The following is a 57,671-nucleotide window of genomic DNA, read 5'->3' as shown; positions in this document are numbered from 1 at the left end:
CTGTCGATTGCCAGCGGGCAGCGCCAGCGGAAGCGGCATCCCGGTGTCGGGTCGATGACCTTCGGCGGCTCGCCGGTGTCGCCTTCGATCCCCTCGGCGAGCGGCGCGCGCGGATCCGGCACCGCACCGAGCAGCAGGTCGGTGTACGGGTGCTTCGGGTTCGCGAGCACCGACTCGGTCGGACCGGACTCGACGATGTGCCCGGCGTACATGATCATCAGCCGGTCCGCGACGTACCGCGCGCTGGCGATGTCGTGGGTGATGTAGAGGAACGAGACGCCTTCGGTGCTGCGCAGGTCGGCCATCAGGTTCAGCAGGCCGATCCGGATCGACACGTCGAGCATCGACACCGGCTCGTCGGCCAGGATCAGCTTCGGCTTGTGTGCGAGCGCCTGCGCGAACCCGATTCGTTGCCGCTGGCCACCACTCAGCTCGTACGGGTACCGGTGCATGATGTCACCGGCCGGCGTCAGCCCGACCGCCTCGATCACCCGCGCGGCCTCGTCCTCGCGCTGCGACCGGCTGAACTCGGGCCGGTGCAGCTTGAGGCTGCGCAGGATGCCGTGCGACACCCGGAAGGCCGGGTTCAGCGAGCTGAACGGGTCCTGGAACACCATCGGCACGTCGCCGCGGTAGGACAGTTGGTCCTTGCGGGACTTGAACGTCGACATCGCGCGGCCCTGGTAGAAGATCTCCCCGCCGGTCGGCCGGTAGACGCCCGCGAGCAGCCGCGCGATCGTGCTCTTCCCGCTGCCGCTCTCACCGGCCAGGGCAACGATCTCCTGGTGCCCGATCGAGAAGTTCACGTCGTCGACGGCGTGCAGCATCTGCCGCGAGAATCCGCGCCCGACCCGGAAGTGCCGGGTCAGCTCCCGCGCCTCGATCACCGGCGCCGCGGCCGACTCGGTCACGGCGGGTTCAACATCCAGCGACGTCATGACACCTCCCGGGCCGACGCGATCGACGGTGCGTGCAGCAGGCAACGAGCTTGGACGGCGCCGACCTGGTAGAGGTCCGGCTCGATCTTCGGGCAGTCCTCGAACGCCTTCGGGCAGCGCGGCTGGAACCGGCAGCCCGGCGGCGGATCGGCGAGGTTGGGCGGGCTGCCGGGGATACCGGTCAGCGGCACCTTCGGCCCGCGGATCGACGGGAACGCGTCCAGCAGACCCTCGCTGTACGGGTGCTCGGGGTGATCGAAGACCGCGCGCGTCGCGCCGAACTCGACCACCTGGCCGGCGTACATCACCACGAGCTTGTCGGAGAAGTGACTGACCAGCGACATGTCGTGGGTGACGAAGATGACCGCGAACCCGAGCTTGCGCTGCAGTTCCTTGATCTGCACCATCAGCGACCGCTGCGCGACCACGTCGAGCGCGGACGTCGGCTCGTCCATGATGATCAGGTCCGGCGTGAACAGCAGCGCCATCGCGATCATCGCCCGCTGCCGCATCCCGCCGCTCAGCTGGTGCGGGTAGCTCTTCAGGTGGATCGGGTCGATGCCGACCAGCCGCAGTACCTCGGCCGGCCGGTTGTCGTCGACCACCTCGTCGTGCGCCATGATCGTGTCGTGGAACTGCGCGCCGATGCTCTTCACCGGGTTCAGCGCGTTCATCGCGCTCTGCATCACCACGGAGAAGTCCCGCCACCGCAGCGACGCGAGCTTCTTCTCGTTCATCGTGACCAGGTTCTGCCCGAAGAACTTCACGCTCCCGCCGGTGATCGCGGCCGGTGAGCTCAGCAGGTGCGCGATCGCGAACAGCAGCGTCGACTTCCCGCAGCCTGATTCGCCGACGACACCGACGAACTCACCTGCCTGTACGTCGAGATCCACGTGGTCGACCGCGACGACCGGATGGGCACCGGTGTCGTACTCGACGGTGAGATCACGGACCTCAAGAAGCTGATCGGGCACGTCGCCTCCGAACCGGCCGCAGCGCGGGATTGCTGATCTCGTCGAACGCATAGTTGAGCAGGGCAAAGGAAACACCGAGCAGCGCCACCGCCAGACCCGGCGAGAGCGCCCACGCGGGCAGGCCGTTGACCAGGGCGCCCTGGTTCTGGGCCCAGTAGAGCATCGTGCCCCAGCTCAGCGAGTTGGGGTCGCCGAGGCCGAGGAACTGCAGGCCGGCGGCGGTGAGCACGGAGTACAGCGCGGCGCCGAGGAAGTTCGCCACGATCAGCGAGATCATCGTCGGCAGCACCTCGACCACGATGATGTACGACGACCGCTCGCCGCGGACCCGGGCCGACTCGAGGAAGTCGCGGTTGCGCAGCGACAACGCCTGCGCGCGCATCTGTCTGGCGCCGTACGACCAGCCGGTCAGGATCAGTACGACGATGATCACGGTCAGGTTGCCCTTACCGGCGTACGTCGCGAGCACGATGATCAGCGGGAACGTCGGCAGCACCAGGAAGATGTCGGTCATCATCGACAGGCCGTCGTCGGCGAACCCGCCGAGGTACGCGGCCGAGACGCCGATCAGGACCGACAGGATCGTGGCGCCGGCGCCGGCGACCACCGCGATGACCAGCGATTCGCGGGTGCTGTAGATCAGCTGTGCGTACACGTCCTGACCGAGGCCGGTCGTCCCCAGCCAGTGTTTGCCGGACGGTCCCTGCAGCGGCATGTCGCCGATCGCCTGCGGATCGTGGTGCGCGCCCGGGACGAACAGCCCCGGGAACGCCGCGAGCAGGATGAACAGCACCAGCAGGCCGGCGCCGATCATGGCCTTGCGGTTGCGCATGATCGCGCGCAACAGCCCGCCGCGCGGCCGGCGGGCCGCGGTACTCGTGTCAGGCGCGGCGGCGCCGGTGACGATTGCACTCATCGGCTATCCCTTCGTCCGGGCTCGGGGGTCGAGGAGGAACACCGCGAAGTCACAGAGCAGGACGCAGATCAGCACGGCCAGCGTCACCAGCAGGAAGAGGGCCTGCAGCAACGGATAGTCGGTGCTCACGGTGGCGTTGTAGAACATGTAACCGAGGCCGGGGTAGTTGAACACGTACTCGACCAGGATCGTGCCGGAGATGACGAAGCCGAGCGACATCGCGAACCCGGACAGGTTCGGCAGGAACGCGTTCCGGCCGGCGTAGCCGAACATGATCCGGCGGCCCGGGATGCCCTTGGCCCGCGCCATCCGCACGTAGTCCTCGGCGAGCGTGGTGATCATGTTGTTCCGCATGGTCAGGATCCAGCCGCCGACCGCGGTGATCAGGATCGTCGCGGCCGGCAGGATCCCGTGTTTCAGCACGCTCAGGATGAACTCGCCGTTGAACCCCGGCGTCAGTCCCTGGTCGTAGTTGAAGTCGTTGGGCAGGATCGCGTGGTCGCCGATCGCGAACAGCGAGATGAACAGCAGCGCGACCCAGAAGTACGGCAGCGCCGAGGTGACGATGAAGACCGGCGGTACGACGCCGTCGATCAGCCCGCCGCGGCGCCAGCCGGAGATCGTGCCGATCAGCGTACCGATCGCGAACGCCAGGATGGTCGTGATGCCGACCAGCCCGAGCGTCCACGGCAGCGCGCTGCCGATCAGGGTGGTCACCGGGACACCGAGGCTGCTGCCGATCGACACGCCCCAGTGCCCGGTGACCATTGCTTTCAGATACTCCACGTACTGCAGGACGATGTTCTTGTCCGGCTCGAAGCCGAACTCGGCCAGGACGGTCCGCAACTGCTCCGCGGTGACGACCGAGCCGCCCTTGCTGAGGCGCTCCCGCAGCGCCTCCTCGGGACTGCCGGGCATCATCCGCGGGATGAAGAAGTTGAGGGTCATCGCTGCCCAGAGCGTGAGCACGAAGAACCCGAGTCGACGTAGCAGGTACCTCACAAACAGCTCCTCGTGCTCACGCGTGAATTGACGTCCGGCTTACTTCTGGGCGGCCTTCGAGTACAGGTTGGCCAGTACCTGCCCGGCGTCCGGGATGTTGTACGGCGCCGGCTGGGCGTAGGGGTTGTCCTGCGTCGGCCAGCCCTCGATGTCCTTGGTGTTGTACTGGTACCAGTCGACCGACTCGGTCGTCGGGATCAGCGGGACATCCTTGATCATGTACCCCGAGATCTGCTTGACCAGCTTGACCTGGGTGTCGGGGTCCGCGCTGGCGTACTGGTCGAACAGCTTGTCCACCTCGGGGTTGCTGTACCGCGAGTAGTTGCTGTTGGCCTGCTTGCCGATCGGCGCGGTGTTCTTCGAGTACAGCAGCTGTCGCAGCTCGTAGTACGGCGTCGGTCCGCCGGACAGGCTGGAGTAGGCCAGGTCGTAGTCACCGGTGTACAGCTTCTGGTTGTACGACTGCTGCTGCAGGTCCTGGACGCTCAGCTCGATACCGACGGCCGCGAGGTTCTGCTTGACCACGGCCAGCGACGCGTCCCAGTCGGTGTAGCCGGTGACCGTGATGACGCTGAGCTTGAGCGGGTTGGACGACGAGTAGCCCGCGCTCTGCAGGAGCTGCTTCGCCTTGTCCACGTTCGGTTTGTCGTACCCGGCAGCCGTCAACGCGTCCTTGTCGAAGTACTTGTCGAACGTCGGTGTCACGACACCGGTCTGGTTCGCGGCCGGCTGGTAGCCGCTCTCGCCGATCTTCGAGACCTGCTCGCGGTCGATCGCGTAGGCCAGTGCCTGCCGGACCGCGAGCTTGCTGGTCGCCGGGCGGGACGGGTCGTTGTTCGGGACCAGGGCGACGTTGGCGGTCGGCGGGAACCAGTAGTTGTTCTCCGGCGCCTTCGACTTGTAGAACTTGTCGATGTTCGGGATGTACTGACCGCCCCACTGCGCCTTGCCGCTGGCGAGGTCGAGGTTGGCCGGGTTGTTGTCCAGGTAGGCCGGGTACTGCACCTTCTGGATGTACGGCTTGCCCGGCTGCCAGTAGTTCTGGTTGGCGGCGTACGTGATGTTGTTGGGGCTGCAGGACTCGACCGTGTACGGGCCGGTGCCGACCGGCTTCGGGTCCGCCCAGGTGGCCGGCTTCGAGGCCGCCTCACCGGTCGACCAGATGTGCTTCGGCACGATGTTGACCTGGTTGGCGAAGTTGAAGAAGTACGGCTCGGCCGCACCCTTGAACTTCAGCGTGACCTTGTTGCCGGCCGCGGTGACGCTGGTCAGCCCGGCGCCGGTCCACAGCGCGTAGATGTCCAGGGCGGGCTGCGCCTTCATCAGGTTGAACGTGTAGACCACGTCGTCGGCGCTGAACGGCTGCCCGTCGCTCCACTTCACACCGTCGCGGATCGTGAAGACGATCGAGTCCTTCTTCGGCGACCAGGCGAAGTCGGTGGCCAGCATCGGCGTGGTGGCGCCGGCCTTCAGCACGTTGACGAACGTCAGCGGCTCGTACACGAAACCGCCCGCGACGCCGTTGACCGACGGGTTGAACGGGTTGAACTGACACGGCCAGGTCTGTCCGCCGACGTTGGCGATGGTGACCGTGCCGCCCTTCTTGTACTGCCCGGTGCTGCCGCCGCTGCTCGTCGAGGACGACGGGTTGCCCGACGACGCCCCGCTCCCGATCGGCTTGTCGCCACCGCCGCACCCGGCGGTCAGTGCGCCGACCGCTATCGCGGCGACCGCGATGCGTGTGATGCCCCTCATCGTCTCTGCCTTTCGCTACTGGTAATCCTGCTCATGCGAATGCTTCTGCACCGAGGACAACTCCCGCTGCCTCGACGCCAAGGGCGAGCGCCCCGATCAGCGGAGCGTCCGAAGGAAACCGGGCCACCGACAACTCCGGTGGGAACGGGACGGCGGCGTCGAGGGCGCGACGCAGGCCGGCTTCGATCTGGTCCCAGGAACGAACCAGGCCGCCGCCGACGACGATCCGGACCGGATCGACCGCGATGGCCAGGTTGGCGAGGTGCATCGCCAGTTCCCGGACGAACTCGTCGGTGAGGACGGCGGCGTCCGGCTGGGTCCGCGCCATCGTGAAGACGTCGGCGGCCGTGACCGGCTGCCCGAGCCGGGCGGACCCGGTGGTCTCGAGCGCCTGACCGCTGACGACGTGTTCCAGGATCGTGCGCTCGTCGGTGGCGACGTACACGTCGCCGGCCGAACGCAGGTTGTAGCCGATCTCGCCGGACGCGCCGTGCGCGCCGGTGATCACGGTGCCGCCGGCAACGATCGCGATCGCGAGACCGGTGCCGAGATTGACGTACAGCCCGGGGTCGCAGCCGGCGAGTGCGCCCCAGCGCAGCTCGGCCGCCGCGGCCGCCTTCACATCGGTTGCCAGCCGCACGGGTACGCCGGGGAAGCCGTCCCGCACCAGCCGCCCGAACGGGAGGTCGTCCCAGCCCGGGAAGGTGGGAGCCAGCTCGACGCGGTCGTCGTACGGGATGCCGAGGGTGGCCGCGCCGACGCCGGCGAGCTCCTGGCCGGGGGCGACCTCGGCGAGCAGTTCGCGGGCAGCAGTCAGGCCGCGCGCCATGGCCTCAGCAGCGCCACCCGTTTCGGCGCGGCTGTCGATGGTCCGCGTACCCAGACGGCGTCCGGACAGGTCGCTGACCGCCAGGGCGATCTTCGTCCCGCCGAAGTCGAGTCCGAGGACGACCGGCGTTGGAACCACGGGGGTGGCACCTCCTCGGGCCAACCAATAGAATCGATAGGAAACTAACTTAACAACCAACGGACCACAAGGCTTAACTACGAGTTGGTGGCCGAGTTGTTAGCAGGCAGGGGGTCGACGTGACGGTTGTTGCGCCAGGCGCGTCCGCGGCACGCCCGCAGCTGATCCGCGAGATCAACGAACAGGTGCTGCTCGATCACATCCGGCGATCCGGACCGATCTCGCGGACGGAGCTCGCCGGTCTGACCGGATTGTCGAAACCGACCGTGTCGGCGGCGCTCGGCTCGCTGGAGCGGACGGGGCTGGTGCACGTGACCGGCCAGCGCACCGGCGTACCGGGACCGGCGGCGAACCTGTACGAGGTGCGGCCGGACGCGGGGTACGTGCTCGGGCTGGATGTCGGGCGGGAATTCCTGCGCGGGGCGATCTCGGATCTCGCCGGTACTGTGCGGGCCCGGCTGAGCGTCCGGACCAAGGCCGGCGACGCGATGGCCCGGATCCAGGAGCTCGCCGACCTGAGCACGACGCTGGCTGCCGAATCCGGTATCGACGTCACGCAGCTGACCCAGACCGTGCTCGGATCGCCCGGCGTCTACGACCCTCGACTCGATGCGTTGACCCTGACCGGGCGGCTGTCCGGGTGGGACTCACCGGCGACCCTGGCGGCGCTGCGCGACCGGTTCGGTGCGTCGATGATGATCGAGAACGACGTCGACGCCGCCGCGATCGCCGAGCGGGTGCACGGCCACGGCCGGAACGTCGACAGCTTCGCCTTCGTTTCGGTCGGTACCGGTATCGGTATGGGCCTCGTTCTCGACGGGAAGCTCCGGCACGGATCCCACGGGGTGGCGGGGGAGATCGGGTACCTGCCGTTCACCGAAGGCAGCGGTAGTGACCCACGGGATGCCCGTAAACGCGGCGGTTTCGACGCATCGGCGTCGGCCGCGGCCGTCGTACGAGCGGCTCGCCGGGCCGGCGTCCGCGGTGCGTCGACAGCCGAGAAGGTGTTCGCAGCCGCCGCACGCGGCGACGCCGTCGCGGCCGCCGTCGTCGCCGAGGAGGCCCTGCTGGTCGCCAAGGCGGTGTGCACGGTGATTACGGTCGTAGATCCCGACCTCGTCGTGCTCGGCGGCGGCATCGGCCAAGCCCCCGGCTTCCTCGAAGCCGTCTCCCACCAACTCCACAAACTCGCCCCGGTAATACCCGAGGTAAAAGCCAGCGTCCTCGGCCGCGAGTCAGTCGTCGCCGGCTGCCTGGCCGCAGGCCTGGACCGCTCCTGGCAAACCCTCGTCGGCCGGGTCGGAACGCAGGGCTGACTTTCTCCATCGTTGGGTTCGCATTCCGGGCGTAGAGCGTCCGGAATGGTCAGTATGGTTCGAGCCATGATCGCTATGTATCCGAGTTTCGTGATGGATTGTCCCGATGCTGCGCGGCTGGCCCAGTTCTACGGGGAGGTGCTCGGCTGGAAGGTGGAGGCCCGGGACGACTGGGCCGACATCAAGCCCGAGGACGGGAGCAACTGCATCTCGTTCCAGCAGGTCGCGAACTTCACGGCGCCGGCGTGGCCGGGGCAGGAGAAGCCGCAGCAGATGCATCTCGACGTCATGGTTCGCGACCTCGACGAGGCCGAGTCCGAGGTGCTGGCGATCGGCGCGACGAAGGCCGAGCACCAGCCCGGTACGACGTTCCGCGTCTTCCTCGACCCGGCCGGGCACCCGTTCTGCCTCTGCACCTCCTGACGTCGCCTAGGGTTGGGGCGTGACGAGTTGGCGCGAGGAACGGCGGCAGGCGGCGGTCGAGCATGCGGCTGCGCTCGAACGCCGGAAGGCGTCGGAGACTGCGCAGGCTCGTCAGCTCCTCACCGACTTCATCGCGACGCTGAAGGAACGCGGCGTCGAGCCGGAGCCGCTGCGTGCGCGGGTCGTCGGCACGAACACGAGCTACCGGACCAACCTCACCGGGTGGTACCTGCGCCGCAACCGTTCGCTGGCAGTGGATGTCGAGGGCAACTTCTACATCCTCGGCGTGCCCGCGAGCCTGACGGCCCGGGTCGCCGGAGTCCAGGTCGTGCCGTCCGATCCGCCGCTGATCGTCGGCCAGGGCGCCCGCGACGGTGAGTCGCTGCCGCTCGCCGAACTGCTACGCCTTCGGCTCGAGTCCTGACAGCACGCTCTCGATCAACGCCGTACCGGGCGCTGTCCGCCCGCCCGGTCCGGGCGACGGCCTGACGTCGTCCATCTCCAGCGTCTCGCCGCACTCCGAGCAGCAAACCGTTGCCGTCGTCACCTTGCCGCAGGTCGTATGCGTGAACCGAAGCGGCTGGCCGGCCGGGGGAGTCGCCCACCGGTCGCCCCACGCGGTCAGCGCGATCAGGATCGGCACGAGCTCCCGCCCCGCCTCGGTCAGCTCGTAGCTGTACCGGACCGGGTTCTGCTGGTACGGCGTACGTCGTACCAGGCCGCCGTCGACGAGCGTCGTGAGCCGATCGGTCAGCAGGTTGCGGGAGATGCCCAGGTCGGTGACGAACTGGTCGAAGCGGTCCAGGCCGAGGTACAGATCGCGCAGGACGAGCGGTGTCCACCAGTCGCCGATCAGCTCCAGGGACTGGGCGAGCGAGCAGTGCATCGAGGCGAAGCTGGTGTTCCGCATGGACCCGAGTGTAGTCAGTTGCGTCATTGAACTCACTCGCTCTACGGTGGCGGCATGGGCATTTACCACTGGATCGTGGGCCGGCAGGTGCGGAACGCGTTCGCGCAGATCAGCGCGGGCAACTGGGAGGCGATGGTGGCGGGGATGGCGCCGTCGTTCACGTACCGCTTCTACGGGGATCACGCGCTCGGCGGCGAGCGGCGTACCCACGACGCGCTGCGGAGCTGGTGGGAGCGGTGCTTCCGGCTGCTGCCGGACACGCGCTTCGAGGTGCGAGACGTGCTGGTCAACGGCTGGCCGTGGAACACCCGGGTCGCGACAGCGGTCACCGTCCACGTGGGCGTCGTGGACGGTTCGGCGTACGAGAATGTGGTTCATCAGTTCCTGCGGATCCGGTGGGGGAAGATCACCGAGGTACGGACGCTCGAGGACACCGCCGTACTGGAGCGGACCCTCGACCGGCTGGCCGCTGCGGGGTACGCCGAGGCGCACGCCGCGCAGATCACTGGTTGACGGCCGCCGGCTTGAGGCCCTTGAAGGTCATGTAGATACCGATCGACAGCTCCCAGGCAGCGATCGGAAGGGTGGCGATCGCCGAGAACGCGGACAGCTGGGTGTTGTGGCCGAGCAGCGTCAGGATGTTGGCGGTGAGCAGCAGCGGTGCGCCGATGAGGCCCATGACCGGCATGAACCGCGGGACCCGGCGGGAGCGGTACATCAAGGTGCCGAGCAGGATCGCGCTGATCGCGGGCATGGTTCCGGGACCGAAGAGGAAGGTCCAGTCGCGGACGTCGACCAGCGCCTGCCCGACGGTGGCAAGTGCCCCGGTGTCGGTGCCCTGAGCCCCGGCGAGATCCTGTCGCAGCGTGACGACGGCGAGGAGACTGACGACGCCGATCATGATCACGGCGGCCTCGAGCGTCCGTGAGGTGACGAAGCCGAGGGCCAGGGACTCCTTGTACCGCTTCATCACCGGGAACAGGGCGACCGCGCTGCCGATGCCGGCGACGGCGTTGACGAAGTCGAGCAGGCATCCCCACAGCACGCGGGTGTCCGGCCCGGCGCCGAGGATGTAGTTGTGGTCGTTCAGGACGGGCCCGATCAGGAGCAGCGCGGGGATCGAGGCGGCGAACGTCACCAGGTAGAAGATCCCGGCGGCACGGGCGTGGCCGCGGTCCGGATCGGCGGTGCCGACGGCGGTGCTGGGTGCAGGTGCGGTGATAGTCATGACAGTTTCCTTTGCTTCCTTTGCTTCCTTTGTGCTTGATCGGTCTCGACCCGGTCGACCGAGAGCAACGGCAGACCGAGATCGCGGAGTCGCTGGAGCAGCCCGTGCAGGGCTGCTTGGTCGGCCACCTGGCCGTGGATGACGGTGGTGCCGTCGGCGTGGGTGCTGAGCGTCATACCGTCGAACCACGCGGCCCACCGCGGATCGATGCGCCCCTCGAGGCGGATCTCGTACCAGGCTGGTTCGTGGTTCATGCCTGCAAAGTAGGAGCGGGCCTGGTGACCGCGCATCACATCATGTGGTGATGTTCAGCGGGTGAGGAGACCGAGCTGATGGGCCCGCCGGATCGCCGAGCGGCGGTTGTTCACGCCGAGCTTGGTGTAGATGTGCTTGGTGTGCGTCCGCACGGTGTTGAGCGACACCACGAGCTGCCGTGCGATCGACGGACCGTCGAGTTCGCTGGTGAGCAACCGCAGTACGTCGAGCTCGCGGTCACTGAGCGGATCGAGCAACGGTTGCGGAGCACTCACGCGTGCGGGGCGGCCGGCCGCTTCGAGGAGCATTCGCTGGTACGGCGACCGCGGTCGCCGCTGCAGCATCGTGATCAGCGGTGCGCCCTCGGCGACGAACATCTGGACGTACCCTTCCGGCTCGGCGAGAGTCAGTGCTCGGTCCAGAGAAGCTGGATCACGCCCGGCGACGGCCTGCAGGACGAGAATCTCGATCAAGCTGCCCGTCCGGCCGCCGGCTTCCGCGGCAGACCGTAGCTTGTCGAGCAGCGGCAGGGCGTCGCCACGCTGAGCCATCAGGAGGCGAGCCAACGTCACGTGCTCGTACTCATGCAGATACGACAACTCGGCGGGCACGCTGTCCGCCCACTCCTGTGCCGCAACCAGCTCTCCGCGCGCGATCAGCACCCGTGCCCGGACGGCCGCGAGCGGGCGGACGTTGGGGGAGAAGTCGCCGACGTACACCTTGATGGCCGCGTCGAGGAGCTCGAGCGCGCTGTCGAGATCGCCTTCGGCCTCGCGGATGCGGGCCATCGCGAGTCGCCAGCGGTACGGGTTCTGCGGGAGGTCGGCGGCCGCGCCCAGTTCCTCGGCGCGGCGCAGGTACTCCGTGGCCGCGTCGAGCTCGTTGCGTTCCCAGGCGATCCGGCTCAGGCCGACGTACATGTCGGAGGTGCCGCGCATACCGGGGCCGGCGAGGTCCAGCGCGCGTTCGAGTGTTGCCTCCGCCTGGCGGAGCCGGCCTTGGGTGATCTCGAGGTCGGCCAGTGTGATCGAGCAGCCGAGGACGTCGGCGAGGTGGCCCGCGCGTTCCAGTCCTGCGGCCGCGGCGGCGTACCCGCGGTGGGCGGACTCGATGTCTCCACCGGCCCAGGAGGCCAGAGCCGACAGAGCTGAAGCGGCCGACAGGGTGAGGTCGTCGCCGGGGAGGGCGAGCCGGATCGCGACCGCGGCATGCTCGATGGTGCCGGCCGGATCGCCGGCGACGAGATCGAGGGCGGCCCGGTAGGTCTCGATCGCACTCGGCAGGCGTTCGAGTTCGTCGCGGTCAATTACCACGAAATCGTCGCCGGCGAGCTGCCGCTCGATGTCCTGGAGCCGTTGCTCGATTCCGGCGAACTCGTTGCCGGCCATCAGCGCCCCGACGAATCCGATCGCGAGCACCGGCCTCCGTCGTACGACGTCGTCGGGGATGTCGTCGAGCCAGCGCCGGATCGTCGCCTCGTGCCGTTCGCGTCTGAGTCCGGGGACGGCGAGCTCGACCAGGTCCGCGGCGTGGTCGATGTCTCCGGCCGCGACTGCGTGATGGACGGCTGCGACAGTGTCGCCGGCATCGTCGTACCACTGGGCGGCGCGTCGGTGCAGGTCCGCGACGTCGCTGCGCTCGGCCAGGAGACGCGCCCGCAGTACGTCGGCGAAGAGGTGGTGATAGCGGTACCACTGCCGACGATCGTCCAGCGGTACGACGAACAGGTTCTGCCGCTCGAGCGATTCGAGCATCGCCCGCCCGCCCGGCTGCCCGGTGACCGCATCGCACAACGGGCCGGTCAACCGGTCGACCACACTCGTCTCGAGCAGGAACCGGCGTACCTGCTCCGGCTGACGGTCGAGGACCTCGTCGACGAGATAGTCCACGACGTACCGGTCGTCGCCGGCGAAGTCGTCGATGAATCCACTCGCGTCGCTGCGGTCGCGCAACGACAACGCCGCCAGTCCGAGCGCGGCGATCCAGCCTTCGGTGCGCTCCTCGAGCGTCGCGATCGCGTCGGCGTCGAGCCCTGTCCCGGTGAAGTAACTGCGCACCTCGTCGAGCGTGAAGCGCAGATCGGCAGCGCGTACTTCGACGAGCTCGCCCCGAGTGCGCAGCCGGGCCAGCGGGAGCGCGGGGTCGGCCCTGGTGCTGATGAGCAGGTGGAGTTGCGGCGGGAGATGATCGAGCAGATAGGTCATGCCCCGGGAGATCTCCAGGCCGTCGGCGAGGTGATAGTCGTCGAGCACGAGGTCGATCTCCCCGGGCAGAACACTGAGCTCGTTGAGTACGCCGCCGAGCACGGTCTCGATCGGTGCCGAACCGGACCGGAGCAACGCCAGCGCGTCATCGGCGATACCCGGCGCAGCTCGATCCAGCGCGGTCAGAACGTACGTCCAGAAGGTGATCGGGTCCCGGTCACTCTCCTCCAACGAGACCCAGGCCGCGTCGTCGGCAGCCCACGCCGAGACGAGTGTGGTCTTGCCGAAGCCGGCCGGAGCAGACACCAGCGTGAGCGCGGTGCCGTCCTTGCGCAGCAGGCGTTCGTCGAGCCGCGGCCGCTGCACCAGCCCCTCACGACTCCGCGGCCGATACAACTTGGTCTCGACAAGCAGCCCGGTCATCACACCCCCTCCGCTACGACGCGGTGGGACGAGAATAGGCCCGCGATTGCCTGCGGGCGACGACATCTTCCCCGGCCGCGGAGCGCGCTTTACCGTGTGGGAGCAACGTCCCTGCGAGTCGATCCGGAGCGGGCCATGTCCTCGAAGACCTGGAGTTCGAGTGTTGCCTTGACGTCGGCAGCCGTGCTGACGCTGGTTGCCGGGGTGGCAGCGCCCGCCGCCGACGCGAAGCCGCCGACGGGTACCGGCACCGCGAAGGCGCTGGTCTTCATCCCCAACCCGGTGCAGTCGAGCGGTGACGAAACGCTCACGGACCAGAAGGACTCCGCGACCGCCGTCCCGCGGGGCGACTACTACGAGGTGACGTTGACCGACCTGGACGGCTCGGGGTACCTGCGCGGCACGTGGGCGAATGTCCGCAGCGCCACCGGCACTCCGGCGTACACGACCGACGGCACGTACTTCTACAACCGGCACGACGACCAGTTCGAGCAGGTGATGGCCTACTTCTGGGGGACGCAGGCACAGAAGTACCTGCAATCGCTCGGCTTCGGGCGGGATCTGCCGCCGGTGAACGCCGAAAGCCAGGACTACAAGGTGGATCAGTACGGCCTGGACAACTCGTTCTCACGGGACGACCACGACACCATCACCCTGGGCAAGGGCGGTGTGGACGACGCCGAGGACGGCGAGGTGATCGTGCACGAGACCGGCCACGCCGTGCACGACGCACAGGTCGCCGGCTTCGGGACGACGTTGGAGGCCGGCTCGATCGGTGAGGCGTTCGGCGACTACTTCGCGGTGACCGTCGGCGACTGGGTCGCCAAGCAGTACGGCGTGCCGGTGCAGGCACCGCTGGTGTGCGTGGCCGACTGGGACTCGGTCTCGTACACGTCGGGCCCGACACACTGCCTGCGCCGCCTCGATGCCGGCAAGCACTACCCGCAGGACGTGATCGGCGAGGTGCACGCCGACGGCGAGATCTGGTCCCAGGCGCTGTTCCAGATCCGGACGGCCCTCGGCCCGACGGTGGCTGACCGGATCATCATCGACGCGCAGTTCGGGTTCGCGCCGGGCACGAGCTTCGCGGCGGCGGCCCAGCAGACGGTCGCGACCGCGCGATCGCTGTACGGCGTATCGCGGGCGGCCGTCGTCCAGAAGGCGTTCGCGGACCGCGGCATCCTCTGACCGCCTCCGATTGCGGGTCCGGCTGGTCCGATTGCGGCGTGGTCCGAAACCCGGATGCTTTTGTCGGTGGGGCCGGTTACGGTCGGTCGGGTGCTGACTCTGTTTCGCTACGGCGTTCGTGTTGCACCTGGAAGCACCCTTCTGACGATGGGTCTGGTCGTCCTCGGCTCGTTGCTGGGGATGGCGGTCACGTTGCTGACCGGCGCGGTCGTCGGGGCGGTTCCGGGTGTGATCGACGGACGCCCCGGTGCGATGCCGCTCGGCGAGTTCAGCTGGCTGCTCGGCGGTCTGCTGGCGGTCTTCGTCATCGACAGCCTGATGCCGGCCTTGCGGCAGGTCGCTTCACTGACGATGGATGCCGGCCTGGTCCGCGCGATCGGCACCGGCATCACCGAGCCGCTGCTGCGCCCGCGTCGCGTGCAGCACCTCGAGGACGCCGAGGTCCTGGACGTGCAGGAGCGGGCGAAGGGCAAGGGCGGATTCCACCTTGCCCAGGGCATGAGCCAACTGCCTTATCTGGTGGCCAGCCGGATCACGCTGATCGGGTCCGCGGTGATCGTCGGCGCGATGTTCGCCTGGTGGGTCGCGGCCATGCTGGTCGCGATGACGCTGGTGCTCGAGTGGTACGGCGGCCGCCTGGTCGAGCGGGAGATCGACACCTGGTGGGGCAACACCGAGGAGCAGCGCCGCGCCGGCTACCTGTTCAACCTCGGCATGCGCGACGCCCCGAAGGAACTGCGCGTCTTCGGCCTGCACAACTGGCTCGTCCAGCGGTATGTCCGCGACTGGACGGCCGGCTACCGCCCGGTCTGGGCGCGCCGCCGCAAGAACGTGAAGTTCTCGATCCTGATCGGCGGCGTGCACCTGATCGCGAACGGCATCGCGATCGTCGCCGTCGGCCGCGCCGCGCTGAACGGCTCGCTCCCGCTGACCCAGGTCGCGACGACCCTGCCCGCGATCCTTGCGATCGGCCAGGCCAACAACGGGTACGGCGTCATCCAGGTCCGCCGCGGGCTCTCGGCGTACCGCGCGATGCGGGACCTGCCGCAGACGATCGCCGAGCGGCACCCGGAACCGGTCGCGGACACCAAGCACCGGATCGAGACGATGCCGGCCCGCGAGATCCGCTTCGAGAACGTCAGCTTCCGCTACCCAGGTGCAGAGGTCGACGTACTGCGAGGGCTCGACCTCACGCTGCATGCGCACGAGGCGCTCGCGCTGGTCGGTATCAACGGCGCAGGCAAGTCCACGTTGGTGAAGCTGCTCGGCGGTGCCTACAAGCCGACGAGCGGGCGGATCCTGGTCGACGGCGTCGATCTCGCGGAGCTCGATCTGACCGCCTGGCAGCGCCGGGTCGCGGCGATCGTGCAGGACTTCCTGCGGTTCCCGCTGTCGGTCACGGACAACGTCGTGTTCGGCGCGGTCGAGCGTGCGGGGGACGAGCTGACCTTGGCCAGGGTCGCCCGTGAGTCTGGGATCGACGAGGTCGTGCGGGGTCTGCCGAAAGGCTGGGACACCGTGCTGGACAAGACGTTCGACGGCGGCGTCGACCTGTCCGGCGGCGAGTGGCAACGGGTCGCGCTGGCCCGGGCGTTGTTCGCCGTCCATGCCGGTGCGGGCGTGCTGGTGCTGGACGAGCCGGCCGCCGCGCTCGACGTACGAGCCGAGGCCGAGCTGGTCGAGCGGTATCTCGAGCTGACCTCCGGCGTTGCGTCGTTGATCATCTCGCACCGGTTCTCGGTGGTGCGCAACGCCAACCGGATCTGTGTGCTGTCCGGCGGTCGCATCGTCGAGGACGGCACGCACGAGGAGCTGCTCGCCGCCGACGGGGAGTACGCGACGATGTTCCGCCTGCAGGCAGAGCGCTACGTGACCGGACCGGAGGCCGTCGATGCCTAAGACGTTCCGCATCCTCTGGCTCTGGCTGAGTACGTCGTTCCGCGCGGCGCCCGGGCTGATGACGATCTCGGCCGTCCTCGTCGCCGCCCGCGCCATCACCGCACCGGCCCAGACGTACGGCGTGAGCCGGCTCGTCGACGGGATCGCGTCGGACGACTCGAGCACGATCGCGCTGGGCATCGGGATCATCGTCGGCGGTCTCGCGGTCTCCTTCGTCGCAGACGGGCTGGGCTGGCCGTTGCAGGACACCGCGCAGGAGCGGATGGCCGGTCGCGTGCACGCGGACCTGCTGGACGTGACGACCGGGATTCCCGGGTTGTCGCACCACGAGCGGCCGGACGTCGCGGACCGGTTGGAGCTGGTGCGTGAGCGTGCGTGGCGGATGGGCGTGGGCGCCGAGGTCCTGTTGTGGGCGTTCGCCACGGTGACGAACACCGCGACCGTGCTCACGCTGCTCGGGTCGGTGCATCCGGTCCTGCTCGTTCTGCCGTTGCTCGGTTGCGCGCGCATCTGGTCGGCGTACCTGAGCAGCACGCGGCAGCAGAAGGCCTGGGAGGATTCGCTGCCGCAGGAGCGTCTGGTCGACCGGCTGATCGAGGTCGCGAAGGACCCGCGGACAGGTCTCGAGCTGCGGGTGTTCGGGCTCGGGAAGGTCTTGCTGGACAGGATCTTCGCGTTGCAGACCGAGCGGTTCGCGCGCCGGGTGGCGGCGGCCCGCTGGGGCGGCAAGGTCGACAGCTCGGTGCGGCTCGTGTTCGGTCTCACGTATGCCGCGGCGATCGTCTGGGTGGTCGCCCGCGCACGGAACGGGCAGGCCACCGCGGGCGACGTCGTGCTCGTGCTGCTGCTCGCGCCGCAGGTCGACCAGATGACCGGCGGTATCGCGCAGAACGTCTACTGGGTCGGTGAAGTCGTGCGCAGCTTCAGCCGGTACGACTGGCTCCGCGAGTATGCCAAGCAGAACTCTTGGCGCTCGAGTGAGACTCCGGCGCCGGAGCGACTCACCTCGGGGATCGAGCTGCGGGACGTCGGATTCTCCTACCCTGGTTCGGAATCCGCGGTCCTCAGCGGCATCAGCCTCACGCTGCCGGCCGGTGCGGCGGTTGCGTTGGTGGGGGAGAACGGCGCCGGCAAGACGACCCTGGTCAAGCTGCTCGCGCGGATGTACGACCCGACGACCGGAAGCATTCTGGTCGACGGCGTGGACCTCGCGACGATCCAGCCGGACGAGTGGCGGTCGCAACTGTCGGCCGGGTTCCAGGACTTCGTGAAGTTCGAGCTGACCGCACGCGAGGTCGTCGCGATCGGCGACGTGGCGCGGGCCGGCGACGAGGCCGCCGTACACACCGCGATCGTGCGCGGTGATGCGGAGTCGGTGATCGCCGGTTTGCCGCACGGGCTGGACAGCCAGCTGGGCAAGAAGTTCACCGACGGCGTCGAGCTGTCCGGCGGGCAGTGGCAGCGGCTCGCGCTGGCCCGCGCGTTCATGCGCGAACGTCCGCTGCTGTTACTGCTCGACGAGCCGACGGCAGCCCTCGACCCCGAGGCCGAGCACCGGCTCTACGAGCAGTACGCCGATGCCGCGAAGGTCGCCGCGGCCGAGACCGGCGGGATCACAGTCCTGGTCTCACACCGCTTCTCGACCGTCCGGATGGCCGACCTGATCGTCGTCATGCACAACGGCCGGGTCGAAGAGTTCGGCACTCACCCCGACCTGCTCGCAGCCGGCGGCCGGTACGCCGAACTCTTCGAACTCCAGGCCCGCGCCTACCGCTAGGCCCGCACCCGCCGATCGGCCCGCTCGGCCAGCTCGTCCGCATCGACCAGCGTGACCATCTGGCCGCCCGGCGCACACAGCATCGTCACGGTGAACTTCAGCGGGATGTCGGACCGGTTGTTGCCGTCGTGGTAGTGGATCACGTCGCCACCCGGCTCCCAGAACGCCTCACCTGCCTTGATCACCCGCGGCGCCTCGCCCTCGAGCTCGAACAACATCTCGCCTTCGACGACGTACCCGAACGCGGGCCCGGAGTGGCGATGCGGCGGCGCACCGGGGTCGCCGGCCGGGTAGTCGATCACCAGCGTCATCGCGTGGAACCCGTCCGGTACGAACGGCGGCTCGACCTCCTGCAGCATCGTGAAAGCGTTCTGCCAGGTACCGGATCGCTGTTCGGTCGTGTCGGTCATCAAAACTCACCTTCCAGTCGGTATTCAGGTCTCTCCTCCCAAGACAGGGCAGCGCTCCGCTGTGTGACGGTCACAGGGAGAGGGGCTGGGCTGTCTTAACGGGTATGAGCCAGCGCATCGAGACCCTTGACGGTCTTCACCAGCACCTGCAGTGGGCGATCGAGCTCGAGCACGCCACGATCCCGCCGTACCTGTGTGCGCTCTACTCCCTGGACCCGGCGCAGAACCCGGATGCGGTCGAGCTGGTGAGCAGCGTGTTCGTCGAGGAGATGATCCACCTCGCGCTGGCGGCTAACCTGCTGAACGCCGTTGGCGGCGAACCGCGGCTGGACTATCCCGGCATGCTCCCCGCGTTCCCGCGCACGCTTCCGCACGGTCAGGTCGAGCTGTCGCTGCTGCCGTTCGGGCCGGAGGCGCTGGAGATGTTCCTGCGGCTCGAGAAGCCGGAGGCACCAGGTTCACCGGCCGAAAGCGATCACTACGAGACGATCGGGCAGTTCTACGACGCGATCGAAGAAGGCGTGCGCTACCTGTGCGAGACGCTCGGCGAAGAGAAGGTGTTCTCCGGCGACCCGGCGCGGCAAGTGACAGCGGGACCTTTCCAGCACACCGGCGGCACAGCCCAGCCCGTCACCGATCTTCGATCGGCGCTGGCCGCGCTCGAGGAGATCGTCGAGCAGGGGGAGGGCACGTCGCGCGGCGAGGTCTGGGACGGCGACCACGACATCTTCCACCCGGACCGCGACGAGGTCGCGCACTACTTCCGGTTCATGGAGCTCAAGCTCGGCCGTCGCTACCAGCGCGGCGACACCCCGCAGTCCGGACCGACCGGCGAGCCGGTCGCGCTCGACCTGACCGGGATCGCCCCGATGCAGCCGAACCCGCACCGCTCGGACAACGCTCAGATCCGCGCCGCGCAGGAAGAGTTCGACGACTCCTACTGCACGCTGCTGTACGTTCTCGAGCAGGCGTTCACCGGCGAGCCGGCGCTGATCCGCGACTCCGTCCGCGCGATGTACGGCCTCAGGGCCGGGGCGCTCAAGCTGCTGCAACTCAGCGAGGACGACCGGACGGTGGCCGGCCCGACCTTCCTCTACATCGACCCGGAACAGCGTCGCTGAGAGGGCTGCTGAGAACCCGCTGAGACGTTTGGGAGAAAGAGCCGCTTCCAGTTCGCCATTTGTTAACGTTCGGTCTTCACCTGACCGTACATTCCTTCCTAATGTATTAACCATGGACACCCCGCCCGCTGTCCGTGCTCGCGGAATCACCAAGTACTTCGGTGAGGTCGTGGCACTCGACGGTGTCGACCTCGACGTCGCACCAGGCCAGATCCACGGCATCGTCGGTCCGAACGGCGCCGGCAAGACCACGCTTCTCGGCCTGCTGCTCGGACTCGCCGTCGCCGATCGCGGCACGCTCGAAATCCTCGGTACGCCGGTCGGCCGCGCCCTCGTCGTACCGGCAGGCGTGGCCGGCTTCGTCGACGGCCCCGGCCTGTACCCGTCGATGACCGCCAAGCAGAACCTCGCCGCGCTGGCCGCACTCCGCGGTGACCCGGGACAGACGATGAACATCGACGAGGCGATCGCCCAGGTCGGCCTCACCGATGTCGCCGACGACCGCGTCCGTGGCTTCTCGCTCGGCATGCGCCAGCGCCTCGGCCTGGCCGCCGCCCTTCTCACCAAGCCCAAGTTGCTGATCCTGGACGAGCCGTCCAACGGCCTCGACCCGGCCGGCAAGAAGCACGTGTACGGCGTCCTCGCCCGCCTGGCCGCGGACGGTACGGCGGTGATGCTGTCGAGCCACCGGATGGACGACGTCGAGCAGCTCTGCTCCGAGGTCACGATCCTGTCGACCGGCCGGGTCGCGTTCTCGGGACCGATCAGCAAGCTGGCCTCCGAGGACAGCGAGCTCGACTACCGGGTGCTCACCTCGAACCCGGCGACCGCCCGCCGGATCGCCCGCGAGACCAACGGGATCCGGCTGCGCGACGACGAAACCGTCAAGGACGGCGTGGAGCTGCTCGTCATCTCGGCGCCGATCCCGGCGCTGGACGAGTTCGTGAAGCGGCTCGTCGACTCCGGCGTCGCGGTCCGCGAGCTGGCACCGGTCGTCTCACCCCTCGAAGCCGCGTTCCTCGCCCTCACCGAGCAGCAGGAGAACAATTCATGACGGCCACCGCCGCCGCCCCGGCCACAGCCCCTGTGGCGCGCTCAGTTTCGGTCGCCCGTGGATACCGCTTCGAGCTCGTCAAGCTGCTCTCGCAGTGGCGGGTCCGGGTCCTGATCATCGCCTGCTGGCTGGCCCCCGCGGCCTTCGTCGCCATCATCAGCCAGCAGGCCTCGCTGCCGGTCGACACGCTGTTCGGTCGGATGATGCACGCGACCGGATGGGCCGGACCCCTTGTCCTGCTGGGCTTCTCGGGATCGTGGGCCCTGCCGCTGCTGACGTCGCTGATCGCCGGTGACGTGTTCGCGTCCGAGGACCGGCTCGGCACCTGGCGACACCTGCTGGTCGCGGTCCGCTCGCCGCGCCGCATCTTCGTCTCCAAAGCTCTCTCCAGTCTGACCGTGATCGTCGTGCTGGTGATCGGGCTGGTCGTGTCCAGCACGAGCAGCGGCCTGCTGGTAGTCGGCAACCGCGAGCTGATCGGTCTCGACGGACACCTGCTCTCGCCGGGGCATGCGGCCGGGGCGGTCTTCCTCGCTTGGCTGTGCGCACTGGCACCGACGCTGGCCCTCGCGGCGATCGGTCTCCTCGGCTCGGTCGCGCTCGGCCGCTCGCCCATGGGCCTGCTGCTCCCGGCAGTGGTCGCGCTGGCGATGCAGATCGTCCAGCAACTCCCGGTCCCGGTCGCCTTCCGCCTCGCTCTTCCCGGCTACGCCTTCATCAGCTGGAACGGCTTGTTCACGAGCCCCGCACAGCGCGGGCCGTTGCTGATCGGAGTCGCGGTCAGCCTGGTCTGGGCGATCGTCGCCACCGGCCTGGCCTATTTCCTCTTCGTACGCCGAGATTTCACCAACCCGACGCACGACGGCTCCGGCCGCCGGGCGTTGACCGCCGGTCTGCTGCCGCTGGTCGGCCTGCTCGTCGTCAGCACCGCGGTGATCGCTCCGGTGAGCGGCTTCGGTTCGGGCATCGACCAGGACAAGGTGCAGAAGGCCGTCGCGATCGAGTTCGCACATCTCTACCGCCTGCAGACCAAGCGGCTCAATCGGGCCGATGTCACCGAGGAGCAACTGCAGAGCGCCGCCGAGTGCACCAAGGGCGGCGACCAGGTCGCCGCGCGCGGGCCCGGCAACGACTGGCGGTGCGTCGTGAGCTGGCACATCCCGGGAGTGGCGGTGGCCGGCTCGGCGATCTACCAGCTCGACATCAACCCACTCGGTCGGTACGTGTCCGACGGGGACGGACCGAAAGAAGTGAATGGCTTCTTCCTCGTCCGGACCCCGTCGGGAGACGAACCGAACCCACTGTGGCAGTTCGACGGCAATATCGAACTGCTACCTGCCAAGTAAGACCAACCCGAAGGGACTGCTCCCATGCAGGTAACACGCCGCCGCAGGCGTGACGAAAAGGGCTCGTCGAGTCGCCTCCGGCGCAGAGTACCACTGGTAACAGCGGGCACCACCGCTGTCGCCGTGGCGCTCGCAGGCACCGCTGTCGCCTCGACAACCGGCTTCGGACACGACCAGGTCGGCCAGGTAACCGACAAGGGCCAGGTCATCTCCTCCGACCAGTACATCAAGCCGCTCGGAGACCGGCTCGTCCTCCAGGACGGCAAGATCATGTCGTCGACCACGAGTCCGGACGGCAGCCATCTGGCCGCCGGCGTGACGGACGGCGGGATGGCGCTGGCGATCGTCGACCTGAAGAACTGGAAGGTCCAGCAGTACGTCGGCAACAACGCCGCCGCGGACCTGAAGATCCCGGGCAACGACATCGGCCAGGAAGGCCCGACGTACTCGCCGGACGGCAAGCAGCTGTGGCTCGGTCAGACCGACGGCTACCGCAAGTTCGACGTGAACGCGGACGGTTCGCTCGCGAACCCGACCTTCGTCTCGATCGCCGCCGACGGCGCCAAGCACGCGCTGGCCAGTGAGGCGGTCTTCTCGGCCGACTCCAAGACCGTGTACGCCGCGGTGAACGGCCAGAACCGGGTCGTCGCGATCGACGCCGCCACCGGCACGATCACGCAGAGCTGGGTGACCGGCAACGCGCCGCGCGACATCGTGATGGTCGGCAGCAAGCTCTACGTGAGCAACGAGGGCGGCCGGACCGCGCGGCCCGGCGACACGACGCTCGACTCGTACGGCACGCCGGTCGTCGCGAACCAGAACTCGATCACCACGACCGGTACGGTCAGCGTGATCGACACCAAGAACCCGGCCGCCGCCGTCGGCAGCATCCCGGTCGGTCTGCACCCGACCGCGGTGTACGCCAAGAACGGTGCCGTGTTCGTCGCGAACACCTCCAGCAACACGGTCTCGGTGATCAACACCAAGTGGGACAAGGTCGCCCAGACCATCACCACCCAGCCGTGGGACGAGGCCAAGGTCGGCTACGAGCCGAACGCCATCGCACTGACCGACGACGGCCACCTGCTGGTCTCGCTCGGTCGCGCCAACGCGGTCGCGGTCTACAAGTTCCGCAACCCGCTGGAGCCGGTGAGCTACGTCGGCCTGCTGCCGACCGACTACTTCCCGGCCGAGCTCGCCCAGGTCGGCAAGGACATCGTGGTCTCGAACACCCGGGGCGTCGACGCCCGCCGGACCACGACCGCGGCCGGCCATGGCACGCACGACACGACGTCGAGCCTGACCAAGTTCCAGCTGCCGGACGACCACGCGATCTCGAAGTACACCGCGACGGTCTTCGCGCAGAACGGCTGGACCAAGGGCTCGGCGCAGCTGGCCACCGACAAGGGGCACCGCGCCCCGGTCGCGGTCCCGGCCAAGCTCGGTGACCCGTCGACGATCAAGCACGTCTTCCTGCTGGTCAAGGAGAACCGCACCTACGACCAGGTGTACGGCGACATCCCGACCGGCAACGGTGACCCGGCGCTGACGCAGTACGGCGAGAACGTGACGCCGAACCAGCACGCGCTGGCCAAGCAGTTCGGGCTGTACGACAACACCTACGACGTCGGCACGAACTCGGCCGAGGGCCACAACTGGCTGATGCAGTCCGACAACCCGGAGTACACCGAGTCCTCGGCCGGTGAGTACCTGCGCAGCTACGACACCGAGAACGATGCCCTCGGCCACCAGGCCAGCGGGTTCATCTGGACCGGTGCCCAGGCGGCCGGCAAGACCGTCAAGGACTTCGGCGAGTTCCTCTCGATCGAGAACAAGCCGGCCGGTGCGAGCTGGCAGAACCTGTACTGCGACACCAAGCAGATGCAGACCGGTGCCGACACCAAGTACCCGATCCAGGTCGGCTCGGCGATCCCGTCGCTGAACAAGGTCGCGGTCCAGGGCTTCCCGCAGTTCGACACCACGGTGCCGGACATCTACAAGGAACAGGTCTGGGAGAAGGACTTCAAGAAGAACGGTCCGGCGAACCTGAACATGTTCTGGTACTCCAACGACCACACCGGCGGGACCGCGAACGGCCCGGCGCAGGTGGCCGACAACGACTTGGCCGTCGGCCGGACCGTTGACGCGATCACGCACAGCAAGTACTGGAAGGACTCGGCGATCTTCATCGTCGAGGACGACTCGCAGGCCGGTCTCGACCACGTCGACGGGCACCGGGCGCCGATCCAGATCATCAGCCCGTACGCGCAGCACGGCGTCACGGACAGCCACTACTACACGCAGATCATGATGATGCGGACCATCGAGCAGATCCTCGGGATCCACCCGATGAACCAGAAGGACACCGCGGCCACCCCGATGTTCGGCGCGTTCACCAACAAGCCGAACTACACCCCGTTCACCGCGGTCCCGAACCGGACCTCGCTGACCGGCGGCGTGAACCCGGTGCCGACCTGCGGCGCGGACGTTCCCGCGGCGCAGAACCCGAACGTCGCGGCGGCTCCGACGGCGGCCGTCCCGGCCGGCATGGAGACGATGGCGGCGACCTGGTCGGCGTGGAAGGACCAGCAGCGGACCACCGGCCCGAACGCCAAGGCCGACTTCGCGAACCCGTCCCAGATGAACCACTACGACTGGTACGAGGCGCACAACTGGGCCACGCCGTACCCCGGCGAGACCAAGATCGTCGCGCCGAACGACGTACCCGGCGCGATCATCCCGGCCAACGAGAACGACGGCTGACCGGCTGACCGGCTGACCGGCTGAACGAATGGTGAGGCAGTAATTGGGTGGCAGGCCCGCGACGTCGCTGGTAACGTCGCGGGCCTGTCTTTTTCGGGATCGAATCGAACCGGATGGATCAGCTCCGGGGCGGGACCCATGCTCACGATTCGAGGCACTCTGCCATGGCCGAACTCGAGGCCGAACGGGCCTTCCTGACCACTGCCCAGACCGCTCTCCACCGCATGTACGCCGAAGTGGTGGACCGCGACGTCCAGATCATCGGCGGCGAGGACAACGACGAACGCTTCACCAACGAGGCCAACCAGCGGGCCAAGGAGATGCGCACCCACGCACTCATCGACCTGCCCGACGTACCGCTGTTCTTCGGCCGGCTCGACTACGAGCACGGCACGATTCCCGACCACGACCGGATCTACATCGGCCGCCGGCACGTTCACGACGGCAGCGGCGTACCGCTGGTGATCGACTGGCGGGCGCCGGTGTCGGTGCCGTTCTACCGGGCGACCCAGAGCGACCGGCAGCGGGTGCTGATGCGGCGCCGCTACGGGTTCTCGGATCACGCCGAGCTGACCGGGTTCGAGGACGAGCCGCTGACCGGCGTGGTCGAGACCGATCAGGCCGATGCGTTCCTGCGGGCCGAGATCGAGCGGCCGCGCACCGGCCCGATGCGCGACATCGTGGCCACGATCCAGCCGGAGCAGGACGACCTGGTCCGGGCTCCGCTGCACCCGAGCGTCTGCGTGCAGGGGGCGCCCGGCACCGGCAAGACCGCCGTCGGCCTGCACCGGGTCGCGTACCTGCTCTACACCGAGCGCGAACGACTCGGCCGCGGCGGCGTCGTGATCGTCGGCCCGAACCGTTCGTTCCTGTCGTACATCCGTAAGGTCCTGCCCGCGCTCGGCGAGGTCGACGTCCGGCAGATCACGATCGACGAGCTGCTCACCCGGCCGACCGCGGCGATCGACGACACCGAGGCCGAGCGGCTCAAGGGCGACGCCCGGATGGCCGACGTACTGCGGCGCGCGCTGTGGTCGTACGTCGGTACCCCGACCGAGGGAGTCCTTTACAGCAAGGGATCCCGGCGCTACCGGGTGCACGACTACGAGGTCGTCGACATCGTGTCGGACCTGCGCGAGTCGACCCGGTACGCGCCCGGCCGGAACGCGCTCGCGCAGCGGATCGCCCACGTCGTCCTGGTCCGGATGGAGGAGCGGGCCGAGTCACCGGACGACCGCGTGCAGAACGCAGTGGCCCGCTCGAAGCCGGTGAAGGACGTGCTCGACTCGGTCTGGCCGCGCGTCGCACCTGAGCAGGTCCTGCATCGGCTGTTCTCCGACGCGGACTTCCTGGCCCAGGCCGCTCCGGCGCTGACCGAGGAGGAGCGGAAGGCGCTGCTCTGGAGCAAGCCGGCCCGCGGGTGGAAGTCGGCGAAGTGGTCGTTCGCCGACACCGTCCTGCTCGACGAGCTCGAGGACCTGATCGAACGGCGGACCGGGTCACTCGGGCACCTCGTCCTGGACGAGGCACAGGATCTGTCCGCGATGCAGCTCCGTGCGCTTGGCCGCCGATGCCGGACGGGTTCGGCCACCGTGCTCGGCGATCTGGCGCAGGCGACGACGCCGTGGGCCGCGGGCTCATGGGACCGCGTCCTCGGTCACCTCGACAAGAGCGACGGAGTGGTGGAGGAGCTTGATCGCGGGTTCCGCGTGCCGGAACAGATCATCCGCTTCGCGGCGAAGCTGCTGCCCGAGATCGCTCCGACCCTGAGTACGCCGAGCGGCGTCCGGACCGTGGCGGACGCGCTGAGCGTCGTACCGGCCACCGAGTCGACGCTCGCCGACGAGGTCATCGCCGCGTGCAAGTCCGCCCTGGCCGGCGAAGGTTCGGTCGCCCTGATCGCCGCGGACGACCAGGTGGCGCGGCTGCGCGACGCGATCGCCGCGGCCGGCCTCGAGGTCGCGCTGATCGGCGAGACCGAGGACGAGATCGACACGGTCCGCCTGGTCTGCGTGCCGGCGACGCTTGCCAAGGGCCTCGAGTTCGACGCGGTCGTCGTCGCCGAGCCCGCCCACATCGTCGCGGCCGAGCCCCGCGGCCTGCACCGCCTGTACGTCGTCCTCACCCGGGCCGTCAGCCGCCTCCAGATCATCCACGCCGAGCCGCTCCCGAGCGCCCTCGGCTGATCCCGGCGCTGATCCTGGGCGCCGCTATCGTGGGCGCGATGAAGCTCTTCGTGGTGGTCGTGATCGTGCTGTTCGCGGCCGGACTCACCTGGGGCATCGTCGCGCTCGTCCGCCGGCAGCGCTACATCGACTCGTTGCGGCAGCGCGGCTGGAACTTCGTCAACAGCCCGACGTTCGATGCCGTCGCGCGGCTGAACAATCCGCCGTTCGGCCTCGGTTTCGTCCGCAAGCCCGACGACCAGATCACCGGTCTGACCGCCCGGGGTCGCGCGTTCCAGGTGATCGAGTACAGCACCTCCCACTGGTCGGGCTGGGTCGGCATGGTCACGCTGTCACGCCGGCTCCCCGAGTTGTGGATCACCGGCGGCGACACCCGGCCGCGGTACGGCGTCCTCGCGCACGCCGTGCCCGCCCCGCCGCAGCTCGGGCCGGGCTGGCAGCTCGGTGCGCTCGAACCGGACTTCGCCGCGGAGCTGATGAATCCGCAGGTGTGTTCGCAGCTGAGCGCGATGGCCGCGGGTTTGCCAGGGCTGAACGCCGGTATCGACAGCGATCAGCTCGTGGTGCTGAACCCGCCGCGCGAGAAGCCCGACCTGCTCGCGGCCTGGCTGGAGCAGCTCGGCGCCGTCGCGGACGCGATCGACGCGGCGCCGCTCGACCGCTGGATCCAGCCGGAGCCGCAGCCGCGGCTGACGTTCTATCACCACCCGGACTGGTACTGGATCGGCGTCGACGACAGCCTGCTGGAGTTCACACCGGTGAACCGTGGCGGTCACGGCCACAGCACCAGCGAGGTGATCCGCGGCCGGGACGGCGACGGACCGCCGTTCGTCGCGTTCACGCACCACTGGAAGACGACGCGGACCGAGTCGTACACCGACAGCGAGGGCCGCACGCAGACCCGGACGGTGACCGAGAGCCACAGCGAGGCGATCCTCGGGTTCCAGTTGCCGATCCGGATGCCGCGGCTGGAGGTCGCGCCGAAGGGGTACAGAATCGGACTCAGCGGCGGGATCAGCTTCGAGAGCGAGGCGTTCAACCGGCAGTTCGCGGTGCACTCGCCGGACCTGAAGTTCGCCTACGACGTGATCCATCCGCGCCAGATGCAGTACCTGATGTCCAACCCGCCGGCCGGGTTCTGGATCGAGGAGCAGTGGGCCTGGTTCTCCCCGGGCGAGCACAGCCAGCCCGCGATCGCGCACAGCTCGCTGTTCATCCGCGGCTTCCTGGCCCGGGTCCCGCGGTTCGTCTGGCGGAACCTCGGCCTCCCGGATTCGCCCTACCCAGCCCCTGAGATATCGCGCGTTTCCTGAGGGGAATGCGATTACCCTCGGCGCGGTTGCGTCTTTGGGTGTGGCTCCACGGATGAGCCACGAGTCTTGGGAGGCATCATCACAACGCATGCGGCCCTGCTACCGGTCGAGCGGACCTCGGCCGGTACAGGTCAACACACCGGCCAACGAACCCTGGTCATCTTCGGCGCCAGCGGCGATCTGAGCTCGCGGTTGCTGCTGCCGGGTCTGGGTAGTCTGCTGGCCGGACCGCGGGCGACCAGTGTGCGCATCATCGGGACCGGGCGGTCCCCGCTCGCGCCGGACGAGTGGACGGACCGGGTCAGGTCCGCCTTCGGCGCCGAGCTCAGCTCCGCGGCGGCGGACACGCTGGCCACGACGGAGTACGTCGCCGGTGACCCGACCGACGTCGAGCACCTGCGCGCGCTCCTGGAGCTCGCCGGTCCGGCGCCGGTCCTGTACTTCTCGTTGCCGCCGGCCGTGACGACCGCGATCGTCGAGAAGCTCCGCGGGCTCGAGCTGCCGGAAGGCACCGAGCTCGCGTTCGAGAAGCCCTTCGGCACCGACTCCGAGTCCGCCGCCGAGCTCAACCAGCTTGTCGGCTCGCTCGTGCCCGAGGAGAACGTGCACCGCGTCGACCACTTCCTCGGCCGGACCGCGGTCCTGAACCTGATCGGCCTGCGGTTCGCGAACCGCCTGTTCGAGCCGGTCTGGAACGCCGAGCACATCGAGAGTGTCGAGATCGTGTACGACGAGACGCTCGGCCTCGAGGGACGCGCGCAGTACTACGACAACGCGGGCGCGCTGGTCGACATGATCCAGAGCCACCTGCTGCTCGTCCTCGCCCTGCTCGTGATGGACGCACCGGCGACGATGGACGCCGTCGAGGTGCGCAGCGAGATGGCCCGGGCCCTGCGCAGTACGCATCTCTACCGGGGCTCCGCGATCGAGGCGGGCCGACGGGCGCGGTACGCCGCGGGGATCGCGGACGATCGCGTGGTCCCGTCGTACGCCGATGAGAACGGTGTCGACGCGGAGCGGGGGACCGAGACGCTGGCCGAGGTGACGGTCGAGGTCGACACGAACCGCTGGGCCGGTGTGCCGTTCACGCTGCGCTCGGGCAAGGCGCTCGGGGTCGCCCGCAAGGAGATCGTGGTCAAGTTCAAGCCGCTGCGGCACCTGCCGTCGGGTCTGAACGGCGCGCGCGACGGCGAGACGCTCCGGATCGGGCTGAACCCGGGCGAGCTGTCCCTGTCCGTCCCGGCGCTCGGCGTCGACGGCCCGTACACGATGGGCCAGGTCTTCCTCGACGCGACGCTGCCGTCGTCCTCGGTCCTGCCGTACGGCGAGGTGCTGAGCGGCATCCTCCGTGGCGACCCACTCCTCTCGGTGCGCGGTGACGTGGCCGAACGGTGCTGGGAGATCGTCGAGCCTGTCCTCGCCGCGTGGCGCGCCGGCGAAGTACCGCTCGACGAGTACGACGCGGGCTCTGGCGGACCTGCGATCTGGAAGTAATCCGGGCCCATATCTTGACACGGTTAAGTAACTAGAACCAATATCCTATCCGATTCGGTTCTCTCAGAGAGGTCACCGCCATGACCAGATCCGTTCGGAGCAGGAGGGTGCGGACCGTGTTCACCGGTCTCGTCGCCGCCGTACTGCTGCCGGCAGGTTTGACGGCTACAACGTCCGCAGCAGCACCCCGGAACACGCCTCCGATCGCGCCGAAGACGGCTGCTCCGCAGCAGGCCGTCCAGGCGCCGGAGGCGGTGACCACGAACGTCCAGTCCGGCGGTCCCGCCGGCGATATCGCGCTGCACCCGTACATGGGGTGGAGCAGCTACAGCATGCAGGTGTACGACGGCGCCGGGAACTGGATCTCGGCGGACCAGTTGATCAAGCAGTCCGACGCGATGCACAAGAAGCTCCAGCCGTACGGGTACAAGAACATCAACATCGACGCCGGCTGGAACGACGGGATCGACGCGTACGGCCGGCCGGTGCCGAGCAAGAAGCTGTACCCGAACGGGCTGCAGGTGGTGATCGACCACATCCACGCCAACGGCCAGAAGGTCGGCCTGTACGCGATCCCGGGCATCGGCAAGGAGGTCATCGACGCGAACCTGCCGGTGTACGGCGCTCCCGAGTGCAAGACCGGTGACCTGCCGGTGCAGCCGCTGCAGAAGGCGGACTACTGGGGGATCGGCTACAAGATCGACTTCTCCAAGCCCTGCGCGCAGAAGTACATCGACTCGATCGCCGACCTGTTCGGCTCCTGGGGCCTGGACTTCCTGAAGTTCGACAGCGTCACGCCCGGCTCAGGGATCAGCGACCTGTCGCTGGACGCGCGCGGCGACGTGAAGGCGTGGTCCGCGGCACTGGCTCGGCACAAGATCTGGCTCGAGCTGTCCTGGGCGGTCGACATCAACTACGCCGACACCTGGAAGCAGTACGCGAACGGGTGGCGGATCGAGTGGGACGTCGAGTGCTACTGCCCGGGCGTCGCGCTGACGCAGTGGCAGAACATCAACCGGCTGTTCCCGAAGCTGGCGGACTGGTGGCGCCACGCAGGTCCGGGCGGCTGGAACGACCTCGACTCGCTCGACGTCGGCAACGGTTCGATGGACGGCCTGACCAAGGACGAACGCCGTACGGCGGCCACCCTGTGGGCAGTCTCGGCGGCGCCGATGTACGTCGGCAACGACATGACCCGGCTGGACGACTACGGCCTGAGCCTGCTGACGAACCCCGAGGTGATCGCGGTCAACCAGGCTGGACGGCCGGCGCAGCCGCTGTCGATGAAGACGAACAAGCAGGTCTGGTACTCGCTCAACCCCGACAGCAGCTACACCGTTGCCTTGTTCAACCTCGGGCAGACCGACTCCGACATGACGGTCAACTGGGCCGACCTCGGCCTGACCGGGCCTGCGAAGGTCCGGGACCTGTGGGCGCACAAGGATCTCGGTCAGTTCGCGCAGGGCTTCACCGGGAAGGACATCCCGATCCACGGCGTCCAGCTGCTGAAGGTCACGCCGCAGAAGGGTTCCTCGATCCGCGTCAACGACGACGACCTGCGGGTCGCCTACGACGGCGCTTGGCAGCGCAACCACAACTACGAAGTACCGGCGGTGTCCGAGCCGCTGTCCGTGACGGTCACCGACTCGGCGCAGGCGAAGACCGCGGACGCGGGTTCGCGGACGCTGGAGGTCAACAACGACGACTCGCAGATCACCTACACCGGCACGTGGCACCAGAGCACGGGCCGCGGGCTCGGTGACTACAAGGACGACGTGGCGTGGACCGAGACCGACGGCGACTCGTTCTCGTACAGCTTCGTCGGCACCGGCGTCGACTACGTGACCGAGACCGACCCCGGACAGGGGGACGTCGACATCTACGTGGACGGCCAGTTCAAGCAGACGGTCAGCACGTACATGGATCCGTCCCAGGGTCACAACAAACCGCAGCAGGTCGTCTACAGCGTCTCGGATCTGCCGAACGGCTCGCACACGATCCGCGCGGTGAAGAAGTCCGGTCAGTTCATGCTGCTCGACAAGCTGAACATCCGGCAGGAGAGCCTGCTGAACCCGGACACGGTGACGTTCGACAAGAGCTCCCCGGCCGACGTGAGTGTCGAGCTCGGCCGCGATCCCGATGAGCTGGCAGGCATCTCGAAGGCCGGCCAGGACCTGGTCAAGGGCACCGACTACACGGTGGCCGGCAAGGTCGTGACGATCAAGGCGGCGTACCTCGCGACCTTGGCGGCGGGCAGCGTGCCGCTCGACTTCAGGTTCCGGGGCGACTACCGCGACGACATCCACGCCGCCACGGCGAACGGCGCGGCGGTCAACTTCGCCTTCACCGGTACGAGTGTCGCGTGGAGCACGCAGGTCGCTCCGGACCAGGGGAACGCCGACGTGTTCGTCGACGGCAAGCTGGTCCGCCGGGTCAACCTGCACGGCGACGCCCGCGTGACCAACCAGCAGGTGTTCAGCGCGACCGGCCTGAAGAACGGCCCGCACGCGTTGCGCATCGTGAAGGTCGACGGCGACGTACTGCGCAACGACACGGTCAGCTACACGATCGCCAAGTAGAAGCCAATACCCCTCACCCCCTGAGATGGGTGGTGGCCGCGCTCCTGCGGTCACCACCCATCTGTCGTTGGATGGGCTCCGAACCCTCTGTGCCGGCCCGAAAGGTTGGGGCGGATCACAGGGAATCTGACTGACTGATCAGTCAGGTACTTGTTACCATTCAGTCCGGGGGATCGATCTGGCATCCCTGTCGATCGAGCGAGGTGCCGCCTAATGTCCTTGAGCGATATCCGAAATGTCACCGTCCCGCGCCGGCGAAGCCGCAGGCGCCGGGAAGACTCCAAGCTGGCCGACCACGTCGACCGTCTCGGCGAGGAACACCCGCCGATCCCGCTCGAGAGCGTCGACTACACGATCAAGCGTCCGCGGCTGCTGGCCGAGCGGTTCGGGTCGGTGCTGGCCTACATGACCCGGGTCGAGCTCGAGGTCGAGCGGAACGTCCTGGAGCTGAACATCCTGCTGCCGGATCCGCCCGAGGTCGACCGGCGGTTCTACGCGGACGTGTGGATGCCGCAGGAGACCCGGCACGGTTTGATCCTGGACCAGATGCAGGAGCTGGCCGGGATCGAGGCGCACGAGCCGAACCTGACCGACGTCGACTTCAAGCTCAAGCTGCTCGGTGCGCTCGGCAAGGTGCCGGGCGTGCAGGACATCAGCCGGATGCTGTACTACCTCACCGGACTGGCGACCGAGCGCTCGGCGGTGCTTGCCTACAACAAGCTTCACTCCGGACTGCTCGAGCTGGGCGAGCGAGCGATCGCGGCGACCGTGGTCGCGCCGATCAAGCGGCAGGAGCCGGGACACTTCGCGTACTACCAGATGGCCGCGCAGGAGCTCTGGGGGCAACTGTCCGGTTGGCAGCGGTGGCTGACGCGCGGCCTGCGGAAGCGTACGTTCGATGTTGTGGGTGCCTACAACAAGCTCCAGCGGACCCAGTTCGGTGACGTGATGCACGCCCTCGACATCAGCAAGGGCGGCGAGGACGACCTGCGCGAGTATGCGCTGAAGGTCGGGCGCGCCGAGTACGAGCTGATGTTCGCGCACCGGCGCGGGTTGCGGGTGCCGGACTACGTCTTCAAGGCCCTGCGGCGATCTGCGGAGCTCGCTGCCGAGCGGAAGGGTGAGGCCTGGCCCGCTGCCGAACCAGCCGGCTCATGACTGCTGCTGCCCACGCGCGTCACACCAAGCGGCAGGTCATCATCGAGACCGCTGAGCGGCTGTTCGCCGAGCACGGGTACGACGCGACGTCGACGGCACGGATCGCCCACGAGGCCGGCGTACCGTCCGGTCTGGTGTTCTACCACTTCGCGACCAAGCTCGACCTGCTGCTCGCGATCGTGCAGGAGCGCCCGACGCCGAGCGAGGTACTGCGTTCCGCGGCCCGCGGCCGGACCGTACGGCGGCGGTTGCAGGCGATCGTGGCGACGATGGCCGAGGAGCTGGAGCACGACCGGGCCGCCCGGATCATCGTGTTCCGGGAGGCGCAGGGGAGACCGGAGATCGCCGAGCGGGCGGCCGAGTTGTTCGCCGAGGCGACGGAGACGGTGGCCGACGTGCTGAGCGGCGCCGATGACGTGGTCGCCGGGCGGGACCGGGTGCGGACGGCCGCCGAGCTGGTCGTCAGCCGGGTCTTCCTCGATACGGTGGCGCTCGGTCAGGCGGAGACCGCGGCGAAACGGCACGAGGCGATGATCGACCTCCTGGCCGATTCGCTGGCCGCCCCGGGCGGGCGCGCCCAGCAGGACTGAGCGCGCCCTCGTCAGGTCAGGCCCAGGGATCGAACGGGATCCCGGACGGCTTGGACGCGTTCAGCAGGTTGCGGAACCGGTCGTCCTTGTCGGTGATCTTGATCGTCGCCGAGCCGAAGTCGGCGGTCATCAGGATGTCGCGCAGCGAGGTACTCGGGTAGCCGTTCCAGCCGACCAGCGGCGGGTACCGCCAGTCGTGGTAGTGGTTCTCCGGCGGCTCGTCGTTGCTGTTGGCGAGGCGGAAGAAGTGCGTGCTCGCGCCGTCCTTGTGGTAGACGACCTTCGGGTGCGAGCCGTCGAAACGGACCTGCGAGCGGGGATACGTGACCTGGCTGGAGTGCTGCGTCGTGGTCACGTACTCGACCTGGTTCGACGCCTGGTTGATCCAGGAGATGACGTGCTCCCAGTCGTGCCGGTGGCCGCCGAGACTGCTGCCGGGCAGCGCTTGGTCCTTCTCGAAATAGCTGGCGTAGACGACCGCGCACCAGCCGTTGTTGCACTTCTCGCGGGAGTACGTCTGTGAGTTGTCGAGGTCGGACTGGTCGCGGCAGTTGCCGTTCACCGCGCCGGTCGGGTTGAGGCCGGGGTTGAGCGTGCCGTCGGCTCCGATGGCGGGGGTGGCGTAGCAGCCGTCGGTGTCGTAGTCGTACGCCGGCGAGAACGACTGCTCGTACCCGTCGGCGTTCTGCGGGAGGTTCGGCGGCGGGGCGGCGAACGCCACTGCGGCCGAGGTGACGATCAGGGCGGCGGTTCCGAGGACCACGCCGAGCGTGCGGCGGGCGGACACTTTCATCGAATGCTCCTTCAGAACTTAGTTCAGGGCGGAAAGGAACGCCACGAGGATGCCAGTCGCGGTGCACCAACGCCTATACGTCACGTGCCTACAGGTTGACGGTCCGTGAACACCTGGAATTGGTGGGATGCCAGGTCTCGTATTGGTGGTGCAGAGTGGTGTCTGACACCTGCCGGCTGGGGATGCTGAGGAGCGACGGCAGGTGGTTCCTGGGGAGGAACAGCGTGCCTTTTGAGGAGAAGGCGGCGCCGCCGCCTGCACTGCCAGACGGATCGATCCCGACTTACGGCGGTCACGGGCTGCCAGGGAGCGTCAACGGCGAGCCACCGTTGTCGCCGTTCGGCTGGGGTCCGAGCCTGAACTACTTCGACACCAAGACCATCCGCACCCGAGCACCTGTCGGCAGTGTGCTCCCGTTCATCGCCCTGCTCGTCCTGTACGGCGGCATCGTCGCCTCACTGCTGACCGCACTCGCCGTCCGCGCCTGAGCCTGCGCCGGGCGAGAATGGCAGAGTGCGGTTTCGGGTGCTGGGGGCGGTCGAGGCGTCGGTGGACGACGTCCGTACGGCGATCCCCGGCGAGCGCGTCCGCACACTGCTGGCCGCGCTCCTGCTGCGGCCGGACCAGGTCGTGTCCGACGATCAGCTGCTGTACGACGTGTGGGGCGAGAACCTGCCGTCGAACCCACGGGCCGCGTTGCAGGCAGCGATCTCCCGCCTCCACCGCGCGCTGAGCGAGGCCGAGCTGCGGAACGAGCTCGGCGGCTACCGGCTCGAGCTGACCGGGCACGAGCTGGATCTCGTGCGATTCAGGGACCTGGTCACCGCGGCCGCGTCCGCGGATCCGGAGCCTCGGGTCGAGCTGCTGACGGAGGCGTTGCGGTGGCACGACGGCGACGTACTGCGCGGTGCCTCGACGGGCACGTTGGCCGCGCGGTTCGGGCCCGGGTTGCGTGACGAGTGGCTGGACGCGCGGGAGCAGCGCGCCGAGGCGCTGTTGCTGTCAGGTCAGGCCGACGAGGCGATCGCGGAGCTGACCGCGGTGACCACGGACAGTCCGTTGCGTGAGCACGCATGGTTGTTGCTCCTGCGGGGTTTGCACGAGTCCGGCCGTACGGCGCAAGCACTGGCGGCGTACGACCGGCTGCGTCAGGCGCTCGCGGCGGAGCTGGGCACGGACCCGTCGCCGGAGCTCCGCGAGCTGCATCAGGTGCTGCTCATCGGCGACCGCCCGCGGGCCTGGACCGTGCGGACCCGTTTGCCCTTGCCGGTAACGGGTTTCATCGGCCGCGACGATGAGCTGACCAAGGCCCTCGACCTCCTCGCGAACGACAACGGCGTCCCGGTCCTCGTCCTGTCCGGCCTCCCCGGTGTCGGCAAATCGGCGCTCGCGACCCGCATCGGCCATGCCGCAAGGGAGGCGTTCCCGGACGGCCAGTGGCTGGTCCGGCTGCGTGATCGTCCGGCTGACGACGTACTGGCCGAGCTGCTCGGGTTCTGCGGGGTCGGGCCGGACGCGATCCCGGGTGATCCGCGGGCGCGGGCGGAGATGTTTCGCGAGGCGTTGGCGGACCGGCGGGTGTTGCTGATCCTCGACGATGCGCTCACGGTCGACGACGTCCACGGCCTGCTGCCGAACGTTGCCGGGAGCGCGGTGATCGTTACGAGCCGGCAGTCGCTTCGCGAGCTCGCGGTGACGGTCGGGGCCAGCGGCACGGTGTTGGAGCCGTTGTCGGCGGGGGAGTCGAGGACGTTTCTCCGGCAGGCGATCGACGGTGCCGCGGAGATCGGCGGCGAGGCGATGGATGAGCTGGCCGAGTTGTGTGCAGGGCTCCCGCTGGCGTTGCGGATCGCTGCCGCGGGCGCGCGTACGTTGCCGGCCGGGCGGCTTGCTGCGTACGCCGGGCGGCTGCGTGCGGAGCGTCTCGATCGGCTGTCCCAGGCGGTCGGTGTTCAGGGCGTCCGGGAGTCGTTCACCTTGTCGTACGACGCTCTGCCGGGCGAAACGCGGCGGCTTCTCGGTCTGCTCGGTGGGCATCCCGGTGACGACTTCGGGATCGGTGTGGCCGCTGCGTTGCTCGGCGCGGACCCCGGTACGGCGGCCGCCGGGCTCGACCAGCTGGCCGAGGCGAGCCTGCTGATCCGCACCGATGTGGACCGCTACCGGTTCCACGACCTCGTGCGTGACTACGCGGCGAGTCTCGCCGTCGAGGACCGTCTGCCGGCCGAGCGGCGGATGCTCGACTGGTACCTGTACTCCGGCCTGCACGCGATGGAGCTCCTGTACGCCGGCGACGCCGCGCAGTACCTGGACCCGATCGGACCAGGGGTGGAACCGGCTCGAGTGCCGGGCGAACGAGAAGCGTACGAGTGGTTCGACACCGAGTGGGACAACCTCGTCGCCGCCGTCAGCTGGGCCGGCGCTCACGGACATCCCGGCCGGAGCTGGCAGCTCGCCGGTATCACCTGGCCGTACGTCGGCCATCGGCGTCGTTGGCAGGACCATCGAAACTTGTTCTGCTCGGCTGCCGGGCTGGCGCGTCAGCAGGGCCGGCCGGACGGCGAGGCGTGGATGCTGGGCCGACTCGGCTCCGCGCAGGTGTATGCGAAGGATCTGCCGGGCGCGCAGCAGTCGTTCGCGCAGATGCGAGGACTCGCGCGGCAGGCCGGCGACGACCACGGTGAGGCCGCGGCGGTGCGAGGTGCCGCGCTGGTCTCGCACGTGCAGAACGCCGACGCCGAGGCGCTCGAGCTCTACCGGACTGCCCTCGAGTTGGAGGACGCCGCGATCGGCCGGGCGCACACGTTGAACAACCTCGGCGACTGCCAGTTCCGGCTGGGTGCACTGGACGAGGCCCGGAGCACCGTCGCGGAGGCGGTCCGGATCTATCGGGCCGAGGGCAGCCGTCAGGGAGCTGCACTGGCCGGAGGAACCCTCGCCGAGATCTGCCTGGCGCAGGGCGATCTCGACGGTGCGGAACGTCAGATCGTTGCCAGTCTCGCGGTGTTCCGGGAACTCCGTTCGGTCTTGCTCGAGGCGGAGGCAACCTCGATCCTGGCTCTGATCCACGAGGCCGCGCAGCAACAGGAACTGGCTCGCCGGACCGCCCGGCACGCGGCGGACCTGCTCCGGGACGCCGGTTCCAACGTGTTCGTGGCCCGGATCGCGCATCTGGCCGAGTAGTTGCTGTTGGCATCATGCTGGGAGTAGGAGGTGTGATGCGGCTGGACGGGAAGGTTGTGCTGGTTACCGGTGGGTCGGCCGGGCTCGGGGCGGCGGTGGTCGAGTGGCTCGCGGTGGCGGGGGCCCGGGTGGTGGTGCACGGGCGGGACGCGGAGCGTACGGGTGAGGTGGCCGCGCGGGTCGGCGGCGTACCGGTGCTTGGTGATCTTGCTCTGCCGGGTGTTGCTGCAGAGGTCGCTGATGCTGCGCTGGCTGCTCATGGGCGGATCGACGTGCTGGTGGCGAACGCCGGGCTCGGGTGGTCGGGGCCGTTCGTGCGGATGCGGGCCGAGGAGATCGACCACCTGGTCGCGCTGGATCTGCTGGCGCCGTTGCAGCTGGTCAGGTGTTTGCTTCCGTCAATGATCGAGCGGGGCAGCGGGCATGTCGCGCTGGTCGGCTCGGTCGCGGGGCGTACGGCGGTGGCCGGCGAAGCCGTGTACGCCGCCACCAAGGCCGCGCTGGACATCTTCGCCGAGAGCCTCCGGCTGGAGATTCGTGGTACAGGTGTATCCGTGAGCCTGACCGTCCCGGGCGTCGTCGACACCGGCTTCTTCAGCGCTCGCGGCCGGGAATACGACCGCAAGCGTCCGCGGCCGGTGCCCGCCGACGACGTCGCGCGGGCGATGGTCGATGGCATCACCAACGACCGCGCCGAGATCTGGGTGCCGCGGTGGTTGCGCGTCGCACCCGCCGTACGTGCGTTGGCGCCGGGACTGTATCGGCAGCTGTCGGCCCGGTTCGGGGAGCAGGTGATGCCCCGGTGAAAGGGATCGTCGTGCCGTCGGCCGATGCGTTCTTCCTGCACATCGAGCGGACCGGTGCGCCGCAGCATGTCGGCGGCATCGTCGTGCTCGAGCCGTCCGGACAGCGGCCGACGATCGACGAGGTCCGCAAGATCGTTGCCGACGGGTTCGCGCAGTTGCCGCGGATGCATCAGCGCCTCGGGCCGGCGTCCCGCTGGCGGCGGCCGCGCTGGATCGAGGCCGACGAGGTCGACCTGGACTGGCACGTCGTCGAGCACCGATCCACCGAGGGGTACGCCGGTCTGCTGCGCTACGTCGGCGACCTCGCCGAGCAGCCGATGCCCAGGGACCGTCCGATGTGGCGGATCGCGATCGTTCGCGACATCGGCCCGGGGGGAGCGGACGGGCTGGTTGTGCTGGTCCACCATTCGATTGCCGACGGCATCGGGACGGTGCTGCAGGCCTTCAGCCTGTTCGAGCCGCCGACCAAGATCGAGCTGCCGTCCGGCGCCGCTCCCGGCCGGCTGACGCGGGCCGTGGCCACCGCCGTCGGCCTCGCCCAACTCGCAACGGACGGTACGGCGGCCAAGCTGCCGCCCAGCTCGTTGCGCCGCGAGTTCACCACGGCGGCCGTCGAGCTCGACGTCGTACGCCGGGCCGCGTCCGCCCGCGGCGTACGCGTCACCGACCTGCTCATCGCCCTGCTCGCCGACAGCCTGTACGCCGTCGCGCCGGGACTCGCGCAGGCGGTGAACGGGCAGCTGCGCTTCTCGGTGACGACGATGGTTCGGACGCCGGACAGTGCGGCCGAGGGCAACGCGACGGCCGCGATCATGGTCGAGGTTCCGGTGGACGGCCGTCCGTTCGACGAGTTGCTGACCGAGGTGTCAGCGCGGACCAAACGGCTGCAGCGGCCGACGCGGGCGCTGGCGTCCAGGTTCGTGCTCGCGACCGGGCTGCGGATCGTGCCGGAGCCGCTCGCGCGGTGGTTCGCTCCGACTGTGTACGGGCAACGATTCCTGCACGCGGTGGTCTCGAACATGCCGGGCACGACCGAGCAGATGTCGTTCGCGGGTGTGCCCCACGATCGGGTGTATCCGATCCTGCCGCTGGTGCCGGGGACTCCGCTCGCCGTCGGTGCGCTGAGCTGGACAGGTGTCCTCGGGATCGGTCTCGCGACTGATCCGCAGCTGGTCGACGGTCCGGCGCTGGCCGCCCGGCTCGACCAGGTGTTGGCGCGGTTAGGGGCCGGGCCACTCGAGGGCGAGGAAGAGGCGCGCGCGTGATTCTGGGTCGTCCAGGCGATCGCCGTACAAGGCCCTGAGCCGTGCCATGCGATAGCGGACGGTCTGCGGGTGGATGCTCAACTCGTGGGCGATCGCCTGCCGGTCGCCGAAGTGTTTCAGCCAGCTGGCCAGCGTTTCCGCGAGCCGCTCGCGCGCGGCCGCCGTCTCACCGGCGAGCGGCGCGAGCATCTCCTCCCGCAACGCGGCCACCAATGCCTCGTCCCGCCAGACGATCAGCGCATCGAGATGCTCGTCGGCGAACACCGGGTCATCGGTGAGTACGCCGGTGTTGCGCAACCGGACCGCGATCCGGGCGATCTCCAGGCTGCGTGGAAGCTGGGCCAGGGCAACCGAATTGCCGACCACGGCGCCCATCCCGGCGAGCTCGCGGCTCAACTGCAGGCGGCGTCCCGGACCGGACGGTTCCGGAATGATCGCGCCGACCACGACCGCGTTGCGGCGAATCGGCAGCGCGCCGGGCTCGAGCCGGGCCACCAGCGTCCCGGCCGACTCCTGGTCGCCGTCGCTGTAGATGACGACGGCTGCGGTCTCAGGGATCCGCCAGGCGGCCTGCTGTGCGGCGATCCGGATCGCCTCCGTGCCGGTCCGGCCCGAGAGCAGGAGATTCGCGAGGTCTTCGCGGCGTCGCTCGCGCGCCATCGCGTCCTCGATCTGCTCCTGCAGATAGCCGTTGGCAGCGGAGAAGGACAGTTGGTTGACGAACACAAACACCGAGTCGGCCAAGGCGGCGAGGTTGTCCGGCGCGAAGTCCAGGCGGAGTGCAGTCGCGGCGACATGCCGCCAGGCGACCCGGGCACCGAGCTGAAAGGCTGTCAGCAACCGGGTGAGGTCGTTGCCCTCTTGCAACTGGCGTCGGCCGATCTCCTCGAAGACGCGCCGAACGGTCTCGTCGGCGCGGTCGAGGGTGGTTTGCTCGGGATTGACCAGGTTGGCGATCGACATGTCCAGCAGCCGGTGCACGAACAGCTCGGCGGGTTTGACGACCGCGTCCCGGTCGGTGTCGAGGAAGGCGGCGTAGTCGGGCCAGTGCTCGGCCAGCCGGTCCCGTACTTCGGCCACCAGGGCAGGCAGTCCGTCGAGCAAAGCGTCCTCGAGCCGCGCCCGGTCGAAGGTTGCGATGGTCATGGGAAGACTCCTCGGGGGGAACCCATCGAGCCCAACTGTAATCCCGTGACAAATTCTGTCCCGCCGAATGTTCGTCACCGGGGCAGAGTTGGCATGAAACCGCTTCCCATCATGGAACTGTGCCCCCAGACGGACTCCAGAACGTCGCTTCCGACCGGCAACTCGGCAGAAGGGAACACACCGAGAACTTTCCTGTCGCACTGAAACTCCTGCCCGCCGCACACCGGGAGTCGCTGCACGCCGTCTACGGCTACGCGCGGACCGTCGACGAGCTCGGCGACAGTTACGCGGGTGACCGCAAGGCGGCCCTGCGCGCGTTCGCGCTCGACCTCGACCGCATCTGGACCGACGGTGAGCCGCAGCATCCGGTACTGCGCCGACTGCGGCCGGTCGTCCGGCAGCACGATCTACCGGCCGATCCCTTCCACCGCTTGATCCAGGCCAACCTGCAGGACCAGACGGTCACGCGGTACCGGACCTTCGAGGATCTGATCGGCTACTGCCGGCTTTCCGCCGATCCCGTCGGCCGCATGGTGCTCGGAGTCTTCGACGTCCACGATCCCGAGACCGAGCGCCTGTCCGACCTGGTGTGTACGGCGCTGCAACTGGTCGAGCACTGGCAGGACGTGGCCGAGGACCGCCGCGCCGGCCGGATCTACCTGCCGCAGACCGACCTCATGACGTACGGCGTTGTCGAGGCCGATCTCGACCGGGGCACGGCGACGCCGCAACTCCGCGACTTGATGACTTTCGAGACTGCGAGGGCCGGAAAGATGCTCGACGAGGGTGCGGCGATCGTCGGCCGATTGCGCGGCTGGGCACGGGTTTCGGTGGCCGGGTTCGTGGCCGGCGGGCAGGCGACGGTTCGGGCGTTGCGACGTACCGATGGCGATGTGCTGGCGCAGCAGGCGCGGCCGTCCAGGCTCGTGACCGTCCGGTTGCTGGTCAAGGCGGTGGTTGGATGACGCCGACGGTTGCGGAGGCGTACGCCGCCTGCCTGGACATCACCCGGACCGAGGCACGCAACTTCTACTACGGCATCCGCCTGCTGCCACCGCCGAAACGCAACGCGCTGTCGGCGCTGTATGCGCTGGCGCGGCAGATCGACGACATCGGCGACGGAGACCTGCCCTTGGAGGACAAGCGCACGGCACTTGCCGGAGTACGCAAGGACCTCGGCCGGCTCGGAGACATCGAGGAGCCCGTGTATGTCGCGGTTGCCGACGCAGCGCGTCGGTACCCGGTGCCGCTGGGCGCCTTCGAGGAGCTGGTCGCGGGGGTCGAGACCGACCTGGCCGACGTACGCATCGGGGACTTCGACGAGCTGGTCGTGTACTGCCGCCGCGTCGCCGGTTCCGTCGGGCGGCTGTGTCTGTCGATCTTCGGACCGGTCGGCTCGTCGGACCTCGAGACGCTTGCCCTGTACGCCGACCAGCTCGGTATCGCCTTGCAGCAGACGAACATCCTCCGCGACATCCGCGAGGACCTGACCAACGACCGGATCTACCTGCCGGCCGACGAGCTCGAACGCTTCGACGTCCGGATCGAACTGGACGCGCACGGCAACCTCGACGATCCACAAGGCCGCCTGGCCGGCTACATCCGGTACGCCGCGGGCCGCGCACAGGACTGGTACTCGCTCGGCTGGCGCCTGCTGCCGTACCTCGACTGGCGCAGCGGCGCGTCCTGCCGGGCGATGTCGGGGATCTACCACCATCTGCTCCGCCGGATCGGAGCCAACCCCGTGCTCGTGTACGACCGGCGCTTGTCGTTGTCGGCGGGGGAGAAGGCACAGGTCGCGCTCGCCTCGCTGGCAGGAGCCCGGTCATGAGGAGGATCGCTGTCGTCGGAGGCGGTCTCGCGGGGATCACCGCGGCGCTGCAGCTGGCTGATGCCGGGTGTGAGGTGGTCCTGTTGGAGGGGCGGCCGAAGTTGGGCGGTCTGACCCACTCGTTCGAGCGGGACGGGCGGTGGATCGACAACGGGCAGCACGTGTTCCTTCGCTGCTGTACGTCGTACCTCGGGCTGCTCGATCGGCTCGGGGTGCGCGATCAGGTACATCTGCAGCCACGGCTCGACGTACCCGTGCGGAGTGGGCGGCGTGGCGGCGTCGGGCGGATCCGGCGGAACGGGATGCCGGCGCCGTTGCATCTCGGGCCGGCGCTGGCGACGTACCGCTGGCTGAGTGTGGCCGAGCGGGTTGCCGCAGTGCGGGGTGCGTTGGCGATGGGGCGGGTGGATCGGACGGCTGCGGAGACGGACGCGCAGTCGTTCGGCTCCTGGCTGGCTGCGCATGGACAGGACGCGCGGGCGGTGGAGGCGCTGTGGGAGTTGATCGGGATCGCGACGCTCAACGCGCGTGCTGACGACGCGTCTCTTGCTGTCGCGGCAACGGTGTTCCAAGTCGGTCTGCTCGAACGGAGTGATGCTGCTGATATCGGGTGGTCGTTGGTTCCGTTGCAGCAACTGCACGGTGAGTCCGCTGCGCGTGCGCTGACGGCTGCGGGTGTTGCTGTTCGGCTGCGGGCGCGGGTTCGGGCTCTGGACGCGGTGGACGGCGCGTGGGCGATCGAGGGGGAGCGGTACGACGACGTCGTACTGGCGGTGCCGCCCGCGGAGGCGGCGAGTCTGCTGCCGGACGATGCGGTGGACTTGCCGGCCGGGTGGGCGGAGGCACTCGGCAGCTCCCCGATCGTCAACGCTCACGTGGTGTTCGACCGCGTGGTGCTGGACGAGCCGTTCGTTGCCGGCGTCGACAGCCCACTCCAGTGGGTCTTCGACCGCACCGTCCAGAGCGGAAGCGATCCGGCCGAGCAGTACATCGCGGTCTCGTTGTCCGCTGCCGATGCGCTGATCGACACCCCGGTTGCCGAACTGCGCGACGTGCTGGTGCCTGCCCTCCGGCGGCTGCTTCCCGCGGCCGCCGACGCGCGTGTGAAGGAGTTCTTCGTGACCCGAGAGCGACATGCCACCTTCCGGCCGGCACCAGGCAGCGGCCGTCTCCGTCCCGACGCGACCACTGCCCTCCCCGGCCTGCATCTGGCGGGCGCCTGGACGGCCACCGGCTGGCCCGCGACCATGGAGGGCGCCGTCCGCAGCGGCGAGGCGGCCGCCGCCTCTGTCCTGACCCGGACCGCGGCTTCCCCGGGATCCTCAGCGCAGCCGTCGGTCGGGGATGTGGTCCTGTGACGGCTGTGGAGAGGATGCCGTCGGCAACTAATGTGCCAGATCTGCTGGCCCGCGGGCGGGAGCTGGTCGATCCGCACCTCCGGCACGCGCTGGATCGACTTGACGAGCACAGCCGGTTGGTGGCGAGGTACCACTTCGGCTGGTGTGACGAGGAAGGGCGACCCACCGGCGCGAACTCCGGAAAGGCGATCCGGCCGGGGCTGACGCTGCTCGTCGCCGAGGCGGTTTGCGGATCGCCCGACCCCGCCGTGCCAGGTGGTGTCGCGGTCGAGCTGATCCACAACTTCTCGCTGATCCACGACGACCTGATGGATCGCGACACGCAGCGCCGCCACCGCCGTACTGTCTGGGCGGTCTGGGGCGATGCGACCGCAGTGCTGGTCGGCGATGCGCTTGCCTGTCTCGCGGACGAAGTGCTTGCCGAGTGCAACTCGCCGTACGCCGTTCATGCCGGTCACGCGCTGGCCGTCGCCACGCGCGAGTTGATCCGCGGGCAGGTGCTCGACGTGGCGTTCGAACGCCGCGACTCGGTCAGCCTGCCGGAGTGCGTGGACATGGCGGCCGGCAAGACCAGTTCGTTGCTCGGGGCATCGGCGGAGCTCGGGGCGATCCTGGCGGGTGCCGATGCGGCGACGTGCGAGGCGTTCCGCACGTACGGCTGGGAGCTTGGGCTCGCATTTCAGATTGTCGACGATCTACTGGGCATCTGGGGAGCGCCGGAGAAGACCGGCAAGCCCGTGTTCTCCGACCTGCGTGCCCACAAGAAGACGCTGCCCGTGGTGTGGTCCCTCGAGTACGGCGGGGTGCACGGGCGCGACCTGGCCGCATGGTTCGCGTCGACCGGCGCTCCGAGCGAGGACGACGTACGACGGGCCGCCGCACTGGTGGCGGATGCCGGCGGCCGGGAGTGGGCGTTGGCGGAGGCCGAGGAGCGGGTCCGGAAGGCCGGGAAGGCGCTCGACGCCGCGGGGATCGCGCCGGCCAACCGGGATCAGCTCGATCGGTTGGCCCAGTTCATCGCGGAGCGGCAGCTGTGACGGCCGAACAGGTGACCGAAGCCGATCTGCGCGTCGAGGAGTGTCTCGACGCGGCGGTGGCGTACCTGCGTTCGCTGCAGCACGAGGACGGCTGGTGGAAGGGTGACCTGGCAACCAACGTGACGATGGACGCCGAGGACTTGATGCTGCGTCACTTCCTCGGTGTCGCCACGACGCAGACCGACACGGAGACGGCGCGCTGGATCCGGTCGCAGCAGCGCGAGGACGGGACGTGGGCGACGTTCCCCGGCGGGCCGGGTGAGCTGTCGACGACGGTGGAGTCGTGGGTCGCGTTGCGGATGGCGGGCGACGACCCGGCCGCTGCGCATATGGCTCGGGCCGCGTCGTTCATCCGCTCGGCGGGTGGGGTCGAGAAGGCTCGGGTGTTCACGCATATCTGGCTGGCCTTGTTCGGGCTGTGGGAGTGGGACGACTGTCCTGATCTGCCGCCGGAGCTGATCTTCCTGCCGAGTTGGGCGCCGTTGAACGTCTACAACTGGGCGTGCTGGGCACGGCAGACGATCGTGCCGCTGACGATCGTGAGCGCGCATCGCCCGGTCCGTCCGGTCTCGTTCACCGTGGCGGAGTTGCGGGCGGGTACGGCAGTTGCGCCGCGGCCGGCGCCGTGGACGCTGGAAGGAGCGTTCGCGCGGCTGGACGTCGTACTGAATGCCTACTCGCGGTGGGGTCCGCGCGGGCCGTCGGGGGGTTTGCGGCGGCTCGCGATGCGGCGTGCGGTCGAGTGGATCGTGGCCCGGCAGGAGGCCGATGGCGGGTGGGGCGGCATCCAGCCGCCGTGGGTGTACTCGCTGATCGCGCTGGATCTGATGGGGTATGCGATCGATCATCCGGTGATGGCCGCAGGGTTGCGCGGGCTCGAGGGCTTTACTGTGCACGCGGAGACTCCCGACGGGCCGGTGCGCTGGTTGGAGGCTTGTCAGTCGCCGGTCTGGGACACAGGGCTGGCCGTAGGGGCGTTGCTGGACGCCGGGATCGAGCCGGACGACAAAACGGTGCTCAAGGCAACTGATTGGTTGCTGGCGGAGCAGATCGATGCGCCGGGGGACTGGCAGGTCCGGCGACCCGGGTTGGTGTCGGGTGGGTGGGCGTTCGAGTTCGCGAACGACGGTTACCCGGATACCGACGACACGGCGGAGATCGTGCTGGCATTGCGGCGGGTCGAGCATCCTGAGCCGGGTCGGTTGCGGAAGGCCCTGGACGACGCGGTCGAGTGGACGGCCGGGATGCAGTCTGCTGACGGCGGGTGGGGTGCGTTCGATGCGGACAACACGGATACGACGCCGTTGAAGCTGCCGTTCTGCGACTTCGGTGCGGTGATCGATCCGCCGTCGGCTGATGTGACTGCGCATGTGGTCGAGATGCTGGCGGCCGAAGGGCGGACCGAATCTGCCGAGTGTCAGCGCGGCCTGCGGTGGTTGCTCGACTCGCAGGAGAAGGACGGGTCGTGGTTCGGGCGCTGGGGGACGAACCACGTGTACGGCACGGGCGCCGTCGTACCTGCGCTGATTGCTGTCGGGATTTCGGCGCGCGATCCCGTCATCCAGCGGGCAGTGCGGTGGGTCGAAGAGCACCAGAACGAGGACGGTGGGTGGGGCGAGGATCTTCGCTCGTACGTCGACCCGTCGTGGATCGGCCGTGGTGACTCAACCCCGTCGCAGACCGCGTGGGCGTTGCTGACGTTGCTCGCCGCGGACGAACGCGGCGACGCTGTACGGCGGGGCATCGCCTACCTCGTCGACACGCAGCGCGCGGACGGCGGCTGGGACGAACACCGCTACACCGGCACCGGCTTCCCGGGCGACTTCTACATCGGCTACCACCTGTACCGCTTGGTCTTCCCGATCTGGGCCTTGGGCCGCTACCTCGGGAGAAACCGATGACACCGGTCGTCTATACCCCCTTATCTGCCGAGTACTTCGCCCTTCGCGACAAGCTGACCACTTCCGTCATCCGCACTGGCCGCTCCCGCGGCAGACAAACTCGAGGTCCCACCCTGATCGCCGGCGTCGCCGGCGCACTCACCAACGACGTCGCCCCAGGCGACGTGATCGTCGCAACCGAGATCCGCCACCTAAGTCGCACAGCCCGAGGCGAGGCTGGCGGGCGGCCGGCACCGCCGGCCGGCTCGGCGGCGAGCACAGATCCCGCGGCGAGGGGTGAGCCGCCGGACGAGTTGCGGGTAGTGGCGTGTCCTGGGGCTGAGCTGGTGGCGGGGGAGTTGCGGCGGCTGGGGATGACTGTTCATCTCGGGCCGATTGTGACCACCGACCACGTTGTCGACTCAGTGGTGGAGCGGGCGGGGCTGGCGGCGGGCGGGGCGATTGCTGTTGACACCGAATCCGGGCTGCTGGCGGGAGACGACGGGCAGACGGTGGTTGTGCGGGTGGTGGTTGATACGCCCAGCGAGCCGCTTCGACGGCTCGGGATGCCTGCCCGGGGGATCAAGGCGCTGGCACAGCTCCGGCGTACTGCGCCGGCGATTGATGCCTGGGCGCGTGCCGTCGGCGAGCGGGAATTGTTGCTGGCGGCCCCTAGATCGTTCTGCGCCGGTGTCGAGCGGGCGATCGACACGGTGGAGAGGGCGCTGGAGCAGTTCGGAGCGCCGGTCTATGTCCGTCGTCAGATTGTTCACAATCGGCATGTCGTCAATGACCTCGAGCGCCGCGGCGCGGTATTCGTCGACGAGCTGGACGCCGTCCCCGAAGGCAGCCTCGTCGTACTCGCCGCCCACGGCGTCGCCCCGGCAGTACGACGGCAGGCGGACGAGCGCCACCTGAGGGTCATCGACGCCACCTGCCCCCTGGTCGCGAAGGTGCACCACGAGGTACGCCGGTACGCCGCGCGCGACACCACCGTCGTACTCATCGGCCACCCGGACCACGAGGAGGTGATCGGCACGATGGGCGAGGCGCCCGAGCACGTGATCGTCGTCGCGTCCCCGACCGAGGCCGAGACGGTCGAGGTGCCGGACCCGGCGAAGGTCGGTTATGCCATGCAGACCACGCTCGCCGTCGAGGAAGCGGCCGAGACAGCCGCAGTACTGCGCCGACGCTTCCCGGCGTTGACCGGACCACGAAGAGACGACATCTGCTACGCGACGAGCAACCGTCAGGCCGGCGTCCGCGAGATCGCCGAGCGGTCCGATCTGGTGATCGTGCTCGGTTCGCAGAACTCGTCGAACTCGAAACGCCTCGCCGAGGTCGCCGAGGCGGCCGGTACCCGCGCCGTACTCGTCGACGACGCCGGCGAACTCGAACTGGATCTCCTGGCCGGTGCCGAGCGGATCGGCATCACCGCGGGCGCGTCGGCCCCGCCGGAGCTTGTCGACAATCTGATCCGCTGCTTGTCCGGGCTGGGCCCGGTGTCCGTCACCGAGAGCGGGACGCTGACCGAGGACGTCCGCTTCGCGCTACCGAAAGAGGTGAGTCAGCCGTGAGCATGCCGCTGCGGCAGTCCATCCGCCTGGGCGGATACCTGATGAAGCAGAAGCTCCGCCGCCGGGAGAAGTTCCCGATCCTGCTCGAGCTCGAGCCGCTGTACGCGTGCAACCTGAAATGCGCGGGCTGCGGCAAGATCCAGCAGACGCACGACTGGCTGAAGAAGCGGATGTCCGTCGAGCAGGCGGTCGCCGCGGTCGAGGAGTGCGGCGCGCCGATGGTCTCGATCGCCGGCGGCGAACCCCTGATGCACAAGGAGATCGACGAGATCGTCCGGCAGTTGCTTGCCCGGGGCAAGATCGTGTTCCTGTGCACGAACGCCGTCCTGATGCCGAAGCATCTGCACAAGTTCGCACCGCACAAGAACTTCGCGTGGATGGTGCACATCGACGGCCTGCGCGAGCGGCACGACCAGTCGGTCTGCAAGGACGGCGTGTTCGACCAGGCCGTCGACGCGATCAAGCAGGCGCAGGCGGCCGGTTTCCGGGTGATGACCAACACCACGTTCTTCGACACCGACAGCCCGCAGGACGTCATCGACGTCCTCGACTACCTGAACGACGATCTGAAAGTTGACAATATGCAGATCTCGCCCGGGTTCGCGTACGAGAAGGCGCCGGACCAGGAGCACTGGCTCGGCCCGGAGGAGACCCGGCAACTGTTCCGCAAGGCGTTCGGCGACGGCCGGCGGAAGAAGTGGCGGCTGAACCACTCGCCGCTCTTCCTCGACTTCCTCGAAGGCAAGGTCGACTTCAGCTGTACGGCGTGGGCGATCCCGCTGTACTCGCTGAAGGGCTGGCAACGCCCGTGCTACCTGATGGACGACGGGTACGTCGGCACCTACCAGGAGCTCCTCGACGACACGGACTGGGACAGCTACGGCCGCGGCAAGGACCCGCGCTGCGCGAACTGCATGGCCCACTGCGGCTACGAACCGACCGCCGTCGTCGCGACGTTGGGCTCACTCCGTGAGTCGCTCCGCGCGGCCGTCAGCTAGGACGGCCTTCGCGATTCTCACGGATGCTCAGGACGGTGAAGGCGGCGATCGCGAAGGCGGTGAGCGTGGCGGGGATGAAGAAGACATGGGGGAGACCGATCGCCGCCACGCCGATCCCGCCGATCGTGCCGCCGATCGCCGACCCCAGCGGGATCGCCCCGAGGAAGACACCCGACGCGGTGCCGGCGCCTTCCGGATACAGGTGCTGGGCGATCGAGACGCCGAGTGCGCCGACGCACGCCCACAGTCCGGCGTTCAGGATCTGGCCGAGGAACAGGCCGGCGACCGACGTACTGAGCGCGTAGGCGAGGTTGCCCGACAGTCCGAGTACGGCGCCGGCCGTCATCGCCCGCATCGGGCCGAAACGGTCGGCGAGACGGGCGACGACCGGGAGCATGAGCAGTTCGAGCAGCGGCTGGATGCCGATCACGAGGCCGCGGACGGAGTCGGAGACGTGGAGCTGCTCGGCCATGTAGATCGGGAGGTAGCCGAACTTGATGGTGTCGCCGGTCATCGCCAGGACGCAGACCGCGGTGAACACCAGCAACGGCATCATGTGGTCGATCCGCCGGCGCTCGGGATGGCCGGCGGGCGTGCCGGCCGACGGAGCGTCGTACCGCTCGACGCGCTGACGCCCGAGCGGGATGATCGCGGCGAACACGCAGACCGCGGTGGCGACCAGCAGGGCCCGCAGCCCGAACACGCCGCCGAACCAGCTGCCGAACACCGGCCCGAGGATCCAGCCCGTCGTGAACGCCATCCGGATGGTCGCGATCACCCGGTTCTCAGCCCGGGTCGGGTGGCGGCTCAGCTCGTCGCGGCAGGCGGCGAACAGCTGCGCCATCGAGCCGCCCGCGACGCTCAGGGCCACCGTGCTGATGACGAACGGCATCCACACCGCGTTCGCCGACGCCATCAGCAGCCAGCCGGCCGCTCCGACCACCGAGCAGATCCGGAACCACAGCAGCCGGTCGTGGCTGCGGTCCGACCAGCGGCCGACGATGAACCCGGCGATCGGGGAGGCCACGTTCGTCACGTAGTACAGGCCGGCCACCGGCAGCGGCGTACCGAGGTCGCGGACCAGGAACAGCGTGAGTTGGGGAGTCGCTGCGGACAGCCCGACCCCGGCGATCAGCAGCGAGAGGAACGCCGAACGGTAGAACCGCGACCGAAGCACAGTGCCCAGCGCCGACTCCGACCGGTCCAGCATCCACCCCTCCAACGGAAAGCGCCTGCCACGAACGATAGGCGTTATGCCGCGATCTTGCTTAACCGTGTCAGTCCTCGAACAGCGGACCGCTCACGCGAGCCGGCCCACCAGCCGCACCGTCCGCTCGGCGAGGTCGGAGATCACCGAGTTGTCGAAGCCGAACAGCGCGGAGCGGGTCCGGTTCTCCAGCGGGGCGATGAGGTGCTCCGGCAGGTTCTGGGTGCCATTCAGGATCCCAAGGACCGACCCGACGGTCGCGCCGTTCGAGTCCGTGTCCCAGCCGCTCATCACCACCCGCCCGACACCGGTCAGGTAGTCGCCGTCCGACCAGAGCAACGCCGCCGCCACGATCGCCGCGTTGTTGATGGTATGAATCCACGAGTAGTGCCCGTACCGCTCCTGGATCACCCGGAGCGCGTCCTCCCACGAGCCCTCGAGCTCCAGCACGTCCCGGACCGCCTCGGCCAACCGCGACTGCGGCGGTACGACGGCCAGCCCTCGCTCGACCACCTCGCGCGGCGACGACGCCGTGAACGCCGCCGCCACCATCGCCGCGGCCCACATCTCGCCGTAGATCCCGTTCCCGACGTGCGACAAGGCGGCGTCCTGATAGGAGAGCCGAGCGGCTGCCCACGGATCGCCGGCGTGCACGTACCCGAACACGTCCCCGCGGATCTGTGCGCCGATCCACTCCCGGTACGGATTCCGCCGCCGTGCCACCTCAGGCACCGTGAACCCGTCGACGAGATTCACGTACGCCGCCCGCTCCGCCGTGAACACCTGCCCGACCGGGAACAGCCGGAGCCACGCGGCGCCGACGTCCTCGGGCCGCAGCCGGCTGCCGTGCGTCTCGAGCAGATGCAGCGCCAGGATCGGGTAGTCGATGTCGTCGTCCCGCGCCGAACCCTTCACGTTCCCGCGCGTCGTCTCCGGCCAGCACGACGTCAGCTCGAACCCGTCCGGCATCGGATCGAGCACGGGCACGTAGTCCCGCAGCGGGTACGCATCCGCCAGCGTCAGGTAGTCGCGGATCCGCGCCGACGTCCAGTAGTCACCCGACTCGACCGGCTTCCCCACGTTGCACCCGGCGATCCGCCCGAGCCAGGCGGCGTGGATCTTGTCGGCGACGTCGGTAACCTCTGAGCCCTGCGGGACCGCGCCGAGCGTCTCCGCGATGTCCTCGAGCTCGTCCGGTTCGACGTACTTCCAGCCCGGCAGCCTGGCCGCCAACGACATCCGGTCGACCAGGTCGAGCACCGCGACCCGGTCCGCCGGGTCGGTCCGGTTGGCCTCACGGACCAGCTCGTCGACGTCGTACCCCGTCTCCCGCCGCTGCCGCACCTCGGCGTACAGCAGGTCCGTCGGCCGCATCGCGTCGTAGTGTCCACTCGAGTACCCGGGCCCCAGCTCCATGTGACTAGGGTCTCAGCATGCAGCTGAAATCGATGCCCCGGGCCGCTTCGTGGACGCACGTCGACGTCCGGGTCGGGTTCGAAGTGCTCTTCGTGGACGGTCACCGGCTGCGCGGCCGGACGTCGGCCCGCGAGGGGGAGTCGACCTGGTACGTCGGGTACGCAATCGAGGTCGACGACAGCTGGCAGACGAGGACTGTGCGCGCGACGAACTCGACAGCGGAAGGCGATCGCGAGGTCGTGCTCGAGCGGAGTGCGAACGGCTGGACCGTCGACGGCGTGGCCCGCGCGGACCTCGACGGCTGCCTGGACGTCGACTTCGAGTCGTCGGCGGTCACGAACACGCTCCCGATCCACCGGCTGCCGTTCGTCGTCGGCGCGACCTACGACGTACCGGCCGCGTTCGTGCAGGCCGACGACCTGGGCGTGATCCGGCTCGAACAGCGCTACACGCTGCTGCGCTCCGACGATCGACGGCACGTCTTCCACTACGAGTCCGCGACGTTCGACTTCGTGTGCGAGCTGACCTACGACGCCTCGGGCCTCGTGCTGGACTACCCAGGCATCGCCGTCCGTGACCGTTAACGCCAGATCGCCTGACTGATCGCTGCGCCGAGGAACACGCTGCCGAGCCCGGCGACGATGCTCGCGGCAACGTTGGCAACGGCAAGGAATCGCGCCCGGTCCTCGAACAGCCGGATCGTCTCGTACGAGAACGTCGAGTACGTCGTGAGCGCGCCGCAGAACCCTGTCCCGGCGAAGAGCTGCACGTCGTGCGGCAGACCCGACGCCGCGCCCGCGAGGAACCCGAGGACGAGCGACCCGATCACGTTGACGCTGAAAGTCCCCCAGGGGAACAACGAGTCGTGCCGGCGCTGGACGGCGCGGTCGGCGACGTACCGCAGCGGCGCTCCGATCAGGCCGCCGGCGATCACCAGGAGCAGCCGGATCATCGGGTCCTCCAACCGATCACGGCGCGGGTCGCGGTCACCGTCGTACGCACCGCGAGCAACGCACCGGCGATGGTGGCGACGAGATAGAGCAGCGCGGTGCCGGCGTGGCCGCGGGTCACGAGTTGCTGGATGTCGAGCGCGTACGTCGAGAACGTCGTGAACCCGCCGAGTACGCCGGTACCGAGAAACGGGCGCAGGAGCCGCTGCTGCGTCAGCACATCGGTCACCAGCACCATCAGGATCCCGATGAGTCCGCACCCGATGACGTTGATCAGCAGCGTGCTCGTCGGACCCGGCCATGCGAGCCCGACCAGATACCGGGCGGTCGCGCCCGTCGCTCCGCCGACCGCGATCACGGTGAGCAGGACCGAGTCGTGCGTACGGCGCTGCCGGCCGTCGATCCGCAGGTCGACATCAGAGTCGACCGGCCCCTTGGGCAAGGGGTTGAGGGGGTGGTGCTGCACGCAGGCCTCCTACCTGGACTGACCTCGCGACAAGGCGTCGCGAGGTTCTTCAGGTAGGGACTGTTGGCCGCCGGAGCGACGGTTCGGTCCGGCGAGCCCCACCACCGGTCAAACTTCGACCAGCATAGCGGGTCCGCTCAGTGGGTCGGTGTGACGCGCACCTTGATGTTCTTCATCAGAGGTTGGTCGCTCTGGGTGCTGTAGTCGTTGGCGGCGACGAGCACGTTCATCTCGGGCATGTAGCCGGCGGCGTTGCCGCGCGGCATGTTGTAGCTGAGCGCGCGGTAGTCGTTGAGGACGCGAGTCGATCCGTCCCGTGCGGTCGCGGTGATATCGACGAGGTCGCCTTGCTGGATGCCGCGGGCACGCATGTCGTCGGCGTTCATCAGGATCAGCGTGCGGAGGTTCTGCACGCCGCGGTAGCGGTCGTTGTCGGAGTAGATGGTGGTGTTCCACTGATCGTGCGACCGCATGGTTTGCAGGATGAGTACGTCGTCGTCGGCGGGCACCGCGTCGGGCAGTTCTGCGGTGGAGAACTCGGCTCGGCCGCTGGCCGTGAGGAAGACGAGTTCGCGGGCGGGCTGGCGGAGCCGGAAGCCGAGTGGGTGGCGGACGCGGCGGTTGAAGTCCTCGAAGCCGTCCAGGGCTTTGGCCATGATGTCGCGGATCCGGTCGTAGTCCTCGACGTAGGTGTCCCATGGTGTCTGCGTCGCGAGCAGTGTGGCTTTGGCGATGCCGGCAATGATCGCGGGCTCGGAGAGCAGGTGCGGCGAGGCCGGGCGTTTGCGGCCGATGGACAGGTGGACCATGCTCATCGAGTCCTCGACCGAGACCGACTGCGGGCCGCCGGCTTGGAGGTCGAGTTCGGTGCGGCCGAGGCAAGGCAGGATGAGCGCCTGGCGGCCGTGGACGAGGTGGCTGCGGTTGAGTTTGGTGCTGACGTGGACGGTGAGTTCGCAGTTGCGCAGCCCTTGGGCGGTCGCGACGGTGTCCGGGGCCGCGAGTGCGAAGTTCCCGCCCATCCCCACGAACACCTTCACGGATCCGCTCCGCATCGCGGCGATGGTACGGACCGTGTCGAGGCCGTGCTTGCGCGGCGGATCGATCCCGCAGGCAGCGGCGAGCCGGTCGAGGAACTGGGTGCTGGGGCGGTGGTCGATGCCGCAGGTGCGGTTGCCCTGGACGTTGCTGTGGCCGCGGACCGGCGACGGTCCCGCGCCTTCGCGGCCGAGGTTGCCGCGGAGCAGCAGTAGGTTGACGATCTCGCGGACCGTGTCGACGCCGTGTTCGTGCTGGGTGATGCCGAGGCACCAGCTGATCAGGGTGCGGCGTGCCTGGGAGTAGATCGTCGCGGCCCGGCGGATGTCGGTCTCGGACAGCCCGGACTGCCGCTCGAGCTCGGCCCATTCGGTGTCCTCACACACCTTCTGGTACGCCGCGAAGCCGTCGGTGTAGCGCTCCAGGAAGACCTCGTCGAGCGCTTTGGGGTCGGTGCGGGCCTCCTCGAGGACCGCCTTCGCGATACCGCGCAGCAGTGCGAGGTCGCCGCCGACGCGGACCTGCAGGTTGAGGGTGCTGGTCGGTGTGGCCTTGAACAGCGCCATGTGGACGAACTCGTGCGGCACGATCGTGCGTGTCGCGGCGGCCTCGACGAGCGGGTTGATGTGCACGATCTGCGCGCCGCGCCGGTACGCGTCGGCCAGTGCGGTCAGCATCCGGGGCGCGTTCGAGGCCGCGTTCACGCCGAGGATGAAGATCGCTTCCGCGGTCTCCCAGTCGCGCAGGTCCGCCGTACCCTTGCCGGTTCCCAGAGCTGCCTGCAGGGCGCGGCCGGAGGCTTCGTGGCACATGTTCGAGCAGTCGGGCAGGTTGTTCGTGCCGTACTCGCGCGCGAACAACTGGTACAGGAAGGTTGCCTCGTTGCTCAGCCGGCCCGAGGTGTAGAACGCGGCTTGGTCGGGGGAGTCGAGCGCGCGGAGCTGCGTGCCGATCAGGTCGAAGGCTGCCGACCAGGTGATCGGGACGTAGTGGTCGGTCGCGGCGTCGTACACCATCGGCTCGGTCAGACGGCCGGCGTCCTCGAGCGCGAAATCCGTCCAGGTCTCCAGCTCGGTGACCGTGTGCTGGGCGAACAGTTCGCGCCCGGCGCGGTCCGGGGTCATCTCCCACACGACGTGCTTGACGCCGTTCTCGCACAGATCCAGCTTCAGCCCGTCGATCGCGTCCGGCCAGGCGCAACCGGGGCAGTCGAACCCGCCGTTCTCGTGGTTCATCTTCAGCATCGCCCGCGGCCCGGACACCACCGCGTGCCCGCGCTTCAGCACCTGGCCGACGGACACTGCCGCGCCCCAGCCCGCGGCCGGATGGTGATAGTCCTCCTGCGACCACTCGACGCCGTTCTGCTCGTCCATGGCTTCGAGTCTGCACCTTTTACCGCAACTAGCACACTGTGCCCGCCCTCCGGGTGGAGGACGGGCACAGTGATCATGTGGGAGGTGCGGCTGGTGGTCAGCCGCCGTTGAGGGTGTCGAAGTTCGGCGCGATGCGGAAGTACTGCGGGTCCGAGAAGGTCAGCGGGACCTTGCCCAGGCTCTTGATCACAGTGCTCGTACCGTTGGCGTGGCCAACGGCGTACAGGTAGCCGGACTTGGTGTCCCGGTCGATCGCGAGCAGCAGCGTGCCGCTCGTGCCGCACTTGGTCGCGATCAGCTGCTCGAAGCCCTGCCAGGTCGCGGTCCGAACCGCCTTGCCGACCGTCGTGGCGTTGGTCTTGGTCGGCCAGGTGACCGTCAGCAGCGTGCCGGCCCGGGTGTTGGCGAGGAAGGTCTCGGTGGTGTCGGTGCGGCCGATCAGCGTCATCGACTTCACCGTGCTGAGACCGCCGACCCCGCCGGTCGTGCGCCAGCCCGAACCCTCGGCGACCCAGCGGTCCAGCTGACCGTTGGTGCGCTGGGCGTACAGCGTCGTCCGGGTGGGGGAGCCAACCTTCTGGTGGATGGACTGGTCGATCCAGCGGTAGTTGGACCAGCCGCCGCCGACGCGCAGGTTGTTGTGCGGGTAGTGCGGGTCGATCTGGCTCTCGGTGTCGACGGTGAAGGTGCTCGAGTACAGCGCGCCGCCCATCACGGTCATCCCCTGCCGGGTCTCACCGCCGGCGCCCAGCAGCGTCCCGTTGACGGTGCTGATGTGCTGGACCTGGCCGGCGCCGAACACCCCGGCCGTGCCCCGGACGCCGCCGACCGTGATCGGCGCGGTGGCGTTGATCATCCGGCTGGTGAACGCGCCGTTGGCCGTCACCGAACCGAGCCGGAGCGCGCACGCCGCGGTGGTGCCGGACTCTGCGGCCGGCTTGGCCTGCGCCGACGATGCTGCGGCCGCGCCGAGCCCCAGTGCGAGCACCGCGGCCGAGGCCAGACTTGCGGTCTTGCGAAACATGTGGATGTCCTCCCCTGGTGCGGAGGCGTCCTCGCCTCCGTCGTACCGCATTGGATTCCGGACACCGCCGAAAAGTTCACAGCCGGGTTGCAGCAAAATCCCAGGCCGGTCCGGACTAGGGTTGGCGGCGACGG

Annotated in this window: 48 protein-coding genes (1 of these 48 running past the window's edge); 29 read left to right on the top strand and 19 right to left on the bottom strand. The window is 68.7% G+C overall.

Going from position 1 to position 57,671, the window contains the following annotated elements:
• The 6 genes in view from ABT313_RS42785 to ABT313_RS42760 are tightly spaced (at most 39 nt apart) and all read right to left on the bottom strand, a layout consistent with a single transcriptional unit that may run on beyond the window.
• Window positions 1-938: the 5' portion of an ABC transporter ATP-binding protein gene (locus ABT313_RS42785; protein ID WP_350866521.1), read on the bottom strand. 94 nt of this gene lie to the left of the window's left edge; 938 of the gene's 1,032 nt are visible here — the first part of the coding sequence; its start codon is at window positions 936-938; the stop codon falls past the left edge of the window.
• A complete protein-coding gene (locus ABT313_RS42780; RefSeq protein ID WP_350866520.1) occupies window positions 935-1,912 on the bottom strand; it encodes an ABC transporter ATP-binding protein in 978 nt (325 codons plus the stop codon). Before ABT313_RS42780 ends, ABT313_RS42785 begins: the two co-directional genes overlap by 4 nt.
• A complete protein-coding gene (locus ABT313_RS42775) occupies window positions 1,893-2,828 on the bottom strand; it encodes an ABC transporter permease (protein ID WP_350866518.1) in 936 nt (311 codons plus the stop codon). Before ABT313_RS42775 ends, ABT313_RS42780 begins: the two co-directional genes overlap by 20 nt.
• Window positions 2,829-2,831: 3 nt before the next feature.
• Window positions 2,832-3,830, bottom strand: coding sequence for an ABC transporter permease (locus tag ABT313_RS42770; protein ID WP_350866516.1), 999 nt, complete (start codon window positions 3,828-3,830; stop codon window positions 2,832-2,834).
• A gap of 39 nt (window positions 3,831-3,869) precedes the next feature.
• Entirely contained in the window at window positions 3,870-5,585 is a 1,716-nt protein-coding gene (locus tag ABT313_RS42765; protein ID WP_350866514.1) for an ABC transporter substrate-binding protein, read from the bottom strand.
• Between the two features lie 31 nt (window positions 5,586-5,616).
• A complete protein-coding gene (locus ABT313_RS42760; RefSeq protein ID WP_350866512.1) occupies window positions 5,617-6,552 on the bottom strand; it encodes an ROK family protein in 936 nt (311 codons plus the stop codon).
• Between the two features lie 119 nt (window positions 6,553-6,671).
• Here ABT313_RS42760 and ABT313_RS42755 point away from each other — a divergent pair, with 119 nt between their 5' ends.
• The 3 genes from ABT313_RS42755 (at window position 6,672) to ABT313_RS42745 (ending at window position 8,715) form a co-directional block, all read left to right on the top strand.
• A complete protein-coding gene (locus ABT313_RS42755) occupies window positions 6,672-7,868 on the top strand; it encodes an ROK family transcriptional regulator (RefSeq protein ID WP_350866510.1) in 1,197 nt (398 codons plus the stop codon).
• Between the two features lie 66 nt (window positions 7,869-7,934).
• A complete protein-coding gene (locus ABT313_RS42750) occupies window positions 7,935-8,291 on the top strand; it encodes a VOC family protein (RefSeq protein WP_350866509.1) in 357 nt (118 codons plus the stop codon).
• Window positions 8,292-8,310: 19 nt separating this feature from the next.
• A complete protein-coding gene (locus ABT313_RS42745) occupies window positions 8,311-8,715 on the top strand; it encodes a hypothetical protein (protein ID WP_350866508.1) in 405 nt (134 codons plus the stop codon).
• On the opposite strand, the gene ABT313_RS42740 is transcribed toward ABT313_RS42745, so the two are convergent.
• On the bottom strand, window positions 8,692-9,201 hold the full coding sequence (locus tag ABT313_RS42740; RefSeq protein WP_350866507.1) for a winged helix-turn-helix transcriptional regulator: 510 nt from the start codon (window positions 9,199-9,201) through the stop codon (window positions 8,692-8,694). The two genes, ABT313_RS42745 and ABT313_RS42740, sit on opposite strands and share 24 nt — an antisense overlap.
• Before the next feature lie 54 nt (window positions 9,202-9,255).
• Here ABT313_RS42740 and ABT313_RS42735 point away from each other — a divergent pair, with 54 nt between their 5' ends.
• Entirely contained in the window at window positions 9,256-9,714 is a 459-nt protein-coding gene (locus tag ABT313_RS42735) for a nuclear transport factor 2 family protein (RefSeq protein WP_350866505.1), read from the top strand.
• Here the strand turns inward: ABT313_RS42735 and ABT313_RS42730 are convergent.
• The 3 genes from ABT313_RS42730 to ABT313_RS42720 are packed head-to-tail and all read right to left on the bottom strand — an operon-like array spanning window position 9,704 to window position 13,311.
• A complete protein-coding gene (locus ABT313_RS42730; protein ID WP_350866504.1) occupies window positions 9,704-10,429 on the bottom strand; it encodes a DUF4386 domain-containing protein in 726 nt (241 codons plus the stop codon). The genes ABT313_RS42735 and ABT313_RS42730 overlap by 11 nt on opposite strands.
• Entirely contained in the window at window positions 10,426-10,683 is a 258-nt protein-coding gene (locus ABT313_RS42725) for a DUF8691 family protein (RefSeq protein WP_350866502.1), read from the bottom strand. The genes ABT313_RS42730 and ABT313_RS42725 overlap by 4 nt, the downstream gene beginning before the upstream one ends.
• A 54-nt stretch (window positions 10,684-10,737) precedes the next feature.
• Complete coding sequence (locus ABT313_RS42720; RefSeq protein WP_350866500.1) at window positions 10,738-13,311, bottom strand: winged helix-turn-helix domain-containing protein; 2,574 nt, start codon at window positions 13,309-13,311, stop codon at window positions 10,738-10,740.
• 135 nt (window positions 13,312-13,446) lie between these two features.
• Between ABT313_RS42720 and ABT313_RS42715 the strand changes: the two genes are divergently transcribed.
• The 3 genes from ABT313_RS42715 (at window position 13,447) to ABT313_RS42705 (ending at window position 18,175) form a co-directional block, all read left to right on the top strand.
• Complete coding sequence (locus ABT313_RS42715; protein ID WP_350866498.1) at window positions 13,447-14,499, top strand: M4 family metallopeptidase; 1,053 nt, start codon at window positions 13,447-13,449, stop codon at window positions 14,497-14,499.
• A 147-nt stretch (window positions 14,500-14,646) separates the two neighbouring features.
• Window positions 14,647-16,398: an ABC transporter ATP-binding protein gene (locus tag ABT313_RS42710; protein ID WP_350866496.1), complete on the top strand. Its 1,752-nt coding sequence runs from the start codon at window positions 14,647-14,649 to the stop codon at window positions 16,396-16,398.
• Complete coding sequence (locus ABT313_RS42705; protein ID WP_350866494.1) at window positions 16,391-18,175, top strand: ABC transporter ATP-binding protein; 1,785 nt, start codon at window positions 16,391-16,393, stop codon at window positions 18,173-18,175. Before ABT313_RS42710 ends, ABT313_RS42705 begins: the two co-directional genes overlap by 8 nt.
• Here ABT313_RS42705 and ABT313_RS42700 read toward each other — a convergent pair.
• Window positions 18,172-18,585 carry a cupin domain-containing protein gene (locus ABT313_RS42700; protein ID WP_350866492.1) on the bottom strand — a complete coding sequence of 138 codons (414 nt, stop codon included), beginning with the start codon at window positions 18,583-18,585 and terminating at the stop codon, window positions 18,172-18,174. The genes ABT313_RS42705 and ABT313_RS42700 overlap by 4 nt on opposite strands.
• A gap of 104 nt (window positions 18,586-18,689) precedes the next feature.
• Between ABT313_RS42700 and ABT313_RS42695 the strand changes: the two genes are divergently transcribed.
• The 10 genes from ABT313_RS42695 to ABT313_RS42650 all read left to right on the top strand — a co-directional run bounded on the left by ABT313_RS42695 (window position 18,690) and on the right by ABT313_RS42650 (window position 34,189).
• Window positions 18,690-19,706, top strand: a complete 1,017-nt coding sequence (locus tag ABT313_RS42695) for a ferritin-like domain-containing protein (RefSeq protein ID WP_350866490.1) — start codon at window positions 18,690-18,692, stop codon at window positions 19,704-19,706.
• A gap of 112 nt (window positions 19,707-19,818) precedes the next feature.
• Window positions 19,819-20,760: an ABC transporter ATP-binding protein gene (locus ABT313_RS42690; RefSeq protein WP_350866488.1), complete on the top strand. Its 942-nt coding sequence runs from the start codon at window positions 19,819-19,821 to the stop codon at window positions 20,758-20,760.
• Window positions 20,757-22,106, top strand: coding sequence for an ABC-2 transporter permease family protein (locus ABT313_RS42685; protein WP_350866486.1), 1,350 nt, complete (start codon window positions 20,757-20,759; stop codon window positions 22,104-22,106). The genes ABT313_RS42690 and ABT313_RS42685 overlap by 4 nt, the downstream gene beginning before the upstream one ends.
• 123 nt (window positions 22,107-22,229) lie before the next feature.
• Entirely contained in the window at window positions 22,230-24,869 is a 2,640-nt protein-coding gene (locus tag ABT313_RS42680) for a phosphoesterase (RefSeq protein ID WP_350866484.1), read from the top strand.
• Window positions 24,870-25,033: 164 nt separating this feature from the next.
• Window positions 25,034-27,055, top strand: coding sequence for a HelD family protein (locus tag ABT313_RS42675; protein ID WP_350866482.1), 2,022 nt, complete (start codon window positions 25,034-25,036; stop codon window positions 27,053-27,055).
• A 38-nt stretch (window positions 27,056-27,093) separates the two neighbouring features.
• Window positions 27,094-28,368: a hypothetical protein gene (locus ABT313_RS42670; RefSeq protein WP_350866480.1), complete on the top strand. Its 1,275-nt coding sequence runs from the start codon at window positions 27,094-27,096 to the stop codon at window positions 28,366-28,368.
• A 66-nt stretch (window positions 28,369-28,434) separates the two neighbouring features.
• Window positions 28,435-29,862: a glucose-6-phosphate dehydrogenase gene (locus ABT313_RS42665; RefSeq protein ID WP_350866478.1), complete on the top strand. Its 1,428-nt coding sequence runs from the start codon at window positions 28,435-28,437 to the stop codon at window positions 29,860-29,862.
• An 80-nt stretch (window positions 29,863-29,942) separates the two neighbouring features.
• Entirely contained in the window at window positions 29,943-32,441 is a 2,499-nt protein-coding gene (locus tag ABT313_RS42660) for a X2-like carbohydrate binding domain-containing protein (protein WP_350866477.1), read from the top strand.
• A 213-nt stretch (window positions 32,442-32,654) separates the two neighbouring features.
• Window positions 32,655-33,599, top strand: a complete 945-nt coding sequence (locus ABT313_RS42655) for a GTP-binding protein LepA (RefSeq protein WP_350866475.1) — start codon at window positions 32,655-32,657, stop codon at window positions 33,597-33,599.
• Complete coding sequence (locus ABT313_RS42650) at window positions 33,596-34,189, top strand: TetR/AcrR family transcriptional regulator (protein ID WP_350866473.1); 594 nt, start codon at window positions 33,596-33,598, stop codon at window positions 34,187-34,189. Before ABT313_RS42655 ends, ABT313_RS42650 begins: the two co-directional genes overlap by 4 nt.
• Before the next feature lie 16 nt (window positions 34,190-34,205).
• On the opposite strand, the gene ABT313_RS42645 is transcribed toward ABT313_RS42650, so the two are convergent.
• The gene (locus ABT313_RS42645; protein ID WP_350866471.1) at window positions 34,206-34,982 is read right to left on the bottom strand and encodes an NPP1 family protein; all 777 of its coding nucleotides are present in this window, start codon (window positions 34,980-34,982) and stop codon (window positions 34,206-34,208) included.
• A 224-nt stretch (window positions 34,983-35,206) separates the two neighbouring features.
• Here ABT313_RS42645 and ABT313_RS42640 point away from each other — a divergent pair, with 224 nt between their 5' ends.
• Genes ABT313_RS42640 through ABT313_RS42625 form a run of 4 tightly spaced genes read left to right on the top strand, consistent with a single transcriptional unit; the run spans window position 35,207 to window position 40,236 of the window.
• Window positions 35,207-35,470 carry a hypothetical protein gene (locus tag ABT313_RS42640; protein ID WP_350866469.1) on the top strand — a complete coding sequence of 88 codons (264 nt, stop codon included), beginning with the start codon at window positions 35,207-35,209 and terminating at the stop codon, window positions 35,468-35,470.
• A gap of 25 nt (window positions 35,471-35,495) precedes the next feature.
• Entirely contained in the window at window positions 35,496-38,165 is a 2,670-nt protein-coding gene (locus ABT313_RS42635) for an AfsR/SARP family transcriptional regulator (RefSeq protein WP_350866467.1), read from the top strand.
• Window positions 38,166-38,200: 35 nt separating this feature from the next.
• On the top strand, window positions 38,201-38,971 hold the full coding sequence (locus ABT313_RS42630) for an SDR family NAD(P)-dependent oxidoreductase (RefSeq protein ID WP_350866465.1): 771 nt from the start codon (window positions 38,201-38,203) through the stop codon (window positions 38,969-38,971).
• Entirely contained in the window at window positions 38,968-40,236 is a 1,269-nt protein-coding gene (locus ABT313_RS42625) for a wax ester/triacylglycerol synthase domain-containing protein (RefSeq protein WP_350866463.1), read from the top strand. The genes ABT313_RS42630 and ABT313_RS42625 overlap by 4 nt, the downstream gene beginning before the upstream one ends.
• Here the strand turns inward: ABT313_RS42625 and ABT313_RS42620 are convergent.
• Window positions 40,192-41,382, bottom strand: coding sequence for a PucR family transcriptional regulator (locus tag ABT313_RS42620; protein WP_350866461.1), 1,191 nt, complete (start codon window positions 41,380-41,382; stop codon window positions 40,192-40,194). The genes ABT313_RS42625 and ABT313_RS42620 overlap by 45 nt on opposite strands.
• 119 nt (window positions 41,383-41,501) lie before the next feature.
• On the opposite strand from ABT313_RS42620, the gene hpnC reads away from it, so the two are divergent.
• Genes hpnC through hpnH form a run of 7 tightly spaced genes read left to right on the top strand, consistent with a single transcriptional unit; the run spans window position 41,502 to window position 50,063 of the window.
• Window positions 41,502-42,347: a squalene synthase HpnC gene (hpnC, locus tag ABT313_RS42615; protein WP_350866459.1), complete on the top strand. Its 846-nt coding sequence runs from the start codon at window positions 41,502-41,504 to the stop codon at window positions 42,345-42,347.
• A complete protein-coding gene (locus ABT313_RS42610) occupies window positions 42,344-43,213 on the top strand; it encodes a squalene/phytoene synthase family protein (RefSeq protein WP_350866457.1) in 870 nt (289 codons plus the stop codon). The genes hpnC and ABT313_RS42610 overlap by 4 nt, the downstream gene beginning before the upstream one ends.
• Window positions 43,210-44,571 (top strand): hydroxysqualene dehydroxylase HpnE, encoded by a 1,362-nt coding sequence (hpnE, locus tag ABT313_RS42605; protein WP_350866456.1) that lies wholly within the window; start codon window positions 43,210-43,212, stop codon window positions 44,569-44,571. The genes ABT313_RS42610 and hpnE overlap by 4 nt, the downstream gene beginning before the upstream one ends.
• Entirely contained in the window at window positions 44,568-45,608 is a 1,041-nt protein-coding gene (locus ABT313_RS42600; protein WP_350866455.1) for a polyprenyl synthetase family protein, read from the top strand. Before hpnE ends, ABT313_RS42600 begins: the two co-directional genes overlap by 4 nt.
• Entirely contained in the window at window positions 45,605-47,509 is a 1,905-nt protein-coding gene (gene shc, locus ABT313_RS42595) for a squalene--hopene cyclase (RefSeq protein WP_350866454.1), read from the top strand. The genes ABT313_RS42600 and shc overlap by 4 nt, the downstream gene beginning before the upstream one ends.
• Complete coding sequence (ispH, locus tag ABT313_RS42590) at window positions 47,506-49,065, top strand: 4-hydroxy-3-methylbut-2-enyl diphosphate reductase (RefSeq protein ID WP_350866453.1); 1,560 nt, start codon at window positions 47,506-47,508, stop codon at window positions 49,063-49,065. The genes shc and ispH overlap by 4 nt, the downstream gene beginning before the upstream one ends.
• Before the next feature lie 2 nt (window positions 49,066-49,067).
• Complete coding sequence (gene hpnH, locus ABT313_RS42585; RefSeq protein ID WP_350866611.1) at window positions 49,068-50,063, top strand: adenosyl-hopene transferase HpnH; 996 nt, start codon at window positions 49,068-49,070, stop codon at window positions 50,061-50,063.
• Here the strand turns inward: hpnH and ABT313_RS42580 are convergent.
• Together ABT313_RS42580 and ABT313_RS42575 are read right to left on the bottom strand one after the other, a co-directional pair.
• Window positions 50,056-51,273 (bottom strand): MFS transporter, encoded by a 1,218-nt coding sequence (locus ABT313_RS42580; RefSeq protein ID WP_350866452.1) that lies wholly within the window; start codon window positions 51,271-51,273, stop codon window positions 50,056-50,058. The two genes, hpnH and ABT313_RS42580, sit on opposite strands and share 8 nt — an antisense overlap.
• A gap of 90 nt (window positions 51,274-51,363) precedes the next feature.
• On the bottom strand, window positions 51,364-52,686 hold the full coding sequence (locus tag ABT313_RS42575; protein WP_350866451.1) for an ADP-ribosylglycohydrolase family protein: 1,323 nt from the start codon (window positions 52,684-52,686) through the stop codon (window positions 51,364-51,366).
• Between the two features lie 17 nt (window positions 52,687-52,703).
• Here ABT313_RS42575 and ABT313_RS42570 point away from each other — a divergent pair, with 17 nt between their 5' ends.
• On the top strand, window positions 52,704-53,270 hold the full coding sequence (locus ABT313_RS42570) for a putative glycolipid-binding domain-containing protein (RefSeq protein ID WP_350866450.1): 567 nt from the start codon (window positions 52,704-52,706) through the stop codon (window positions 53,268-53,270).
• Here the strand turns inward: ABT313_RS42570 and crcB are convergent.
• From crcB to ABT313_RS42550, 4 genes are all read right to left on the bottom strand, one after another.
• Window positions 53,267-53,638: a fluoride efflux transporter CrcB gene (gene crcB, locus ABT313_RS42565; protein ID WP_350866449.1), complete on the bottom strand. Its 372-nt coding sequence runs from the start codon at window positions 53,636-53,638 to the stop codon at window positions 53,267-53,269. The two genes, ABT313_RS42570 and crcB, sit on opposite strands and share 4 nt — an antisense overlap.
• Window positions 53,635-54,102 (bottom strand): fluoride efflux transporter FluC, encoded by a 468-nt coding sequence (locus tag ABT313_RS42560; protein ID WP_350866447.1) that lies wholly within the window; start codon window positions 54,100-54,102, stop codon window positions 53,635-53,637. Before ABT313_RS42560 ends, crcB begins: the two co-directional genes overlap by 4 nt.
• 137 nt (window positions 54,103-54,239) lie before the next feature.
• Window positions 54,240-56,513 (bottom strand): FdhF/YdeP family oxidoreductase, encoded by a 2,274-nt coding sequence (locus tag ABT313_RS42555; RefSeq protein ID WP_350866445.1) that lies wholly within the window; start codon window positions 56,511-56,513, stop codon window positions 54,240-54,242.
• A 97-nt stretch (window positions 56,514-56,610) separates the two neighbouring features.
• On the bottom strand, window positions 56,611-57,537 hold the full coding sequence (locus tag ABT313_RS42550; RefSeq protein WP_350866443.1) for a hypothetical protein: 927 nt from the start codon (window positions 57,535-57,537) through the stop codon (window positions 56,611-56,613).
• Between the last annotated feature and the right edge of the window lie 134 nt (window positions 57,538-57,671).

The organism is Kribbella sp. NPDC000426 (assembly GCF_040300265.1).
Classification (GTDB): Bacteria; Actinomycetota; Actinomycetes; order Propionibacteriales; family Kribbellaceae; genus Kribbella.
This window is presented reverse-complemented; position numbering and strand designations above follow the sequence as displayed.

What these genes read in the sequence shown, in the direction of transcription:
- ABT313_RS42765 (WP_350866514.1), bottom strand. Translation starts at nt 5,585, where the DNA reads ATGAGGGGCATCACACGCATCGCGGTCGCCGCGATAGCGGTCGGCGCA.
- hpnH (WP_350866611.1), top strand. Translation starts at nt 49,068, where the DNA reads ATGCCGCTGCGGCAGTCCATCCGCCTGGGCGGATACCTGATGAAGCAG.
- crcB (WP_350866449.1), bottom strand. Translation starts at nt 53,638, where the DNA reads ATGATCCGGCTGCTCCTGGTGATCGCCGGCGGCCTGATCGGAGCGCCG.
- ABT313_RS42730 (WP_350866504.1), bottom strand. Translation starts at nt 10,429, where the DNA reads ATGACTATCACCGCACCTGCACCCAGCACCGCCGTCGGCACCGCCGAT.
- ABT313_RS42710 (WP_350866496.1), top strand. Translation starts at nt 14,647, where the DNA reads ATGGGTCTGGTCGTCCTCGGCTCGTTGCTGGGGATGGCGGTCACGTTG.
- ABT313_RS42575 (WP_350866451.1), bottom strand. Translation starts at nt 52,686, where the DNA reads ATGGAGCTGGGGCCCGGGTACTCGAGTGGACACTACGACGCGATGCGG.
- ABT313_RS42620 (WP_350866461.1), bottom strand. Translation starts at nt 41,382, where the DNA reads ATGACCATCGCAACCTTCGACCGGGCGCGGCTCGAGGACGCTTTGCTC.
- ispH (WP_350866453.1), top strand. Translation starts at nt 47,506, where the DNA reads ATGACACCGGTCGTCTATACCCCCTTATCTGCCGAGTACTTCGCCCTT.
- ABT313_RS42570 (WP_350866450.1), top strand. Translation starts at nt 52,704, where the DNA reads ATGCAGCTGAAATCGATGCCCCGGGCCGCTTCGTGGACGCACGTCGAC.
- ABT313_RS42555 (WP_350866445.1), bottom strand. Translation starts at nt 56,513, where the DNA reads ATGGACGAGCAGAACGGCGTCGAGTGGTCGCAGGAGGACTATCACCAT.
- ABT313_RS42720 (WP_350866500.1), bottom strand. Translation starts at nt 13,311, where the DNA reads ATGACCGGGCTGCTTGTCGAGACCAAGTTGTATCGGCCGCGGAGTCGT.
- ABT313_RS42690 (WP_350866488.1), top strand. Translation starts at nt 19,819, where the DNA reads ATGGACACCCCGCCCGCTGTCCGTGCTCGCGGAATCACCAAGTACTTC.
- ABT313_RS42675 (WP_350866482.1), top strand. Translation starts at nt 25,034, where the DNA reads ATGGCCGAACTCGAGGCCGAACGGGCCTTCCTGACCACTGCCCAGACC.
- ABT313_RS42715 (WP_350866498.1), top strand. Translation starts at nt 13,447, where the DNA reads ATGTCCTCGAAGACCTGGAGTTCGAGTGTTGCCTTGACGTCGGCAGCC.
- ABT313_RS42655 (WP_350866475.1), top strand. Translation starts at nt 32,655, where the DNA reads ATGTCCTTGAGCGATATCCGAAATGTCACCGTCCCGCGCCGGCGAAGC.
- ABT313_RS42670 (WP_350866480.1), top strand. Translation starts at nt 27,094, where the DNA reads ATGAAGCTCTTCGTGGTGGTCGTGATCGTGCTGTTCGCGGCCGGACTC.
- ABT313_RS42660 (WP_350866477.1), top strand. Translation starts at nt 29,943, where the DNA reads ATGACCAGATCCGTTCGGAGCAGGAGGGTGCGGACCGTGTTCACCGGT.
- ABT313_RS42695 (WP_350866490.1), top strand. Translation starts at nt 18,690, where the DNA reads ATGAGCCAGCGCATCGAGACCCTTGACGGTCTTCACCAGCACCTGCAG.
- ABT313_RS42610 (WP_350866457.1), top strand. Translation starts at nt 42,344, where the DNA reads ATGACGCCGACGGTTGCGGAGGCGTACGCCGCCTGCCTGGACATCACC.
- ABT313_RS42550 (WP_350866443.1), bottom strand. Translation starts at nt 57,537, where the DNA reads ATGTTTCGCAAGACCGCAAGTCTGGCCTCGGCCGCGGTGCTCGCACTG.
- ABT313_RS42705 (WP_350866494.1), top strand. Translation starts at nt 16,391, where the DNA reads ATGCCTAAGACGTTCCGCATCCTCTGGCTCTGGCTGAGTACGTCGTTC.
- ABT313_RS42645 (WP_350866471.1), bottom strand. Translation starts at nt 34,982, where the DNA reads ATGAAAGTGTCCGCCCGCCGCACGCTCGGCGTGGTCCTCGGAACCGCC.
- ABT313_RS42725 (WP_350866502.1), bottom strand. Translation starts at nt 10,683, where the DNA reads ATGAACCACGAACCAGCCTGGTACGAGATCCGCCTCGAGGGGCGCATC.
- ABT313_RS42650 (WP_350866473.1), top strand. Translation starts at nt 33,596, where the DNA reads ATGACTGCTGCTGCCCACGCGCGTCACACCAAGCGGCAGGTCATCATC.
- ABT313_RS42775 (WP_350866518.1), bottom strand. Translation starts at nt 2,828, where the DNA reads ATGAGTGCAATCGTCACCGGCGCCGCCGCGCCTGACACGAGTACCGCG.
- ABT313_RS42630 (WP_350866465.1), top strand. Translation starts at nt 38,201, where the DNA reads ATGCGGCTGGACGGGAAGGTTGTGCTGGTTACCGGTGGGTCGGCCGGG.
- ABT313_RS42740 (WP_350866507.1), bottom strand. Translation starts at nt 9,201, where the DNA reads ATGCGGAACACCAGCTTCGCCTCGATGCACTGCTCGCTCGCCCAGTCC.
- ABT313_RS42700 (WP_350866492.1), bottom strand. Translation starts at nt 18,585, where the DNA reads ATGACCGACACGACCGAACAGCGATCCGGTACCTGGCAGAACGCTTTC.
- ABT313_RS42580 (WP_350866452.1), bottom strand. Translation starts at nt 51,273, where the DNA reads ATGCTGGACCGGTCGGAGTCGGCGCTGGGCACTGTGCTTCGGTCGCGG.
- ABT313_RS42735 (WP_350866505.1), top strand. Translation starts at nt 9,256, where the DNA reads ATGGGCATTTACCACTGGATCGTGGGCCGGCAGGTGCGGAACGCGTTC.
- ABT313_RS42685 (WP_350866486.1), top strand. Translation starts at nt 20,757, where the DNA reads ATGACGGCCACCGCCGCCGCCCCGGCCACAGCCCCTGTGGCGCGCTCA.
- hpnE (WP_350866456.1), top strand. Translation starts at nt 43,210, where the DNA reads ATGAGGAGGATCGCTGTCGTCGGAGGCGGTCTCGCGGGGATCACCGCG.
- ABT313_RS42750 (WP_350866509.1), top strand. Translation starts at nt 7,935, where the DNA reads ATGATCGCTATGTATCCGAGTTTCGTGATGGATTGTCCCGATGCTGCG.